At 67.9% G+C, this 56,310-nt stretch carries 50 protein-coding genes, 4 tRNA genes and 1 riboswitch (2 of these 55 only partly in view); of the genes, 17 read left to right on the forward strand and 37 right to left on the reverse strand.

The window, feature by feature from the left end; all coding sequences use genetic code 11:
- Positions 1–1,502, forward strand: partial view of a M3 family metallopeptidase gene (locus ALI44B_RS03690; protein WP_077053360.1) — the 3' portion only. It extends 544 nt beyond the left edge of the window; 1,502 of the gene's 2,046 nt are visible here — the last part of the coding sequence; the start codon falls outside the window, past its left edge; the stop codon is at positions 1,500–1,502.
- An 85-nt stretch (positions 1,503–1,587) separates the two neighbouring features.
- On the opposite strand, the gene clpX is transcribed toward ALI44B_RS03690, so the two are convergent.
- The 5 genes from clpX to ALI44B_RS03715 all read right to left on the reverse strand — a co-directional run bounded on the left by clpX (position 1,588) and on the right by ALI44B_RS03715 (position 6,427).
- Positions 1,588–2,868, reverse strand: coding sequence for an ATP-dependent Clp protease ATP-binding subunit ClpX (gene clpX / locus ALI44B_RS03695; RefSeq protein WP_077053361.1), 1,281 nt, complete (start codon positions 2,866–2,868; stop codon positions 1,588–1,590).
- Between the two features lie 317 nt (positions 2,869–3,185).
- Positions 3,186–3,875: an ATP-dependent Clp protease proteolytic subunit gene (locus ALI44B_RS03700; RefSeq protein WP_077053362.1), complete on the reverse strand. Its 690-nt coding sequence runs from the start codon at positions 3,873–3,875 to the stop codon at positions 3,186–3,188.
- Positions 3,876–3,901: 26 nt separating this feature from the next.
- On the reverse strand, positions 3,902–4,489 hold the full coding sequence (locus ALI44B_RS03705; protein WP_077053953.1) for an ATP-dependent Clp protease proteolytic subunit: 588 nt from the start codon (positions 4,487–4,489) through the stop codon (positions 3,902–3,904).
- Between the two features lie 264 nt (positions 4,490–4,753).
- Complete coding sequence (gene tig, locus ALI44B_RS03710; RefSeq protein WP_077053363.1) at positions 4,754–6,256, reverse strand: trigger factor; 1,503 nt, start codon at positions 6,254–6,256, stop codon at positions 4,754–4,756.
- 94 nt (positions 6,257–6,350) lie between these two features.
- Positions 6,351–6,427 (reverse strand) — tRNA-Pro (locus ALI44B_RS03715).
- 148 nt (positions 6,428–6,575) lie between these two features.
- On the opposite strand from ALI44B_RS03715, the gene ALI44B_RS03720 reads away from it, so the two are divergent.
- Positions 6,576–6,646, forward strand: a tRNA-Gly gene (locus ALI44B_RS03720).
- 68 nt (positions 6,647–6,714) lie between these two features.
- Here ALI44B_RS03720 and ALI44B_RS03725 read toward each other — a convergent pair.
- Together ALI44B_RS03725 and ALI44B_RS03730 are read right to left on the reverse strand one after the other, a co-directional pair.
- Positions 6,715–8,151, reverse strand: coding sequence for a glycosyltransferase family protein (locus ALI44B_RS03725; protein ID WP_077053364.1), 1,437 nt, complete (start codon positions 8,149–8,151; stop codon positions 6,715–6,717).
- A 174-nt stretch (positions 8,152–8,325) separates the two neighbouring features.
- Positions 8,326–9,081 (reverse strand): SOS response-associated peptidase, encoded by a 756-nt coding sequence (locus ALI44B_RS03730; RefSeq protein ID WP_077053365.1) that lies wholly within the window; start codon positions 9,079–9,081, stop codon positions 8,326–8,328.
- Positions 9,082–9,175: 94 nt separating this feature from the next.
- Here ALI44B_RS03730 and ALI44B_RS03735 point away from each other — a divergent pair, with 94 nt between their 5' ends.
- A complete protein-coding gene (locus ALI44B_RS03735; protein WP_077053366.1) occupies positions 9,176–9,379 on the forward strand; it encodes a hypothetical protein in 204 nt (67 codons plus the stop codon).
- Positions 9,380–9,517: 138 nt separating this feature from the next.
- On the opposite strand, the gene ALI44B_RS03740 is transcribed toward ALI44B_RS03735, so the two are convergent.
- Positions 9,518–10,180, reverse strand: a complete 663-nt coding sequence (locus tag ALI44B_RS03740) for a gamma carbonic anhydrase family protein (RefSeq protein WP_353615661.1) — start codon at positions 10,178–10,180, stop codon at positions 9,518–9,520.
- Positions 10,181–10,967: 787 nt separating this feature from the next.
- Here ALI44B_RS03740 and ALI44B_RS03745 point away from each other — a divergent pair.
- Complete coding sequence (locus tag ALI44B_RS03745) at positions 10,968–15,020, forward strand: SCO7613 C-terminal domain-containing membrane protein (protein ID WP_143458961.1); 4,053 nt, start codon at positions 10,968–10,970, stop codon at positions 15,018–15,020.
- 159 nt (positions 15,021–15,179) lie between these two features.
- The gene (locus ALI44B_RS03750; protein WP_077053368.1) at positions 15,180–15,671 is read left to right on the forward strand and encodes a Dps family protein; all 492 of its coding nucleotides are present in this window, start codon (positions 15,180–15,182) and stop codon (positions 15,669–15,671) included.
- A gap of 242 nt (positions 15,672–15,913) precedes the next feature.
- Here ALI44B_RS03750 and ALI44B_RS03755 read toward each other — a convergent pair whose 3' ends face one another.
- Genes ALI44B_RS03755 through ALI44B_RS03775 form a run of 5 tightly spaced genes read right to left on the reverse strand, consistent with a single transcriptional unit; the run spans position 15,914 to position 20,443 of the window.
- Positions 15,914–17,497: an amidohydrolase gene (locus ALI44B_RS03755; protein WP_238592041.1), complete on the reverse strand. Its 1,584-nt coding sequence runs from the start codon at positions 17,495–17,497 to the stop codon at positions 15,914–15,916.
- Positions 17,494–18,153 carry an FMN-binding negative transcriptional regulator gene (locus tag ALI44B_RS03760; protein ID WP_077053369.1) on the reverse strand — a complete coding sequence of 220 codons (660 nt, stop codon included), beginning with the start codon at positions 18,151–18,153 and terminating at the stop codon, positions 17,494–17,496. The genes ALI44B_RS03755 and ALI44B_RS03760 overlap by 4 nt, the downstream gene beginning before the upstream one ends.
- A 10-nt stretch (positions 18,154–18,163) precedes the next feature.
- On the reverse strand, positions 18,164–19,291 hold the full coding sequence (locus ALI44B_RS03765; RefSeq protein ID WP_077053370.1) for an Fpg/Nei family DNA glycosylase: 1,128 nt from the start codon (positions 19,289–19,291) through the stop codon (positions 18,164–18,166).
- The gene (locus ALI44B_RS03770) at positions 19,291–19,779 is read right to left on the reverse strand and encodes a ribose-5-phosphate isomerase (protein ID WP_077053371.1); all 489 of its coding nucleotides are present in this window, start codon (positions 19,777–19,779) and stop codon (positions 19,291–19,293) included. Before ALI44B_RS03770 ends, ALI44B_RS03765 begins: the two co-directional genes overlap by 1 nt.
- A gap of 46 nt (positions 19,780–19,825) precedes the next feature.
- Positions 19,826–20,443, reverse strand: coding sequence for a mycothiol-dependent nitroreductase Rv2466c family protein (locus tag ALI44B_RS03775; protein ID WP_077053372.1), 618 nt, complete (start codon positions 20,441–20,443; stop codon positions 19,826–19,828).
- A gap of 74 nt (positions 20,444–20,517) precedes the next feature.
- Between ALI44B_RS03775 and pepN the strand changes: the two genes are divergently transcribed.
- The 3 genes from pepN (at position 20,518) to ALI44B_RS03790 (ending at position 24,757) form a co-directional block, all read left to right on the forward strand.
- Entirely contained in the window at positions 20,518–23,061 is a 2,544-nt protein-coding gene (gene pepN / locus ALI44B_RS03780; protein ID WP_077053373.1) for an aminopeptidase N, read from the forward strand.
- 335 nt (positions 23,062–23,396) lie between these two features.
- Positions 23,397–24,368 carry a mechanosensitive ion channel family protein gene (locus ALI44B_RS03785; RefSeq protein ID WP_238592138.1) on the forward strand — a complete coding sequence of 324 codons (972 nt, stop codon included), beginning with the start codon at positions 23,397–23,399 and terminating at the stop codon, positions 24,366–24,368.
- The gene (locus ALI44B_RS03790) at positions 24,365–24,757 is read left to right on the forward strand and encodes a globin (protein ID WP_496507414.1); all 393 of its coding nucleotides are present in this window, start codon (positions 24,365–24,367) and stop codon (positions 24,755–24,757) included. Before ALI44B_RS03785 ends, ALI44B_RS03790 begins: the two co-directional genes overlap by 4 nt.
- A gap of 131 nt (positions 24,758–24,888) precedes the next feature.
- On the opposite strand, the gene ALI44B_RS03795 is transcribed toward ALI44B_RS03790, so the two are convergent.
- Entirely contained in the window at positions 24,889–25,527 is a 639-nt protein-coding gene (locus tag ALI44B_RS03795; protein WP_077053374.1) for a DUF8185 domain-containing protein, read from the reverse strand.
- A gap of 81 nt (positions 25,528–25,608) precedes the next feature.
- On the opposite strand from ALI44B_RS03795, the gene ALI44B_RS03800 reads away from it, so the two are divergent.
- Positions 25,609–26,499 carry an acyl-CoA thioesterase gene (locus tag ALI44B_RS03800; RefSeq protein WP_077053375.1) on the forward strand — a complete coding sequence of 297 codons (891 nt, stop codon included), beginning with the start codon at positions 25,609–25,611 and terminating at the stop codon, positions 26,497–26,499.
- A 76-nt stretch (positions 26,500–26,575) separates the two neighbouring features.
- Here ALI44B_RS03800 and ALI44B_RS03805 read toward each other — a convergent pair whose 3' ends face one another.
- The 5 genes from ALI44B_RS03805 to msrA all read right to left on the reverse strand — a co-directional run bounded on the left by ALI44B_RS03805 (position 26,576) and on the right by msrA (position 30,614).
- A complete protein-coding gene (locus tag ALI44B_RS03805) occupies positions 26,576–27,043 on the reverse strand; it encodes an acyl-CoA thioesterase (protein ID WP_077053376.1) in 468 nt (155 codons plus the stop codon).
- Positions 27,043–28,725 (reverse strand): energy-dependent translational throttle protein EttA, encoded by a 1,683-nt coding sequence (gene ettA, locus ALI44B_RS03810; protein WP_077053377.1) that lies wholly within the window; start codon positions 28,723–28,725, stop codon positions 27,043–27,045. The genes ALI44B_RS03805 and ettA overlap by 1 nt, the downstream gene beginning before the upstream one ends.
- 5 nt (positions 28,726–28,730) lie before the next feature.
- Entirely contained in the window at positions 28,731–29,222 is a 492-nt protein-coding gene (locus ALI44B_RS03815; RefSeq protein WP_077053957.1) for a DUF6993 domain-containing protein, read from the reverse strand.
- 193 nt (positions 29,223–29,415) lie between these two features.
- Complete coding sequence (gene ssb, locus ALI44B_RS03820; protein ID WP_077053378.1) at positions 29,416–29,889, reverse strand: single-stranded DNA-binding protein; 474 nt, start codon at positions 29,887–29,889, stop codon at positions 29,416–29,418.
- A gap of 203 nt (positions 29,890–30,092) precedes the next feature.
- The gene (msrA, locus tag ALI44B_RS03825; protein WP_077053379.1) at positions 30,093–30,614 is read right to left on the reverse strand and encodes a peptide-methionine (S)-S-oxide reductase MsrA; all 522 of its coding nucleotides are present in this window, start codon (positions 30,612–30,614) and stop codon (positions 30,093–30,095) included.
- Between the two features lie 126 nt (positions 30,615–30,740).
- Between msrA and ALI44B_RS03830 the strand changes: the two genes are divergently transcribed.
- From ALI44B_RS03830 to ALI44B_RS16075, 3 genes are all read left to right on the forward strand, one after another.
- Positions 30,741–31,745, forward strand: a complete 1,005-nt coding sequence (locus tag ALI44B_RS03830; protein WP_077053380.1) for an aldo/keto reductase — start codon at positions 30,741–30,743, stop codon at positions 31,743–31,745.
- 144 nt (positions 31,746–31,889) lie between these two features.
- Positions 31,890–32,261 (forward strand): hypothetical protein, encoded by a 372-nt coding sequence (locus tag ALI44B_RS03835; RefSeq protein WP_143458963.1) that lies wholly within the window; start codon positions 31,890–31,892, stop codon positions 32,259–32,261.
- A gap of 119 nt (positions 32,262–32,380) precedes the next feature.
- Positions 32,381–33,397 carry a hypothetical protein gene (locus ALI44B_RS16075; protein ID WP_077053381.1) on the forward strand — a complete coding sequence of 339 codons (1,017 nt, stop codon included), beginning with the start codon at positions 32,381–32,383 and terminating at the stop codon, positions 33,395–33,397.
- 103 nt (positions 33,398–33,500) lie between these two features.
- On the opposite strand, the gene nadE is transcribed toward ALI44B_RS16075, so the two are convergent.
- The 5 genes from nadE to orn all read right to left on the reverse strand — a co-directional run bounded on the left by nadE (position 33,501) and on the right by orn (position 36,959).
- On the reverse strand, positions 33,501–34,322 hold the full coding sequence (gene nadE, locus ALI44B_RS03845; RefSeq protein WP_077053382.1) for an NAD(+) synthase: 822 nt from the start codon (positions 34,320–34,322) through the stop codon (positions 33,501–33,503).
- A 57-nt stretch (positions 34,323–34,379) separates the two neighbouring features.
- Complete coding sequence (locus ALI44B_RS03850) at positions 34,380–35,633, reverse strand: D-alanyl-D-alanine carboxypeptidase family protein (RefSeq protein ID WP_077053383.1); 1,254 nt, start codon at positions 35,631–35,633, stop codon at positions 34,380–34,382.
- A gap of 35 nt (positions 35,634–35,668) precedes the next feature.
- Entirely contained in the window at positions 35,669–35,950 is a 282-nt protein-coding gene (locus ALI44B_RS03855; protein ID WP_496507425.1) for a metallopeptidase family protein, read from the reverse strand.
- A 263-nt stretch (positions 35,951–36,213) separates the two neighbouring features.
- Positions 36,214–36,289 (reverse strand) — tRNA-His (locus ALI44B_RS03860).
- A gap of 49 nt (positions 36,290–36,338) precedes the next feature.
- Positions 36,339–36,959: an oligoribonuclease gene (gene orn / locus ALI44B_RS03865; RefSeq protein WP_077053384.1), complete on the reverse strand. Its 621-nt coding sequence runs from the start codon at positions 36,957–36,959 to the stop codon at positions 36,339–36,341.
- A gap of 41 nt (positions 36,960–37,000) precedes the next feature.
- Between orn and ALI44B_RS03870 the strand changes: the two genes are divergently transcribed.
- Together ALI44B_RS03870 and ALI44B_RS03875 are read left to right on the forward strand one after the other, a co-directional pair.
- The gene (locus ALI44B_RS03870) at positions 37,001–37,219 is read left to right on the forward strand and encodes an SCO4848 family membrane protein (RefSeq protein WP_077053385.1); all 219 of its coding nucleotides are present in this window, start codon (positions 37,001–37,003) and stop codon (positions 37,217–37,219) included.
- 41 nt (positions 37,220–37,260) lie between these two features.
- Positions 37,261–37,333, forward strand: a tRNA-Arg gene (locus ALI44B_RS03875).
- 32 nt (positions 37,334–37,365) lie between these two features.
- Here the strand turns inward: ALI44B_RS03875 and ALI44B_RS03880 are convergent.
- The 6 genes from ALI44B_RS03880 to ALI44B_RS03905 all read right to left on the reverse strand — a co-directional run bounded on the left by ALI44B_RS03880 (position 37,366) and on the right by ALI44B_RS03905 (position 43,005).
- On the reverse strand, positions 37,366–38,052 hold the full coding sequence (locus ALI44B_RS03880) for an AAA family ATPase (RefSeq protein ID WP_238592043.1): 687 nt from the start codon (positions 38,050–38,052) through the stop codon (positions 37,366–37,368).
- Positions 38,049–38,870 (reverse strand): energy-coupling factor transporter transmembrane component T family protein, encoded by an 822-nt coding sequence (locus ALI44B_RS03885; protein ID WP_077053386.1) that lies wholly within the window; start codon positions 38,868–38,870, stop codon positions 38,049–38,051. Before ALI44B_RS03885 ends, ALI44B_RS03880 begins: the two co-directional genes overlap by 4 nt.
- A complete protein-coding gene (locus tag ALI44B_RS03890; protein ID WP_077053387.1) occupies positions 38,867–40,513 on the reverse strand; it encodes an ABC transporter ATP-binding protein in 1,647 nt (548 codons plus the stop codon). The genes ALI44B_RS03885 and ALI44B_RS03890 overlap by 4 nt, the downstream gene beginning before the upstream one ends.
- Entirely contained in the window at positions 40,506–41,138 is a 633-nt protein-coding gene (locus ALI44B_RS03895) for an ECF transporter S component (protein WP_077053388.1), read from the reverse strand. The genes ALI44B_RS03890 and ALI44B_RS03895 overlap by 8 nt, the downstream gene beginning before the upstream one ends.
- Before the next feature lie 37 nt (positions 41,139–41,175).
- A riboswitch (TPP riboswitch) is annotated at positions 41,176–41,285 on the reverse strand.
- Between the two features lie 44 nt (positions 41,286–41,329).
- Positions 41,330–41,680 carry a hypothetical protein gene (locus tag ALI44B_RS03900; RefSeq protein ID WP_077053389.1) on the reverse strand — a complete coding sequence of 117 codons (351 nt, stop codon included), beginning with the start codon at positions 41,678–41,680 and terminating at the stop codon, positions 41,330–41,332.
- The gene (locus ALI44B_RS03905; protein ID WP_077053390.1) at positions 41,677–43,005 is read right to left on the reverse strand and encodes a DNA polymerase IV; all 1,329 of its coding nucleotides are present in this window, start codon (positions 43,003–43,005) and stop codon (positions 41,677–41,679) included. Before ALI44B_RS03905 ends, ALI44B_RS03900 begins: the two co-directional genes overlap by 4 nt.
- Before the next feature lie 110 nt (positions 43,006–43,115).
- Here ALI44B_RS03905 and ALI44B_RS03910 point away from each other — a divergent pair, with 110 nt between their 5' ends.
- On the forward strand, positions 43,116–43,691 hold the full coding sequence (locus ALI44B_RS03910; protein WP_077053391.1) for a TIGR03086 family metal-binding protein: 576 nt from the start codon (positions 43,116–43,118) through the stop codon (positions 43,689–43,691).
- Between the two features lie 8 nt (positions 43,692–43,699).
- Here the strand turns inward: ALI44B_RS03910 and ALI44B_RS03915 are convergent, their stop codons facing one another.
- The 4 genes from ALI44B_RS03915 to gatC form a co-directional block, all read right to left on the reverse strand.
- Positions 43,700–44,314, reverse strand: coding sequence for a hypothetical protein (locus tag ALI44B_RS03915; RefSeq protein ID WP_077053961.1), 615 nt, complete (start codon positions 44,312–44,314; stop codon positions 43,700–43,702).
- A gap of 109 nt (positions 44,315–44,423) precedes the next feature.
- Positions 44,424–45,932, reverse strand: a complete 1,509-nt coding sequence (gene gatB / locus ALI44B_RS03920) for an Asp-tRNA(Asn)/Glu-tRNA(Gln) amidotransferase subunit GatB (RefSeq protein ID WP_077053392.1) — start codon at positions 45,930–45,932, stop codon at positions 44,424–44,426.
- Positions 45,932–47,443, reverse strand: coding sequence for an Asp-tRNA(Asn)/Glu-tRNA(Gln) amidotransferase subunit GatA (gene gatA, locus ALI44B_RS03925; protein WP_077053393.1), 1,512 nt, complete (start codon positions 47,441–47,443; stop codon positions 45,932–45,934). The genes gatB and gatA overlap by 1 nt, the downstream gene beginning before the upstream one ends.
- Positions 47,440–47,739: an Asp-tRNA(Asn)/Glu-tRNA(Gln) amidotransferase subunit GatC gene (gatC, locus tag ALI44B_RS03930; protein ID WP_077053394.1), complete on the reverse strand. Its 300-nt coding sequence runs from the start codon at positions 47,737–47,739 to the stop codon at positions 47,440–47,442. Before gatC ends, gatA begins: the two co-directional genes overlap by 4 nt.
- A 96-nt stretch (positions 47,740–47,835) precedes the next feature.
- On the opposite strand from gatC, the gene ALI44B_RS03935 reads away from it, so the two are divergent.
- Positions 47,836–49,530, forward strand: a complete 1,695-nt coding sequence (locus tag ALI44B_RS03935; RefSeq protein ID WP_077053395.1) for a long-chain-fatty-acid--CoA ligase — start codon at positions 47,836–47,838, stop codon at positions 49,528–49,530.
- Positions 49,531–49,632: 102 nt separating this feature from the next.
- Here the strand turns inward: ALI44B_RS03935 and ligA are convergent, their stop codons facing one another.
- The 3 genes from ligA to ALI44B_RS03950 all read right to left on the reverse strand — a co-directional run bounded on the left by ligA (position 49,633) and on the right by ALI44B_RS03950 (position 54,498).
- The gene (gene ligA, locus ALI44B_RS03940) at positions 49,633–51,993 is read right to left on the reverse strand and encodes an NAD-dependent DNA ligase LigA (protein WP_077053396.1); all 2,361 of its coding nucleotides are present in this window, start codon (positions 51,991–51,993) and stop codon (positions 49,633–49,635) included.
- A 104-nt stretch (positions 51,994–52,097) separates the two neighbouring features.
- A complete protein-coding gene (gene mnmA / locus ALI44B_RS03945) occupies positions 52,098–53,216 on the reverse strand; it encodes a tRNA 2-thiouridine(34) synthase MnmA (RefSeq protein ID WP_077053397.1) in 1,119 nt (372 codons plus the stop codon).
- Positions 53,217–53,280: 64 nt separating this feature from the next.
- Complete coding sequence (locus ALI44B_RS03950) at positions 53,281–54,498, reverse strand: cysteine desulfurase family protein (RefSeq protein WP_077053398.1); 1,218 nt, start codon at positions 54,496–54,498, stop codon at positions 53,281–53,283.
- A gap of 69 nt (positions 54,499–54,567) precedes the next feature.
- Here ALI44B_RS03950 and glgX point away from each other — a divergent pair, with 69 nt between their 5' ends.
- Positions 54,568–56,310, forward strand: the 5' portion of a protein-coding gene (gene glgX / locus ALI44B_RS03955) for a glycogen debranching protein GlgX (RefSeq protein ID WP_077053399.1). 312 nt of this gene lie beyond the right edge of the window; 1,743 of the gene's 2,055 nt are visible here — the first part of the coding sequence; it begins with the start codon at positions 54,568–54,570; its stop codon lies beyond the right edge, outside the window.

A 56,310-nucleotide genomic window follows, 5' to 3' on the forward strand; every position in this document is an offset into this window, starting at 1 on the left:
TGGCGGTTCTCGTCACGGATGTGGAAGAGCTCGATGGCCTGAGCGAGGGCGAGATCGCGTCGCTGGCCGCGGCCGCCCGTGATCGCGGCATCGACGACGCCTACCTCATCACACTCGTCCTGCCCACCGGACATCCCGTGCTGGCATCCCTCACATCGCGCACGCTGCGACACCGCATCATGGAGGCCTCGCGGGCGCGCGGTCGCCGCGGCGGACCGTATGACAACCGCGAACTCGTGCTCGAGATCACTCGCCTGCGCGCCCAACGCGCCCATCTGCTCGGTTTCAACAGCCACGCCGAATACGTCACGTCCGAACAGACCGCCAAGAGCCCCGAGGCCGTTTCGCGCATGCTCGGCCAGCTCGCACCGCCGGCGGCCCGCAACGCGCGCGCCGAACAGGCAGCGCTGCAGCAGATCGTCGACGAGCACGAAGATGAGCCCTTCGCCATCGAAGCCCACGATTGGGCGTTCTACAGCGAGCGGGTTCGCCAGGCCACCTATGACGTCGACACGCAGGCCATGCGGCCCTACTTCGAGGCCGAACGCGTGCTGCGCGACGGCGTGTTCTTCGCGGCCACGAAGCTCTATGGCATCACTTTCACCGAGCGCCACGACCTGATGGCCTACCATCCCGACGCCCGCGTCTTCGAGGTGCACAACGAAGACGGCACCGAGCTGGGCCTCTACATCCTCGACCTCTACACGTGCGACTCGAAGCGCGGCGGCGCCTGGATGAACCCGCTAGTCTCGCAGTCGACGCTTCTCGGCCTGCCGCCCGTCGTGGTCAACAACCTCAACGTGCCGAAACCGCCCGCCGGCTCGCCGACCCTGCTCAGCTTCGACGAGGTCAACACGTTCTTCCACGAGTTCGGCCACGCGCTGCACGGCCTCTTCGCCCACGTCACCTACCCCAAGTTCTCGGGCACCAATGTGTTCCGCGACTTCGTCGAGTTCCCGAGCCAGGTCAACGAGATGTGGATGCTGTGGCCCGAGGTTCTCGAGAACTACGCGGTCCATCACCGCACGGGTGAGCCCCTGCCCGCCGACCTCGTCGCGAAGATCCAGGCGTCTTCAGCTTTCGACGAGGGCCATTCCACCAGCGAGTACCTGGCGGCCGCGCTGCTCGACCAGGCCTGGCACCGCATCACGGCCGACGATGCCGTCGGCGATGTCGAGAGCTTCGAAGCGGATGCCCTCGCCGATGTGGGCCTCGACAACCCCGCCGTGCCCACGCGCTACTCGAGCGCCTACTTCGCCCACACGTTCTCGGGCGGCTACGACGCCGGCTACTACTCCTACATCTGGAGCGAAGTGCTGGATGCCGACACGGTCGACTGGTTCGAGGAAAACGGCGGGCTGACGCGCGAGAACGGCGACCGGTTCCGTCGCCTGCTTCTGGGCGTCGGCGGCAGCACGGACCCGCTCGAGGCGTACCGCGCGTTCCGCGGCCGGGATGCCGTCATCGAACCACTTCTCACCCGCCGCGGTCTCGAGCACTGACCGGGCCAATCACGAGGCGCAGCAAGAAGGCCGGGAGAATATCTCCCGGCCTTCTTCGCGCAGTCCCCACTCGAAGGGTGAGGTCCTACGCAGACTTGTCCTGACGCTGCTTCTGCCGCGGGATGAGCGTCGGCGCCGCGTTCTCGAGCACGGTCTCGCGCGTGACGATGACCTCGGCCACCTCGTCGGTCGAGGGAACCTCGAACATGATGGGCCCGAGAACCTCTTCCATGATGGCTCGCAGTCCGCGCGCACCGGTCTTGCGCAGAACGGCGAGGTCGGCGATCGCTTCGAGGGCGTCGTTATCGAAGTTCAGCTCGACGCCATCCAGCTCGAACATGCGCTGGTACTGCCGCACGAGCGCATTCTTCGGCACCGTCAGAATCTCCATCAGCGCCTCCTGGTCGAGCTGCGTGACCGTGGTGACGACGGGAAGGCGACCGATGAACTCGGGGATGAGCCCGAACTTGTGCAGGTCTTCGGGCAGCACCTCACCGAACAGGTTGACGTCGTCGCCCTTGGAGTGGAGCGGGGCCCCAAAGCCGATGCCCTTCTTGCCGGCCCGCGACGAGATGATCTCTTCGAGCCCGGCGAAGGCGCCCGCCACGATGAACAACACGTTGGTCGTGTCGATCTGGATGAATTCCTGGTGCGGGTGCTTGCGACCACCCTGCGGCGGAACCGACGCGACCGTGCCCTCGAGGATCTTGAGCAGCGCCTGCTGCACACCCTCACCCGAAACATCGCGCGTGATGGACGGGTTCTCGGCCTTGCGGGCGATCTTGTCGACCTCGTCGATGTAGATGATGCCCGTCTCGGCGCGCTTGACGTCGTAGTCGGCGGCCTGGATCAGCTTCAGCAGAATGTTCTCGACGTCTTCGCCAACGTATCCGGCCTCCGTCAGCGCCGTCGCATCGGCGACCGCGAACGGCACGTTGAGCCGCTTGGCCAGCGTCTGCGCGAGGTAGGTCTTGCCGCAACCGGTCGGGCCGATGAGCAGGATGTTGCTCTTGGCGATCTCGACATCGTCGCCCAGCTGGTCGGCGGCCGTGAGCGTGTTGCGGGCGCGCACGCGCTTGTAGTGGTTGTAGACGGCGACCGAGAGGGCACGCTTGGCGGCCATCTGGCCGATTACGTACTCGTCGAGGAAGCCGAAGATCTCTTTGGGCTTGGGCAGCTCGAAGTCACCGGCGGGGGCGTCTTCGCCCGCCTCGGCCATGCGCTCTTCGATGATCTCGTTGCACAGCTCGACGCATTCGTCGCAGATGTACACGCCAGGACCAGCGATCAGCTGCTGAACCTGCTTCTGGCTTTTGCCGCAGAATGAACATTTGAGCAGATCGGCGCTCTCACCTATCCGAGCCATCCCGTCACGCTCCCTTTTCGCAGTTAGATCGTGGTTGTGCGTACTGTCGAGCCTAACCCGATTCGGCGTGTTTGCCCCGAACCCGGCCGGTCGGTCGCGGCGCGTCGGATGCGTTCCGCCGAAGCGGCTTCGCGGCTGTCGTGCGCCGGTCGTGTGTGGTCAAAGTCTGCGCCATGTCCGGCCGCCCGCAAAATCGGTTCGCCCTCAGCGTGTGCCACCGGCAGGGGACGCCGCGCGGCAGAGACAGAGGGCCGGATGCCGCGGCGTGCGCGTCATCCGGCCCTCTCCGTGCTGGGTATCAGCTCGGCTGTTCTGTCTTACTGAGCGATCGCCGCGGGAAGCGACTTGCGGCTCGTGAGCACCTGGTCGATCAGACCGTACTCGAGCGCCTCGCTGGCGCCGAGGATCTTGTCGCGGTCGATGTCTTTGTTGACCTGCTCCTGCGAGCGGTTCGAGTGCTTCGACAGCGTGGCCTCGAGCCAGGTGCGCATGCGCATGATCTCGGCGGCCTGGATCTCGATGTCCGACGCCTGTCCCCGACCGGCCTCGCCGACGGCGGGCTGGTGAATGAGGATGCGGGCGTTGGGCAGCGCGAGGCGCTTGCCGGGGGTGCCGGCGGCGGTGAGCACGGCGGCAGCGGAGGCTGCCTGGCCCAGGACGACCGTCTGGATCTGCGGACGGATGTACTGCATCGTGTCGTAGATCGCCGTCATCGCGGTGAACGAGCCACCGGGCGAGTTGATGTACATGACGATGTCTCGGTCGGGGTCCATGCTCTCGAGCACCAACAGCTGCGCCATGATGTCGTCGGCCGATGCGTCGTCGACCTGGACACCCAGGAAGATGATGCGGTCTTCGAACAGCTTGGCGTAGGGGTCTTGGCGCTTGTAGCCGTAGGCGGTGCGCTCTTCGAAGCTCGGCAGGATGTAACGGCTGCCGGGCATCTGAACGCCGGATGCCTGACCCATCGAGCTCGTGGCGTTTCCACCGAATGTGGGGATGTTCATCTGTTTTCCTTCGTCGAGTTCGTGAGTCAGTTCGTTTCGGTTCCGCCGCCACCGGCGACGTCGGTGGCCGACTCGCGGATGTGGTCGACGAAGCCGTACTCGAGGGCCTCTTGCGCGCTGAACCAACGGTCGCGGTCACCGTCGAGGTTGATCTGCTCGACCGTCTTACCGGTCTGGGCGGCGGTGATCTCGGCGAGGCGGCGCTTCATGTCGAGGATGAGCTGAGCCTGCGTCTGGATATCGCTCGCCGTTCCGCCGAAGCCGCCGTGCGGCTGGTGCAGCAGAACACGCGCGTTGGGCGTGATGTAGCGCTTGCCCTTGGTGCCGGCGGTCAGCAGAAGCTGACCCATCGAGGCGGCCATACCGATTCCGACGGTGACGATGTCGTTCGGCACGAACTGCATCGTGTCGTAGATGGCCATGCCTGCGGTGATCGAACCGCCGGGCGAGTTGATGTAGAGGTAGATGTCTCGGGTGGAGTCTTCAGCCGCCAACAGAAGAAGCTTTGCGGCGATCTCGTTGGCGTTGTCGTCGCGCACCTCTGACCCGAGCCAGATGATGCGGTCTTTCAGCAGTCGGTCAAAAACACTGGGTGACAGTGCTGGTTCGGCCATGTCGCGCTCCATTTCAGTTATCGCTTGGAATCGAATCTATAGGAGCTAACGTCGGCAAACGGGCGTGTTCGCCGTGGGCAGACGTTGCCGTGTCCCTGCCGGGTCTTCTGGCCACGTGCGGCGTGTCGCGCTCCCTTTCGGTGCGTGTCGGATGCCGAGGCACCGCGTCTCGGCTCATGCGAAGTTCCCCGACCGAACGCACGAATGCCCCCGGCGTGAACCGGGGGCATTCGAGGCGCTCAGGCCGTGAGGCCGAACGGGGTGTTACTTAGCGTCTGCGTCATCCGAAGCGGCAGCCTTCTTGGCGGCGGGCTTCTTGGCGGCAGCCTTCTTGGCCGGTGCCTTCTTCGCGGGCTTCTCAGCGGCGGCCTCGTCGGCCGGCGCGGCGTCGCTCTCGGTGGCGTCGGTGCTGGCCTCGTCGGTGCTGGCCTCGTCGGTGCCGGCCTCGTCGGCGGCGGCGTCGGTGCTGACCTCATCGGTGCCGGCATCGTCGGCCTCGGGCACGAAGCCGGTGAGGTCGATGGCCTTGCCGTTGGTGTCTACGACGGTTGCCTTGCCGAGCACGACGGCGATGGCCTTGTTACGGGCTACTTCGCCGACCATGGCGGGGATCTGGCCGTTCTGGTCGAGAACCTGGATGAATTCTCCCGGCTCCATGCCGTACTGCGACGCACCCTGGATGAGGTACTGCGTGAGCTCTTCCTGGCTGACCTGGACCTTCTCGGCCTCGGCGATCGCGTCGAACAGCATCTGCTGACGGAACGTCTCGGTGGAGGAGACGCGAACCTCTTCGCGGTGGGCGTCGTCTTCGAGGCGGCCCTCGCCCTCGAGGTGACGGTGCACCTCGTCTTCGACGAGCTGCTCGGGGACGGGGATCTCGACCGACTCGACGAGCTGCTCGACGAGCTTGGTGCGAGCCTCGGCGCCCTGGCCGAAGGCCTTCTGGCGCTCGACCTGACTCTTGAGGCTCTCGCGCAGCTCGTCGATGGTGTCGAACTCGCTGGCGATCTGAGCGAAGTCGTCGTTCGCCTCGGGCATCTCGCGCTCTTTCACGGCGGTGACGGTGACGGCGATCTCGGCCTGCTCACCCTCGTGCTCGCCGCCCAGGAGCGGGGCGCTGAACGTGGTGCTCTCACCCGCGGTGAGGGAGTCGAGGGCCTCGTCGATGCCCTCGATCAGCTCACCCGAGCCGAGCTCGTAGCTGATGGCGTCGGCACGGTCGACTTCTTCGCCGTTGATGGTGGCGACGAGGTCGATCTGAGCGAAGTCACCGGTCTTGGCGGGACGGTCGACGCTGATGAGCGTGCCGAAGCGCGTGCGCAGGCGGTCGAGCTCTTCCTGCACGTCTTCGTCGGTGATCTCGGCGGGCTCGACCTCGACGGTCAGGCCGGAGTATTCGGGCAGCTCGATCTCGGGGCGGACATCGACCTCGACGTTGACCAGGAGGTCACCGGAGTAGTCCTTGTCGCTCGGCCATTCGATGATGTCGGCCTGCGGGCGGCCGAGCGAGCGGAGGCTGTGCTCTTCGACGGCGGCGCGGTAGAAACCGTCGAGGCCTTCGTTGACGGCGTGCTCGAGGACCGCACCCTTGCCGACGCGCTGGTCGATGATCGCGGGCGGAACCTTGCCCTTGCGGAAGCCAGGAATGTTGACCTGCTCGGCGATGTGACCGTAGGCGTGCGTGATGCTGGGCTTCAAGTCGTCGGGCGTCACCGTGATGGCGAGCTTGACGCGCGTGGGGCTCAGCTGTTCGACCGTGGACTTCACGTGTTCAATCTCCTGTGTTCGAAACTCTTGTACTCGAACCCGTAACGACGCGGCAGTTGTCGCGTGGGGCGTTTCGGGCCGAGGATGACATGTGTGGTCGGGGCGACAGGATTCGAACCTGCGACTTCTCGCTCCCAAAGCGAGCGCTCTACCAAGCTGAGCTACGCCCCGAATGTCACACACTCGGTGAGGCAACCGCCGGGCGCGAACGCAGGCTGATTGACCTCGAAAGTCTAGTCTAGGGGGATGCCGCGGCGGTTGTGGCACTCAGCACGCCCGCGGCTGTAATAGTATGTTCAGGCACCGGTTCGCCGGGCACGGGGATGTAGCTCAATGGTAGAGCCTCAGTCTTCCAAACTGATGGTGCGGGTTCGATTCCCGTCATCCCCTCCGAATACGCTGGCAGCCCGCCGATCACTCCGATCGGCGGGCTGTCGTCGTTCTGTGGACGCCTTTCATCACGACGTCGGCGTAGTGAGCACCTCGCCGATCGTGTGGGCGTAGACGAGCAGCCCCGAGATCGCGAGCACCCACCCGGCGACGCGACCGCGAATCGTGGCAACGACGATGATCGCCGCGAAGATCATGAGCGGCAGACCGTAGCGAGATTGCGTGCCGATCGAGTGATAGAGCACGTAGAACGTCACGGGCAGGAACACGAAGGACAGCAGGATGCCCGCGGTCGCGCTCATTCCACCGACACGGGTCGTGTCGTCCGCCGCCGCGAGCGGCCTGAGCGCGAACAGGAATACGCCACCGAACACGAGCGCCTGCAGGAGATAGCCGATACTCCACAGTTCGGGCGATGGCGGGAAACCGCTGTCGTGGATCGGTTGGAGAAGCGCCCGCACGCCGGAGAAGATCGCGTCGAGGATGCTGCCATCGGTGTACATGATGGTGTTCAATCCGCCGTCGGGCTCGCGTCCAGGGATGCGACCCGCGATGCGCCAGGTGTTCCAAGCCGATTGCGCGAGAAGCGGCAGGAGAGACAGCGCCACGCCGATGGCATACCCTTTCGCGTTCGCGCGGAAGTCGGACCGGAACGTCGACAGTGTCTGAGCGCCGACGGGAAGGAACGTGGCGAACCAGATGCCGGCCGTGGCGAGCGGGATGAAGTTGGATTTGTTGAGGGCCGCGAGAACGGCGATCGCTACCGTGACGATGATGCGACGGCGCCACGAACCCCGCAGAGTTGCCGCCCAGACGAGGCCGGCCGCGAAGAGGGGGGCGAGGCCATCCGGGGTCACTGTCGACCCCTGCAGCAGGGCGAGCGGCGCGACCGATATGGCGAAGACGATGCCGATTGCGGCGCCGCGGTGGGCACCTAGGCGGATCGCAACCGCCAGGAACAGCGCCGAACCGAGGGCGTAGAGGACGGACGAGGCGATGCGCGCGGCCTCGAAGAGGCTCATGCCGGTGACGGCTCGCAACGGAACCGCGACGGCGGCGTCGAGGAGGTAGTAGACCGGCGCATACATGAGGACGTAGTTCACGCCGGCGACGGGGATCTGATCGAGGGTGATGGGCGTGGAGCACGTCGTCTCGGCGCCCCGGCACACGTATTCCTTCACGGTCTCGGGTGACAGCGTGTCGGCGACGGTGGGGAGCCCGCGCTCGTCGAGGATTTTGACGATGTAGTCGAAGTGCACCCCCTCATCGAACTGCGTCAGGGGTGTGTAGGCGCGTCCGAGGATGATGCTGAGCACGAGCACGGCGATACCGACGGCCAGCACGGCGATGAGGTTCGCCCAGCGGGCGCGACGTGTCGCAGGGGGCTTCGTCGTGGCGACCGGGCGCGCCGCAGCGACGGTCTCATCGACCGGCTCGGATTTCGCGGGGCCTCCCTGATCGGGGCCTCGATGTGCTTCTGCGTCGTCCGCGGCGATGTCGCGCATCGTTCCCCTGCTCGGTTCCGGCTCTGGCGGCTATCAGAGCCGAGCATAACGGTCCTCGATGGCGGGACGAGAACTCGCGGGCGCTAGAGCGGATCGGATGACTCAGATCGGATTGACGACTCAGATCGGATTGATGACTCAGATCGGGTTGATGACTCAGAGCGAATTGACGACTCAGAGCGGATTGACGAGGTCGGGCGAGTCGCCCGTGACGGGACCGACGATGTGGAAGTCGAGCGCTTCGGCGACGGGTGTGGCCGCTTCGACCGCGGCGTCGACGAGCCCCTGGTCGCCCACGATGGTCGGATCGAGCCACGTGTCCACGAAGTGCCGGGGCAGGGTGACGGGCGTGCGGTCGTGGATGTCACGCAAGCCCCCGACCGCGTCGCGGGTGAGGATGGTGGCTGTCAGGATCCACTCGTCCGAGCCCGGTGCACGCCACCACGAATACAGGCCCGCGAAGGCGAGCGGCTCGTCGGTGTCGTGGATGTAATATGGCGTCTTCGTCTTGCCGACGGTCTTCCACTCGTAGTAGCCGGATGCCGGGAGGATGGCGCGCTTCGACCGCACCGAATTCTTGAACGACGCCTTCTCGGCGGCCGTCTCTGAGCGCGCGTTGAACGTCGGGAACTTGGTCTTCAGCTCTCGGGACCACGAGGGCACGAGGGACCAACGGCCGGCCACGAGGCGACGGGCGACGGCATCCGGGTCGTCGCGTTCGGTGGCATGCGCGTCGAACGCCGCTGCGGCCGCTGCTTCTGCCGAGGCCGCCCGCTCGTCAGTATGGCGCGGGGACTCGAAGATGACGGGCACCGGGTCGGTGGGGCGGATGTTCCACGCGGGGGCCGTGGCGTAGTCGTCGAGCTCGGACACGTCGAAGTAGGCGCCCAGTTCTTCGCCGGTGAGGGAGTTCGTGAATCGTCCGCACATGCGCTTAGCCTATTGAGTGCCGCCGACACTGCACAGGGCGAGCGGGCGGATGCGACATCCGCGGTCTGCCCCCTGAGCGAGAAACCGAGAGAACGTGCTGAAAGTTCCTGCGACCTTCTGGTCGGGTCTGTGGACGATCGCGGGCGCGCTCATCTTCGTCGGAGCGGTGTTCGCCTTTGCGACGGCGCGATTTGGGCTGGGCGTCGCCCTCGTAGTGGCCACGCTCGTGTGCCTCAGCGGAAGCTGGCGCGCGCAGCACCTCGCGAAGAAACGCGCTCGAGGCCCGCGCCGAGGCTGACGCGGGGCCCAACACGCTCGGTCTGGGGGTTCGACAGCGCGAAGCTCGGGGGCCGTGAGGGCAGCGTCCACATCGCGCATTGACGTCGAGGGGTGCGCAGCGGTCAGCGGCGGGCGTGGAGCTCGGCGTTGCCGACGGTCAGCGGCGGGCGTGGAGCTCGGCGTTGCCGACGTAGCGGGCCGCGTTCTGGCGGATGCCCTCGACCTCCTCGTCCGTGAGGCTGCGTCGCACTTTGCCGGGAACGCCCGCGACGAGTGAGCGCGGCGGGATGTGCGTGCCTTCGAGGACGACAGCCCCGGCCGCGATGAGGGATTCCTCGCCGATGACGGCTCCGCTGAGGACGACCGAGCCCATGCCGACGAGCACCGTGTCGCCGATGGTGCAGCCGTGCACGACGGCGTTGTGGCCGATGGACACGTCGCGACCGATGGTGACGGGCCACGCGGCATCCACGTGCACGGCGACGCCGTCTTGGACGTTGCTGCGCTCACCGACCGTGATCGAGTTGTAGTCACCCCTCAGGACCGCGTTGTACCAAACGCTCGAGCAGTCGGCGAGCGCCACGTGTCCGACGATGCGTGCCCCTTCTGCGACGAAGGCGGTGGCTGCGAGATGCGGTCCGTCGATCCCGGCGAGTGGGACCAGTGCACCGAGGGCTACCTGGGCTCGGGAATCGTTCGCTCCACCCGCTGGCATCGGAGCGTTCCCGGATGGAGTGGTCGCCGCGGCTGTCGGGCCGGCGGCCGTTGCGGCAGCAGAGGCGGCGGCGGATGCGGCGGCGAAGGAGGCGGCGTCGGTCATGCGGCCACGCTACCGGAGGGGCGGCGGGCGGAGGGGGCCGGTTTCTGCCACAGTGGTCCCACGATCGTTTCGAGGGGGAACCTCTGTGAATACCGAACCGTCGATGTGGCCGCCCCGGCGGGATGCGCTGACCGACACCTCGCTGTGCCCGTCCTGCTTCTCCGTGCTGCGTGGCCCCGTGTGTGAACGCTGCGGCTTCGATGCGAGCGTCCCGCGGGGGGTCGAGCTGTTCGAGGCGTCGAAGCGGGTTCGGGATGCCGCGGTCGAGAGGTCTCGACTCATCGGCCTCATGCGCGTGGAACAGCAGACGGCTGCGCAAGGGGCTTCGGCGCCGCGGGGTTCCGCCGACTCGGTGTCGCCGCCGACGATCGCGACCGTCCACGCATCCGATGCTCGGGCCGCGCAACCGCACCCCCACCCGGCTCCCGGGGCTGGGTCCGAGTCATCCGAAGTCTCGTCCATTCCCGCTCGTCCTCCCCTGCCCGGGACAGCCGACGACCTGCGCGCCGCGTCGGCTTCGGCTTCGAAATCTTCTGGCACCAGCACCCCCGTCGGCCCCGTCACGCCCGAAGGGTCCCAGCCTTCCGCTTCGCCCGACTGGGGGTACCCGTCCGCGCCTGAGCCGCAACGCTCCGTGCAGCAGCCCTCCCCCGCGCAGCCCCCCGTCCCGCCCGTCCCTCCGACTCCGTGGTCACAGCAGGGCCCTCAGCAGCGCCCCTCGGCACCGGGCCATCAGCCATACACCACGACACCGGGCCGGCAGCCATACGCCTCGGCGAGCGCCGGTATGCCACCGTTCGGGCCCGGGCAGCCCACCCCTCCCGCGCGGCCCCGTCGCTCGGGCGTGCAGATTCTGCTGCTCATCGCGGGTGTCACGCTCGTGGGAGTCGCCGCTCTCTTCTTCGCGGTCATCGCCTACGTGCTGACGTCGCCCGAGATTCGCGTCGTCCTGCTCCTCCTGGCGGCGGCTGCGGTCGCGGCTCTCGGTATCGCGCTCCGCCGACGGCTGCCGGGCACGGCCGAGGCTCTCGTGACTCTCGGCATCGTCTTCGTCCTCGTCGACGGCCTCTTGATCCGATCCCAAGGCCTCTTCGGTTCCTCGGATGTCGAGGGCTCGACGTTCACGGGCATCTACGGGCTCGTGGCATCCGCCGTCTTCCTCGGGCTCGCACGGCTCACTCGCATGCGCGCGCCCTCTGTCGCCGCGGCCATCCTGATCCCGTTCGGCGGGTTCTTCCTCCTCGGAGGCCTGGTCGACGCGTTCTCATCAACGGCCTCGTGGTGGGCTGCCGGTGTGGGCGGGGGCGCGATGAGCGTTGCGGCCGCGGTCCTGTGGCCGCGTGCCGTCGGCCCCTTCCGCGCGGACGCCCTCTGGCTGCGGGCCGCCGGCCTCACCCTCGCGTCGCTCGCCACGCTCACCGCAGTGTTCGCCTTCCCCGAGCTGCGCTGGGCAACTCTCCTCACGTTCGGGGTCGTTGCGGCACTCTGGGTCACCCTGGCGGCGCTTCCTCCTGCCCCTACCCCGCGACCCGGCGCCCAGAGCCCGGATGCTCGGACACCTGCTTACGCGACGGCTTACCCGCCGGCCCAGCACGACGCTCCCCCATACTCCGTTGCCAACGCACAGGGACAGGGACAGTATTCGACACCCCGTACCGAAGCCGGGAAGGCCCCCAATGCGGCGCCGCGCCACCCTGCATCCCAGACATTCGCCGCAGTGGGCGCGGGCCTCTCGGTCGTCGCGGCCCTGTCGACGCCGATCTACCGGGTCGATGCCGACTGGTGGACGATCGTCCTCCTGACGCTGACGGCGGGCGTGGCGTTCATCGCGCTCGCGGGGATTGCTCGCGCCCTGACCCGCACGGGTTGGCGCCATCGTTCCCGTGCCGCGGTGTGGGCCGGCGGTGTCGCCTTCGCCGGCGCCAGCTTCCCGCCTCTCGTCATCGGCAGCCTTTTGCCGTTCGGCTATGTCGCCATCGTGGGGCTGTCCCCCGCGTTCTCGGTGTCCGGGGCCGAAGGCTTCCTCAGGGAGTCGCTCTTCGGCATAGGCGAGTACTACTGGCGGTTCGAGCCCGGGCTGGCGCTCCTCGTGGCTGCGGCCGCACTCGCCATCGGCCTGGCCCTCCTCGGTCGACTGGGCCGCGAGGCCTGGGCCCCGGCCGTTCTCGCGAGCATGGCCCTTCTCACCGGAGCGACCCTTCTGCCCGGTACGACGGGTGCCGCCGCGGGACTCGCCGTGGTCGCCGTGATCTTCACCGCGCTGTGTGCGCCCATCCTGCGTCGCCCCCGCGGTGTCACGGCCGTCTTCGTGATCTTCGCGGTCATCACGCTCGGGCCCCTGGCGGTGGCCGGTCGACAGTCGGAGCCCCTGTGGCCGGTCGCGGCCCTCCTCGCGATCGCCGTGCCGCTCGCCCTCCGGATCTTCCTACGTTCTGCCGGTCGCCGCACCCTCGGCAGCGCAGGCACCGTCGGCACTGTCGGCACTGTCGGCACCGCAGGCACCGCAGGCACCGCAGGCACCGCAGGCACCGCAGGCACCGCAGGCACCGCAGGTACCGTGGGCTCCGTGGGCTCCGTGGGGATCTTGGGCTCCGTGGGGATCTTGGGCTCCGTGGGGATCGTCGCTCCGGCAACACCCCGTGGTGCAGGCTCAGGCTCCGGCTGGGATGCCGCGCGTATTGCCTTGCTCGGCCTCGCCGTCTTCGGCGTCATCGGCGCCTTCTTCACGGCGCCCGAGTGGCTGGGGATCGACGGCGACGCCGTGCCCACCCCGGCTTTCTGGGCAACCCTGGCGTCCCTCGCGATTCTCTGCGTTGCAGCTGCCGTGTCTCGCCGCCCTCTGCCGCGCGACGGCGAGTCGTCTGCTGCGTCTCAAGCATCCTCCGATGCAACCCTCCCTGCGGTCTCCGGCGAGACATCCACTGGCGCCGTCCCTCGCGGCCGGGGGCTGTTGGCCGCACCCGATCGGATGGTCGTCACCTCCGTCTCCGGCATCCTCGCGGCCATTCTCGGCTTCATCGTCTTCGCCAGCTGGGTGACCTCCGGCGGCAGTCTCGGCGGCTTCAGCGTGACCGAGAGCTACGGGCGGGACGACGCCGCCTCGGCTCCCCTCATAGCCGTTCTCGTGCTGGCTGCCGTCGCCGCCGTGTTGTGGCAGGTGCTGCCCGCGGTCGCCGATACGGCAGAGCGCCTCGTCTTCGCGGCCGTTGGGCCGCTGGTCATCGCCGGCGCCGTGACCGTAATCGTGCTCGACGCCCGGGGTGAGGTGGCACCCGCCCTCGCCCTGACGACAGTGGTGCTCGCGGCATCCGCTCTCGTGCTGTTTGCGAGGCGTTCCGCGCTCGGTCGGCGCGCCCGCGTCGTCTGGGATGCTTCGACGACGCTCGTCGGCTTCCTCAGCCTCTTCGCCGCGATAGGCGCCCCCGCCGACCTCCGCTGGTTGAGCCTGCTCGTGCTCGCCGTCGCCACACTGGTGCTGGCCTCGGGCGAGGGTGAGATTTTGCAGGGCGATCGCGCGCGCCACCACATCGCGTGGGCCGCCATCCCCCTCGGCCTCGCCGCGCTCTGGACGCTGCTCGCCGACGGGGGCGTCACCACCGTCGAGGCTTACACGGCGCCCGTTGCGGGCCTGCTCGCCGCTCTAGCCGCGCTCTTCGTGTGGCGTCGCCCCGTGCCGGCCGGGCGCGCGGATGGCCGCACCGTCTTGGCCGCCGCAGCGCTCGCCGTCCTCGTGTTTCCGAGCGTCGTCATGTCGGGATCCGACGTCTCAGGGCCGAACCTCCTCCGACCCGCGGCGTTGCTCCTCGGCGGACTGGCGGTCGGGGCTCTCGCTGCGGCGTGGCCCACCGCGATCAGGGGACTGCCCCTGCGTCGCATCCTCGTCGCCACCTCGCTCGTCGCGATCGCCGGGACAGGCCTCGTCAGGGGTCTCGGCGAATTGCTTCGCGGGGGAAGCTACGGCATGCCCAATATGCCGTCAGGCGTGGGTAACGGCGATGACGGTGCGCCGCCGTGGGTATTGGTGCTGCTGGGGCGCGAACCGTGGCCCGCCGTCGGTCCGCTGATCGAACCGTGGACGGGCCTCGCAGCCGCGGCTCTCGTCGTGCTCGCCATCGTGTGGATGCGGGAACGGGACGACAGGATGCCGCGGGCCGCCGACCTCGCGATCGTGCTCGCCGTGATCGTCTTCGCGCTCCCGGCCCTCATGATCGCCCTGCGCCAAGACCTGCCGACCCTCGCGCCGTTCATCGCGGTCGTCGTGCTGTCGATCGTGTCGATCATCGCCGCGGCTCATGACGCTCCGCCCCTCGGACGCCTCGTGCGCTGGACGGCCATGGGCGCGGCCCTCGTCATCACGGCCGCGGTTTTCGTCTCCGTCGCCCGTCTGACGAGCGGTGCACCATATGACGCCGACATTTTCACCGTCATCGTCGGATCGGCTCTCGTCGTGGGCGGGCTCATCGATCTGGGCCGTCGCCCGGCTCTGCGCAGCTGGCCCGCGCTCGGCCCGGGACTCATCGTCGCCCTCGTGCCGTCTCTCCTCGCCGACTACGGCCAGACCACTATCGCGCGCGTCGTGCTGCTCGGCATCGCCGCTATCGCCGTGCTGCTCTTCGGGGTGCTGCGCAAACTTCAGGCGCCCGTCGTCATCGGCGCCGTCGTGCTGCTGCTGCACGCGCTCGCCCAGCTGTGGCCATGGATCTCGGACCTGTACTCCGTCATCCCGTGGTGGCTGTGGGTGGGGGTGGGCGGCATCCTGCTGATCGTTGTGGCCGCGACCTACGAGAAACGTATCCGGGATGCGCGGGCGGTGGCTCGCAGCATCCGGTCACTGCGGTAAGTCATGAGCCATGAGCCCCGCCAAGTGAGGATAGCCTCAGCTCAAAACGCCCGCCGACCAGCGAATTAGCCGAGCCTAAACTTGCTTGCGGAATGTCTGAGCGTGAGTAGCGTTGGGGTCAACGTAGAGATCGAAGAGATCGAGAGAAGGGCACACACCATGACAAATGTCACCACCACCCACATCCCCCAGGCCGTCACCACCCCCGACGTCGCCGCGGGAGTCGCCCAGTTCCTCAGCCCCGTGGTCGTCGACCTCACGGCCCTCGTCGTCAACGGCAAGCAGGCGCACTGGCACGTGCGCGGCGCCAACTTCATCGGCGTGCACGAGCTGCTCGACACGGTCGTCGCCCACGCGCAGGAATGGGCCGACCTGGCCGCCGAGCGCATCGTCGCCCTGGGCCTGCCCGTCGACGCGCGCCTCGAGACCGTGGCCGCAAAGAGCACCGCCGGTTCGCTGACCCCCGGGTTCCAGCAGTCGCAGGTCACGATCGCCGAGATCATCACCCACATCGACGCCGCCCTCGTCAACGTGAAGACCGCCATCGACGAGCTCGACGCCATCGACTTCACCAGCCAAGACGTCGCCATCGAGATCGCGCGCGGCCTGGAGAAGGACCGTTGGTTCCTCTTCGCGCACATCGCCGCGTAGTCGCTGCCTGAGCGGCGGGTTTTCCGTCGCCAGAACTGAGCCGGGGTCACCATTGTGGTGGCCCCGGCTTTTTTGCGCCCGACGGCGGTCAGGCCCGTCATTTCGGCGCCCGCCGTCATTTCGGCGCCCGCTTGCAGAGCCGTGCGGTGCGGTGAAATACAATGCAGCGCCCAGAAGAATGTGTGAGCCTACGGACATAACGACAGGGCCGCGTCACACGTCGTGGTGAAAGCGCGCCGTGGTTAGAGCGCGTCGTGCGTGAAGCGGCCGTTGACGACGGTGGCGTCCACTCGGATGCGTCGCAACGCGTCGGCGTCGAGCGATCGCGGGTCCTCACCCAGAATCGCGAGATCGGCCGGTTGCCCCTCGGCGACTCGGGTGCGGGTAGACGCCCGAAGCGCCTCCTCGAGGGTGATCGCCTGCTCGGGGTGCCACGGTTCCCGTCCGGCGCGCGACCGATGCACGGCGGCCGACACGGCGACCCACGGGTCGAGCGGCGCAACCGGCGCGTCAGAGCCCAGGGCGATCGTCGCGCCGGCATCCAGCAGGTCGCGCAGCGGGAAGGTGCGCTCGGTGTGCCCGGCCCAGTGGTGCTCCGCGACATCCCGGTCGTCCATGGCGTGCTCGGGCTGCACGCTCGCGACCACGCCCAGCTCGGCGAAGCGGCGGATGTCGGACTGCTGCAACAGCTGTGCATGCTCGATCGAACCCGAGGCGCCGGTGTGTTCGAAGGCATCCAACGCCAGCGCGTTCGCCTGATCGCCGATGGCGTGCACGGCCGAGCGGATGCCCGCGCGGTGCGCCTTCGTCATGAGCGGTTCGAGCTGCTCGGGCGGAATCGTCAGAGCGCCGTGGTCACCCTCCCCCTCCATGGGTTCGGGGTAGGGCGCGAAACAGTAGGCGGTGCGGGTGTTGAGCGAACCATCCGTGATCACCTTGTACGGGCCCATGCGCAGCAGGCCGTGCGTCTGCGGGATTGTCTGGCCCGATTGCAGGCCGTCGGCGATGGCTCGGTCGAGGAACTGCGTGTACACCCCAAACTCCACGCGCAGCTGCGTGTTGCCGCCCGCGATGCGGCGCTGCCAGACATCCACGTTCCAGGCCATCTCCATGTCGACGATGCCGACGACACCACGCGCGGAGGCGGCTCGAGCGGCGTCGTGCGCCCACGCATCCGCCACCTCGTCTGGCACGTCGTCGAGGCGTCGCAGCACCGTGAAGGCGTCCTCCTCGCGCAGAAGACCCGTTTCGTGGTCGGCGAGGCCGTGCTCGACGAGGGCCAGACGGTTGAGCCACGCCGCGTGCAGGTCACCCGAGATCAGGATGACGGGGCGCCCGGGCGCGGCGGCGTCGAGCAGAGCGGCATCCGGCTCGTCGTCCCACAGGGCGTCGCGAAAACCGTAGCCGATGAGGGGCGCGTGGCCGAGGGACGTCTCGGCGGCCGTTGCGGCGCGCTCGGCGACCAGGCGCGCGGCATCGGCGGCGGATGCGGCGACTCCGACATCGAGGCGGCTCGCCGTGTGCGCCCACTGGGTGAAGTGCACGTGGGCGTCCCAGAGGCCGGGCACGATGAAGCGCCCCTGAAGGTCGCGGCGTTCGGCGTGGTCGGACTCAGGGATGGTCGAGGCGGCGCCGGCTGGGAGCACCGCGGCGATCACACCGTCGCGGAGAACGATATCGCTCAGCGGGAGGTCCCGCAGCGGAACATCCGAGCTCGCCGGCTCTGTGTCCTCCCGCGCGTTCTCGCCCAGCGGCAGGACGCGTGCGTTCGCGAGGACCGTCATGACGCCCGACCCGGGGTTCGCCGCACTCAACCTCAGCTTCATGCGTGCGGCACTTCGAGATCCTGGGGCGCCTGGCGCACCTCGCGCACGCGGCGCATCTCGGCGGCCAACTCGGAGTTCGGGTATTCGCTGCCGTTCTCGAGCTCGAAGATGATGGTCTCAATCGTGTCGTCGGGACGGTTCTGGCTCAGCTTGCGCTTGCCCGTGACGCGCGTCGGGGTCAAGCGGAAACCGACCGTGCCCGCCGAGATGCGCTCGGCGTAGGCCGCGTTCTCGGGGGTGCCCTCCATGAGTCGGGGCTCCGGCATCCGCTTCTCGAAGTGTTCGACCAGGGCGCCCAGCACCCGGTAGTTCTCGTCATCCGAGAGAATCTCGGGCACGCCGCTCAGGTGGGCGACGACGTAGTTCCAGGTGGGCACGGCCGGTTTGGCGTCGTACCATCCGGGCGAAATGTAGCCGTGGGGGCCTTGCACGATCACGAGCAACTCGCCCTGACCCAACTCGAGGATCGCCTCGTCGGGCCGGCCGACGTGCCCCAGAATCGTGAGGTCGTCTCGGTCGGGGTCGAGCACGACCGCATAGTGCGACGCCACAAGACCGTTCGCCGCGTTCGCCACCAGGGTCACCCACGGGTTCTCGGCGATGAGACGGCGGATGTCGGCCACATCGCCCAGCACGAAACTCGGGTTCTGACGCATCCGGTCCTCCTCAGGCCTGGCAGACGGGGCACCAGTACAACTTGCGCGCCCCCATCTCTTCGAGCGAAATGTGGGTGCCGCACACGCGGCACGGCAGCCCCTCGCGTTTGTACACCCAGTGACGGTCGGCGCGGCTGGCCATGGCGAGGCGGTAGCCCTCGTCGTCGAGATCGTCCATGGTCATCATCTGACCCGTCTCGATGCCGATGGCGAGCAGCCGCACCCAGTCGCGCCAGATGCCGCGCACGGTCTCTTCGGGCACGAGCTTGCCGGGCGTGTGCGGGTTGACCTTCGCGCGGAACAGCAGCTCGGCGCGATAGACGTTGCCGATGCCCGAGACGACCTTCTGGTCCATGAGCAGCAGCCCGATAGGCGTCGGCTTCTTGCGCACCGTCGCGGTGAATCGGTCCTCGGCGGCCTGCGTGTCGTCGTGCTGCGGATCGGGCCCGAGCGAGTCGATGACGCGCTGCACGTCGGCACCCGTGACGACCTCGCATGCCGTCGGGCCGCGCAGGTCGGCCACGGTCGTGTCGGACAGCAGGCGCACGCGCACCGCTCCGACGGGTTCGGGCGGAAAGGTCTCGTCGTCCTCGGGCAGGCCCTTCGTCTGCTCCGACATGCGCACGCGCGCCCGGCGGGGTGCACCGATGCTCGAGACTGAATCTTCACCGTCGGCGTCGCGCAACTCGGCCAAGAGCACGTCGTCGCGCTTGTTGCCCGCGGCCGCCACCCGTCGCTTACCCGTGCGCGGGGCGTCGGATGCGGGAGCGGCAGTTTCGGCTTCGGCATCGGTGTCCGCATCGACATCGGCATCGGCATCGGCATCGGCCAGAACCGTCCCCCGCTGATTCGTCTGCCCCATGCGCCCGGCGGCCGACTCGATGGTCGGATCGGTCGTGATCTGGCCCGCGAAATCCCACGCACCGTACATGCCGAGGTGCACGCGCAGCCAGACGTCGTCGCCGAAGTGCATGAACATCTGCTTGCCGACGGCGTCGACATCCGTGATGGTGCGCCCGTCGAGCACAGCCGCACCCTCGGCGAAGCGACCCTGCGGCGAGGAAGCGCGCACGGTCTTGCCCACGAAGTTGTGTCGGAACTGCCGCGCGATGCGGTGGACGGAGTGACCCTCTGGCACTACTGGTCGACGCCCTTCCCGGCGATGTCGCCGGTGGCCTCGTACTCGGCGAGCTGCGCGATGCGGCGCACGTGACGCTCTTCGAAGCTGAACGGCTCGGCGATGAAGGCGTCGATGAACGAGATGGCCTCGGCGACCTCGTGCTGGCGCGCGCCGATCGAGATGACGTTGGCGTCGTTGTGCTGCCGGGCGAGCTGAGCGGTGCTCAGGTTCCAGACGAGCGCCGCGCGCACGCCCCTGACCTTGTTGGCCGCGATCTGCTCGCCGTTGCCCGAACCGCCGAAGACGACGCCGAGAGCCTCGATGCCGGCATCCTGATCGCGCACGACGGCCTTCGCGGCGTTGATGCAGAACGACGGGTAGTCGTCGAGCGCGTCATACGCGGTGGGGCCGTGGTCGGTGACCTCGTGGCCCTGCTCGCGCAGGTGCGTCTGCAACTGCTGGCTCAGCTCGAGCCCGGCGTGGTCGGTGGCGATATGAATGCGCATGAGAAATCAGCCTAGCGTTCGGGGAGGGGTCGAATCGGGGTGCGGGTCAGTCGAAGATGGGGCCGACGGTGCGGCTGCGCTTGAGCTCGAAGAAGCCGGGGTAGGCGGCCACCTGCACCACGCCATCCCACAGTTTTGCGGCCTCTTCGCCCTTCGGCGCGGGCGAGATCACGGGGCCGAAGAAGGCGACACCGTTGACGGCGATGACGGGCGTGCCGACATCCTGACCGACGCGGTTGATGCCCTCGAAGTGCGAGGCGCGCATCTGCGGGTCGAACTCGTCGCTGTCGGCGTAGCGAGCGAAGTCGGCGTCGAGCCCCACCTCGGCGAGCGCAGCCGGGATGACCTCATCGGGGTTCGTCGACCCACCGGGGTGGATGCGCGTGCCGAGCGCGTCGTAGAGCGGCTTGACGATCTGCTGACCGTGGAGTTCTTTGGCGGCTGCGACGAGACGCGTGTACTTGAGGGCACGCGGGAAGAAGGCGCGGTACTCCTCGGACACATCCTGGTCTTCGTTGAGCACGGCGAGGCTCATGATGTTGAACGTGACATCGAGGTCGCGCAGTTTCGCCACCTCGTCGACCCAGCGTGAGGTCATCCAGGCCCAGGGGCAGGAGGGATCGAACCAGAATTCGACGGATGTGGGGGCAGCGGTTTCGGTCATGGTTCTAGCAAATCACGAAAGCCCCGGCACTAGGCTTTCCTCGGACACAATCCGCGAAAATGCTAGGAGCACACGTGCCAGGAGAAAACCTCACTCGCCTCGAGGCTGAGGAACGTCAATCGATCGTCCAGACCCACGCTTACGAGGTGTCGCTCGATCTCACTCAGGGGCCGGAAACCTTCCGGAGCACCACGACGGTGCACTTCGACGCGAAGCCGGGCTCCTCCACCTTCATCGACGCGATCACGAAGACTGTGCACTCCGTCACCCTCAACGGCCAGAGCCTCGACCCTGCCCAGGTGTCCGACGGCGTGCGCATCCAGCTCGACGACCTCGCCGAGAAGAACGTGCTGGTCGTCGACGCCGACGCCCTCTACACGAACTCGGGCGAGGGCCTGCACCGCTTCGTCGACCCCGTCGACGACGAGGTCTACCTCTACAGCCAGTTCGAGGTTCCCGACTCCCGCCGCGTGTTCGCCGTGTTCGAGCAGCCCGACCTGAAGGCCACGTTCCAGTTCACGGTGACGGCGCCCGACTACTGGGAGGTCGTGTCGAACTCCCCCACGCCCGAGCCCACCCCGGCCGGTGACAGCAACTCCACGTGGGCGTTCGAGCCGACCCCCGTCATCTCGAGCTACATCACGGCCGTCGTCGCGGGCCCCTACGTGGTCGAGCGCAGCGAGCTGACGAGTGCTTCTGGCCGCGTCATCCCCCTCGGTGTCTTCGCCCGGGCGTCGCTCGCGCAGTACCTCGACGCCGACTACATCTTCGAGAAGACGCGTGAAGGTTTCGCGTACTACGAGGAGAAGTTCGACTTCCCCTACCCGTTCGCGAAGTACGACCAGATGTTCGTGCCCGAGTTCAACGCGGGGGCCATGGAGAACGCCGGCGCCGTCACGTTCACCGAGACCTACGTGTTCCGCAGCAAGGTCACGGATGCGATCAAGGAACGTCGCGTCGTCACGATCCTGCACGAGCTCGCGCACATGTGGTTCGGCGACCTCGTCACCATGAAGTGGTGGAACGACCTGTGGCTGAACGAGTCGTTCGCCGAGTGGGCGTCGACAATCGCGACGGCCGAGGCGACCGAATGGACCGAGGCGTGGACCACGTTCCAGGCCATGGAGAAGAGCTGGGCCTACAAGCAGGACCAGCTGCCGTCGACGCACCCCGTCGTCGCCACCATCAACGACCTCGAAGACGTGCAGGTCAACTTCGACGGCATCACGTACGCCAAGGGCGGTTCGGTGCTGAAGCAGCTCGTCGCTTGGGTCGGCATCGACGCGTTCTTCGCCGGTGTCGCCGCGTACTTCAAGAAGCACCAGTTCGGCAACACCACGCTGGGCGATCTGCTGTCCGAGCTCGAGACCACGAGCGGCCGCGACCTCAGCGGCTGGTCGAAGCTGTGGCTCGAGACGGCGGGCGTCAACACGCTGCGTCCCGAGATCGAGACGGATGACGCGGGCACCATCACGTCGTTCCGCGTGCTGCAGTCGGCCGCGACCGACTACCCCACCATCCGGCCGCACCGTCTCGCCATCGGTTTCTACAACCTGGTCGACGGCAAGCTCGTGCGCGAGCACCGCGTCGAACTCGATGTCGACGGCGAATCGACCGATGTGCCCGACCTCGTCGGCCAGACGCGTCCGGCCCTCGTGCTGCTGAACGACGACGACCTCGCCTACGCCAAGATCCGTCTCGACGAGGTGTCGCTCGCGACCGCCATCGAGCACCTGTCGAAGATCGAGAACCCGCTCGCCCGGGCCCTCGTGTGGGGTGCCGCGTGGGATGCCACGCGCGACGCCGAGACGCCGGCGAGCGACTACGTGACGCTCGTGCTCGGCAACATCGCCTCCGAAACCGAGTCGACGACCATCCGCACGACGCTCAACCAGCTGTTGCTGGCGGCGTCGAGCTACGTCGCGCCCGAGAAGCAGAAGGCCACGTCCGAGCGTGTCGGCGACGCCCTGTGGACGCTCGCATCCGAGGCCGAGGCCGGCAGCGACGCGCAGTTCCAGTTCGTGAAGTTCTTCGCGGCCATCGCGTCGACGCCCGCCCAGCTCGACAAGATCGAGGGGCTGCGCCGCGGCGATCTCCGACTCGACGGCCTGTCGGTCGACACCGACCTGGCCTGGGAGCTGCTCATCGCCCTCGTCGCGGGTGGCCGCGCCGGCACGACCGAGATCGACGCCGAGCTGCTCGTCGACAACACGGCTTCGGGCCAGCAGTCGGCAGCACACGCCCGTGCCGCCATCCCCACGGCCGAGGGCAAGGCTGCGGCCTGGTCCAGCGTGCTCGATTCGGACGACCTGCCCAACACGATCGTGCGCACCACGGGTCTGGGCTTCCAGCGCGCGGCCGACGACGCTCTCCTCGAGCCCTACGTCGACCGCTACTTCGAGAGCCTGCAGGGGATCTGGAAGGACCGCACCTACAAGATCGCCGAATACGTGGCCGTGCTGTTCTACCCGGGTGGCCTCGCCTCCGAGGAGCTGCGCCGCAAGACGGTGGCCTGGCTCGATGCCAACCCCGAGCCGGCGGCTCTCCGTCGTCTCGTGGTGGAGAACTTGGCGGGCACCGAGCGTGCCCTGAAGGCTCAGGAGCGCGACGCGCAGTAGCCTCGCGCCTGCGCAGGCAGGCAAGTAGGCAGGCAGGCAGGCAGGCAGGCAGTACACCGTTCGACAGGGCGTCGGTCATCGCGACCGGCGCCCTGTCGCCGTCTGTGCGCGCCCGAGGCCCAACGGCTGGTGTCCGGGCACCCCGTGAGCTATCCGAATGGCATCGAGCTATTCGAAGGGCAGTGAGCCATCCTCACTCAGTAACTATTCGTGGGACAGTGAGCCATCCTCACTCAGTGCCTTCCCACGCCGAGCCCCGTAAACTCGTCCGAATGGACTGGAACGCTTTTTGGCAAGACTTCGACGGCTTCCTGCAGGGAACGTTCCTCGGACTGATGATTCGCATAGCCCTGATCATCATCTTCGCCGTCGTCGTGACCTGGCTCATGCACTTCGTCATTCGGCGGGTCGTCAATCAGATCGTGACCGGCGTGAAGAAGGCCCAGAACGCTGACGACACCCAGGCACTCGCCGCATCCCCCTTGGCGGCTGTACGCGTCGTACAGCGGACGCGCACGCTCGGTTCGGTGCTCACCAACATCGTGAACGTGACCGTCGTAGTGATCACCATCATCGCGATCGTCAACAACATCGATCAATCCCTCATTGGCTCGCTCGCCCTCCTGTCGGCCGCCATCGGCGCCGGCCTCGGTTTCGGCGCGCAGAACATCGTCAAAGACGTGCTGAACGGCCTCTTCATGGTCATCGAGGACCAGCTGGGCGTCGGCGACGTCGTGGATGTCGGGCCCGCCACGGGTGTCGTCGAGAAGGTCGGTGTGCGCATCACTCAGATCCGCGACGTCAACGGCACGCTGTGGTTCGTGCGCAACGGCGAGATCCTGCGCGTCGGCAACATGTCGCAGGGCTGGGCGCGCGTCATCGTCGACCTCGCCATTCCCTACGACACCGATATCGACGAGATGCAGGACAAGCTGCTCGAGACCGCGACGACGCTCGCGAAGGAGCCCAAGTGGCGGCCGCGCGTGCTCGAACGCCCGGAACTCTGGGGCCTCGAGTCGATCTCGGAGGATGCGCTCGTCATCCGCCTCGTCATGAAGACGCGCACCTCGGCCAAGGATGACGTGGCCCGTGAGCTGCGCCTGCGCCTGAAGAAGACCGTCGACGGAATGGGCGTCAAGCTGCCCGCGTTGAATACCCTTGTGCTGACCGGTTTCGACGGCGCCGCGAGCGTCGGCGGGGCCAAGCCGCCCCGCACGAAGCCCGTCGAGGTCGTCAACCAGGCACCTCGGCGCGGCAAGATCAAGCGCCAGCCGAAGCCCCCCATCGATCCGAAGGACACCCCGTGACGAACCTGCTGTCGAGCAACTTCTACGACGAGGTCGGCGGACGACCCGTCTTCCAGAAGCTCGTGCACGAGTTCTACCAGGGCGTTGCCGGCGACCCCGTCTTGAAGCCCATGTACCCCGAAGAGGACCTGGGCCCGGCCGAAGAGCGCCTGCTCCTGTTCCTCGAGCAATACTGGGGCGGCCCGGGCACCTATAGCGAACAGCGTGGCCACCCCCGCCTGCGCATGCGACACATGCCTTTCAAGGTCAACCCGGATGCGCGCGACCGCTGGCTCCTGCACATGCGAGCGGCCCTCGACACCCTCGAGCTGTCGCCGATGCATGAGGCCGCCCTCTGGGACTACCTGGAGCGCGCCGCCCACGCCATGGTCAACACCTTCGACGAATAGCGGCTGGCATTTCGCTCGTGTGTTCACGGCGGGCCCGACGGCTGAGGCATGTGTGCGAGCTCTGAGCGAACGTCGATGAGCCCGCACACCACAAGCCGAGAGCGCCTGAGGGGCGAGAGCCGACTCCTCGCCTAGAGCTTGACGAGCAGGTGTCCGCGCTGCGAACTCAGCCGCAGCCAGTTCGCCGTGCGGTAGAGCGGGATCTCCTCTGGCTGCCCCAAGAACCCGAGGCCCACGGCGCCGAACGCGGCCCCACCCGGAAGAGGGCTCTCCCCCACGGGCCTCGACCAGACGGCCGAGCGCACGTTGTGCACGATGTGGTCGCCCGCATTGGTGGGCACGGCCTCGGCGATCTCGGCGGCCCCCTCGCGGGCGATATGTTCGAGCAGCACCGAGTCGATCAGCGCTATCTTCTCCCAGCCATCCCGCGGTGCTGACACACCCGACCAGGGCGCCTGTTCGTCTTTCTCGGTGAGGCGGATGTCGGTGCGCTCGCCGCCGTCGAGTGCGGCGATGCGCTCCACCATGCTCTGCGGCGTGACGGTGCGGTCGAAGACGTCGATGGGGGCAGAGCGGAACGTGCGGAGCCCGAGGATCGTCGGGCTCTGGTCGAGCAGCCCCCGGCGATACAGCACGGGTGCGTAGGCGGCGAGCGTGCCACCGCCAGCGATGAGGCGCACGGCTTTGTCGTCGATGCGGGCGGCGCGTTGCAGGTAGACGCGCAGGTCGGCCAGGGTGCGGGTGTCGTCGAGGTGGAGGGTGTCTGTCATGTCCCCTCTAAACTACCTAACGGGCTGGTGCGTCACTGCCGACGACCGGGCCCGACAGTGTTGTGGTGTGAGGAGTTGTGTATGCCGAATCCGTTGGAGTCTCTGCTCGAGGCGTTGACCTTGTCCGATACGGGCGCCCGAACCAGCGAGGACATCTTCACGGGTCCGTCGCAGTGGATGCCCATGGGCCGCGTTTTCGGCGGCCAGGTGCTGGCGCAGTCGCTCATGGCGGCCATGCGCACGGTCGCCCCCGACCGCATCGTGCACTCGATGCACGGCTACTTCTTGCGCCCGGGTGACGTGAACCTGCCGATCACGTTCTCGGTCGATCGCATCCACGACGGTCGTTCGTTCGGCACTCGGCGCACGCAGGCCTATCAGAACGGGCAGCCGATCCTGTCGATGATCGCGTCGTTCCAGGATGGCGGGCCCGGCCTCGAACACCAGGTCGTCATGCCGTCCGATCTCCCGGAGCCCGAGTCGCTGCCGTCGGCCGCCGAACTGCTGGCGTCGGTGAAGCATCCGGTGGCTCGCTCGTGGGCTTCTGAACGCCCGTTCGATATGCGGCACGTCCCGTCGCCCATCTACCTCGGCGTCGAGGGCGAGCATGTCGCTCATCAGGCGGTGTGGCTGAAAGCTATCGGGCCGTTGCCCGACGACGAGAACCTGCACCGCGCGGCCCTGGCTTATGCGAGCGACTATTCGATCCTGGAGCCGATCCTGCGGCGCCACGGGGTTCCGTGGGCGACGCCGGGCATCAAGGTGGCGTCGCTCGACCACGCGATGTGGTGGCACCGCTTCAGCCGCGTGGATGAATGGCTGCTCTACGTTCAGGAGTCGCCGAGCGCCTCGGGCGGCCGCGGTCTCTCGCAGGGCCGCATCTTCAACCGCGCGGGCATGCTCGTCGCCTCGGTGGCCCAGGAGGGCATGGTCCGCGTGCCTGACCCCTCGAAGACTCCCGCGCAACGTTAGCTCGCTGTGCCGGCCGCGCACGCAGCTCGCGCTCGGGCAGGGGCAGCGTGACGGCTGGCGTTGGCTGCCGTGCGAATCAGCCGCGGCTGAAGACTATGGGTTCGCCGAGGTAGGGCTCCCACACCTGGCGTTCGGCGGGCGTGATGCGCCGTGGCTTGCCGGTTTCGGCGGAGGCCATGACGACGGCCGTGCGCGCGCGGGCGACGAGTACGGGACCGCCGTCTGCGGGCGAGAAGACCTCGTAGCAGACTTCCATGCTGGCGCCGCCGATCTTGGACAGCCACATCTGCACATCGAGCGGGTCGCGCTGATAGGGCACGGGCGCGAGGTATTCGATCTCGTGGTGCGCGACGAGCGTGAGCGTGTCGGTGTCGAGACCCGCGTCGATCACCGCTGTCGATGGGATGTCTTCGACGGCGCTTTCGGCCTGCCAGAACGCGCGAACGCGCGCCTCTTCCAGCAGTTTCAGCATCGACACGTTGTTCACGTGGTTGAAGGCGTCGAGGTCACCCCACCGCAGCGGGATCGGCACGTGCAGTCGCATTAGTCTCTCGTGAGCTTGCGGTAGGCGCTGCGGTGAGGCTTGGCGGCATCGGGGCCGAGGCGCTCGATCTTGTTCTCCTCGTAGGCCTGGAAGTTTCCTTCGTACCAGTACCAGTTGGCCGGGTTCTCGTCGGTGCCTTCGTAGGAGAGGATGTGCGTCGCGATGCGGTCGAGGAACCACCGGTCGTGCGTGATGACCACGGCACAACCGGGGAATTCGAGTAGCGCATTCTCGAGGCTTCCGAGCGTCTCGACGTCCAAGTCGTTGGTCGGTTCGTCGAGGAGCAGCAGGTTGCCGCCCTGCTTGAGCGTCAGCGCGAGGTTGAGGCGGTTGCGCTCACCACCCGAGAGGATGCCGGCGCGCTTCTGCTGATCGGGGCCTTTGAAGCCGAACGTGGACACGTAGGCCCGCGACGGGATCTCGGTGTTGCCGACCTGGATGTAGTCCTGGCCGTCGGAGACGACCTCCCACAGCGTCTTGTTGGGGTCGATGCCGCCGCGCGTCTGGTCGACGTAGCTGATCTTGACGGTCTCGCCGATCTTCAGCTCGCCGCCGTCGAGGGGTTCGAGTCCGACGATGCTCTTGAAGAGGGTCGTCTTGCCGACACCGTTGGGGCCGATGACGCCGACGATGCCGTTACGCGGAAGCGTGAACGACAGACCGTCGATGAGCTTGCGCCCGTCGAAGCCCTTCTCGAGCTTCTTGGCGTCGATGACCTGAGAGCCCAAACGCGGGCCGGCCGGGATGGTGATCTCTTCGAAGTCGAGCTTGCGCGTGCGCTCGGCCTCGGCCGCCATCTCTTCGTAGCGTGCGAGACGCGCCTTGGACTTTGCCTGGCGGCCCTTGGCGTTGCTGCGCACCCACTCGAGTTCTTCGGTGAGTCGCTTGGCGAGCTTCTGGTCTTTCTTGCCCTGCACCTGGAGACGTTCTTGCTTCTTCTCGAGGTAGGTGGAGTAGTTGCCCTCGTAGGGGTAGAGGTGGCCGCGGTCGACTTCGGCGATCCACTCGGCGACGTGGTCGAGGAAGTACCGGTCGTGCGTCACGGCGAGCACGGCGCCGGGGTACTTGGCGAGGTGCTGCTCGAGCCACAGGACGCTTTCGGCGTCGAGGTGGTTCGTCGGTTCGTCGAGGAGCAGCAGGTCGGGCTTCTGCAGCAGGAGCTTGCAGAGCGCGACGCGGCGCTTCTCACCACCGGACAGGTTGGCGATGGAGGCATCGGCCGGCGGGCAGCGGAGGGCGTCCATGGCCTGTTCGAGCTGCGAGTCGAGGTCCCACGCGTCGGCCGCGTCGATCTCTTCCTGCAGACCACCCATTTCGCCGAGCAGCGCGTCGAAGTCGGCGTCGGGCTCGGCCATGGCGAGGGAGATGGCGTTGAAACGGTCGACCTTGTCCTTGATCGGACCGACGCCCTCTTGCACGTTTTCGAGAACGGTCTTCGACTCGTCGAGCTCGGGCTCCTGCATGAGGATGCCGACGCTGTAACCCGGGGTGAGCTTGGCTTCGCCGTTGCTGGGGGTGTCGAGTCCGGCCATGATCTTGAGGATCGTGGATTTTCCGGCACCGTTCGGGCCGACGACGCCGATTTTGGCACCCGGAAGGAATGCCATCGTGACGTCGTCGAGGATGAGTTTGTCGCCTACCGCCTTGCGGGCGCGGACCATGGAGTAAATGTATTCGGCCATATCGTCTACCAGTCTATGGCGCGCGTGTTGCCCACGAGACATTTGCCCGTGCCGAGGGCGGCAGCAACGGTGGAGTGGTAGCCGCCGACGCTCGGGCCGTTCTGCCCGATCAGGCAGTTGTCGCCCATCTTCACCGAGAACTGGATCGAGTCGGCCTTGTTGCCGATGGTTGTCGTATCGTTGGTGACCTCCATGGCCGCCTTGTCGAAACCGGCCGTGACGAGCCCGTCGATGAACGCGCGCCCGTCGGCCTCGGCGTTCGCGGCCAGGGTCTGCGTGTTGACCTGGTTGAAGTAGTCGAGGTTGCCCTCGGCACCCGCATCGGGCTGGTAGGTGAGCGGCGCCGCGGGGGTCTCTGCGCTCGCGGTGGCGGACGGCGTCGGCGTGGCCGTGGGCTCGGCGGGCGCCGTGCACCCCGCCAGGAAGACCGTCAGGGCAAGCGCCCCGGCCGTCAGCAGCGTCGACGAGCTCGACCGCCGCACTCTCTCCGAAACCATCTTCACAGCGCACTACCCTTCGATGACCGTCTGCCCCACCGTCTGCCCCACCGTGTGCCCCACGATGACGTCCAACCGGAGATGTCGTCTGGCGAAAGTCTAGGGCGAGGGGGTTGCCGCAATCCTCCGAAACCGCCGAGGACGCGGCTCACCCGGGGCCCCGTCACACCACCCGGGCCCGGCACAGAAGCGCTCAGGCCGCCGAAGCAGCGGCCACCGCATCCGCCATCTCTTCGGACGGCGGAGCGGTGTGCCATTCGGCCTGCGGGATGCCCAGATCGGGTGTGGGCCGCGCGGCGTCGGGTCGCGGCCCCAGGCTCTTGGTGAAGATCGTGCGGCCCCACAGGAGGTCATGGCCGACCGCCTCGGCATCGACCTCGACGGCGAGTCCTGATTTTTCATTCGCCTGCCACTGCCGCACCTTCAGCCGGCCCGTCACGATGACGCGATCACCTTTCGTGAGGGACTCGGCGAGGTTCTCGGCGAGTTGTCGATAGGCCGACACGGTGTACCAGTTCGTCTCGCCATCGGCCCAGGCGGCCGCCGCCCGGTCATAACGTCTCTGCGTGGAGGCGAGCCGGAAGCTCGCGATGGCGAGCCCCTCGGTGGTGTGGATGAAGCGCGGGATCGTTCCGACGATTCCGGTGGCCGTGATCATGTCGTTCATGGTGTGTCTCCCAGGTGGCGGGCCGGTGAGCGAGGTGCGCTCAGACATCCGATGTGCCCGTGGATCGAGTGTGCAGCGGAGGTGACGGCCAGCGACGGGAGGACGAAGAACTGTGGAGAAAAAGCGAACGCCCGGCTCTGTGGAGAACCGGGCGTTGCCCTGGGAGATGAGGCTCAGGAGACGAGCTCCGCGTGGGTCGAAACCTAGAGGGCGTACTCCTGGAACTTCTTGCGCACCTTCAGAACCTTGGGGCGGGCGACGGCCATGCAATAGCCCTGGCCCGGGTTCTTCGCGAAGAAGTCCTGGTGGTAGTCCTCGGCCGGGTACCACGTGCCGAGCGGCGAGATCTCGGTGACGAGGCCACCATCCCACCAATCGGATGCGCGGTCGCGAGCGGCCTCGAAGACCTGCTTCTGCTCCTCGTCGGTGTAGAACATCGCGGAGCGGTACTGGGTGCCGACGTCGGCGCCCTGACGGTTCAGCTGCGTGGGGTCGTGCAGCGTGAAGAACGCATCGAGGATGACCTCACCCGGGATGACGGTCTCGTCGAACGTGACCGCGACCGCTTCGGCGTGGCCCGTGCGACCCGTGCACACCAGTTCGTAGTTCGGGTTGGCCGTGTCGCCGCCCGTGTAACCGGACTCGACCTCGTGGACACCCTTGAGGTTGCGGTAGACCGCGTCGAGACACCAGAAGCATCCGCCGGCCAAGACATAGGTCTGCATAGAGATCCCCTTTCATCGAGCGCGGCGGGGACCGCGCACCTTTCTCCACAACCTACCGGTGCCTCGATTTGTTCCCTGTCACGGGTTGCGCCGTCGGCCGACTTCTGCACTCAGTAACATGAGCGCATGACCTTCCTCGCTGACGAGAACCGTTACGAATCCATGCACTATGCCCGCGCCGGCCGGAGCGGCCTCATCCTCCCCCGGGTGTCGCTCGGCCTGTGGCACAACTTCGGAGACGAACGCTCCTACGACACCCAGCGCGCGATCGTGCGGCGCGCCTTCGACCTCGGCATCACCCACTTCGACCTGGCCAACAACTACGGCCCGCCTCCCGGTTCGGCCGAGATCAACTTCGGGCGCATCCTGAAGGACGACCTGCTGCCCTACCGCGACGAGATCATCGTGTCGTCGAAGGCCGGTTACGAGATGTGGGCGGGCCCCTACGGCGAATGGGGTTCGCGCAAGACCCTGCTGTCGTCGCTCGACCAGAGCCTCGGCCGCCTCGGGCTCGACTACGTCGACATCTTCTACTCGCACCGCCCCGACCCCGATACCCCGATCGAAGAGACCATGGGCGCGCTCGCGACGGCCGTGCACCAGGGCAAGGCGCTGTACGCCGGCATCTCGAACTACTCCCCCGAGCAGACCGTCAAGGCGGCCGCAGCACTGGCCGAACACAAGGTGCCGCTGCTCATCCACCAGCCGCGGTACTCCATGTTCGACCGTCACATCGAGGATGGCCTCTTCGAGGTGCTCGATCAGGTCGGCGCCGGTTCGATCGTGTTCTCGCCGCTGGCGCAGGGCCTCCTCACCGACCGTTACCTCGACGGCCAGGTTCCCGGCGACTCGCGCGCCGCGACGAGCCGTTTCCTCTCGGCCGAGAAGATCTCGGAGACCTACCTCGAGCGCGCCCGCGCCCTCAACGAGATCGCGTCGGGTCGCGGGCAGACGCTCGCCCAGCTGGCGCTGCGCTGGGTTCTGCGTCAGCCGCAGGTGACGAGCGCCCTCATCGGCGCCAGCTCGGTGAAGCAGCTCGAGCAGAACGTCGCCGCGCTCGACGCGCCCGACCTGACCGCCGACGAGATCGCCGCCATCGAACCCCACGCGGTTCACGGCACGGGGCTCTAGGCGACGAGCACGTTCACCGTTCCGCGCCTGGCGCGGATGTCGCGGCCGGTCCCGTTCTGGGGCCGGCCGCTTCGTCGTCCGAATGTCGGTGGTCGCCCGTAACGTCGGTCCCATCAGCAGATCGATCGACGACGGGAGAACACCATGGCATCCACGCAGACCGCAGGAGCCGGCCGGTCGGCACGCTCCACACAGGCCGGGCGGGCTGCCGCATCCGGCGCTGCTCACGTGACGCGTTCCGCCGTATCGAGCGACGCCTGGGCGCAATCGATCGAGCGGGTGGCACAGGGCCGACGTCCGGCCGTCGTCAGCGGGCTCGACCTGAAACCGGTCAACGCGTCATTGTGGCGCGCGACGGCTCCCGATGGTCACGTCGTCGGCCATATCGAGCAGACGTTCTCGGCCGAGGGCGAGCTGTTCGTGGCCAAGCGCTACGCCCCGCATCGTTCGGCTTTCGTTGCCCTCGGCGAATTCTGGCAGCTGGCCGACGCGGCCGAATGCCTGCGCAATTCGTGAGCGATTTTCGAGACCGCCGTCGGCACCCCTCGGGGCGGCCCAGACCCGCCGTTACGGGGATCGGCGACACGGCGGCGCGCATCCCGGCTCGCGCCCGTTCGAGAAAGTAGTCTGCCGCCATGCAGTGGTGGAATGAATTCGTTGCCTGGCTGACCGCGTCAGAGACCAGGCCTGTCCTTTTCAGCGCGGCGGTCATCGCCGTCGCCATCATCGTCGCGGCGCTTCTCGCGTCCGGCATCACTAAGGCCGCCGTGCGACGCCTCGTCGCCCAGCGGGATCGCGAGATGAAGGCAGCAGCTATCGCAGCGCTCGTCGACGCCTCCACCGAAGCCTCGGTGTGGTACTCGCTGACGCCCGGCGAGCAGGTTCTCGCCGACCGCGCCGTGGGTCAGGCCGACATCCACATTCGCCTCCTTCCCATCAAGGGTGCGCCGCTGGCCGCCAACTGGGCCGCGCACCAGCTCGCCGAAATGAAGCGCAACTCGTCGACCTTCGGCTATGAGCTCGAGCCCGTCGTCACCGAGTTCCGCGACCGTCTCGTCGAATGGCAGAACAAACCCGGCCGCGCCAAGAAGATCTTCGAGGCCGACCTCGAGCGCTGGCGATTCGAGAACACCGAGAACGAGCGTGCGCTCATCTCCGAGCAGGACAAGTGGTCGGCCAAGCGTCACCGCGACGAGCACACCGACGACACCTCCACCACGAAGGCTTCGAAGAAGTCCTCGTCCACGGCCGACGATGATGTGTACCGCGACGACGAGCGTGTCGTCGCCGTACCCGCGGCGGCGGCTTCGACCGCGGCCGGATCAGCGCCGGAATCCGACAACGACTCGGCCAGCACTCGCGCCGCTGGCTCCGCATCCACGTCCCCGGCTGGCGACACGAGCACCGACCGCGAGACGACCGAGTCCTCCGCCACACCAGTGTCGGCTCCGGCTGAAAGCGCAGCCACCGGGACATCCGCATCGGCCGCACCCGCATCCACTACGGCATTGCCCGCAACCCCCGCGGCGACCGACCTGCAGACCCAGAAGCTCATGGACGACGTTGCCGCTCTCGACGCGCAGCTCGCCGCCGTCCGCAAGGACGACGAGCACGACGGCCAGGTCGGCGACGCCGGCCAGCGCACCGCCTAGGCACGAACCCCGCCACACCAGACGCACGAAGAAGGCGCCCTCCCCACTCGGGACGGGCGCCTTCTTCTGTGCGTTGGTCGGTGTGTCTCGTTCGGTGCGACGCTCAGCGCCACCACTCATCGGCCGGCGACACGGGAACCGTGCGCTTGTGCCGCGTCGCCGCATACCGGGCCTCGATGGCCTCGGCCACGGCGGGCTCGACGTCGCGACCCTCGAGGAAATCATCCAGGTCGGCGTAGACCAGCCCTAAGTTGTCCTCATCGGTCTGGCCCGGGTTCTCGTCGAGCAGATCGGCCGTAGGGGCCTTCTCGTACAGGCGGGCCGGCGCGCCCAGATGGCGCAGCACCGCCGCGCCCTGACGCTTCGTGAGACCGCTGAGGGGCAGGATGTCTGCTCCCCCATCGCCGAATTTCGTGAAGAAGCCCGTCACGGCCTCGGCGGCGTGATCCGTGCCGACCACGAGATACCCGTACTGACCGGCGAGGGCGTACTGCGCGATCATCCGAGACCGTGCCTTGACGTTGCCCTTGTTGAAATCGGTGATGTTCTCGCCCGTGGCGTCGCGGAACTCATCTGCAAAACCCTCGACGGCGCGATGAATGTTGAAGACCACCTGGCGGTCGGGCTGGATGAACGACAGCGCGAGCTGGGCATCCTCCTCGTCGGCCTGCACCTGGTACGGCAGGCGAACGGCGATGAACGACGCCTCGGCTCCGGACTCTCGGCGGCGTTCGACAGCGAGCTGGCAGAGACGGCCCGCGAGCGACGAATCCTGGCCGCCGCTGATGCCGAGCACCAGCCCGCCGGCCCCCGTCGTCTCGAGGTAATCGGTCAGGAAACGGACCCGGCGCTCGACCTCCGCGGCCGGATCGATCTCGGAGCGGACATCCAATTCGGCAATGATCTCAGCTTGACGTTCACGCATGCGACCAATCTACTCCGCGACGCGGCGGCCGACGCCTCGAACGAGACTAAGGCTGCCTCACTTCCAGGAGGCGACCAGCTCCGCGATCACGGGCACGGGGTGCGACAGGCGCCACAGCGGCCCGGGGTCGGGCAGCGACGCTCCGAGCAGCGCCGGGGCATCGCGTTCGGCGCCCGCGGCCGTCACGGTCGCCGTGCCGATGCGCTGGCCCTTCGTCGCGATCCGCACCTCCTCGAGCGTCACGACGGGTTTGGCCGTGTCGGTCTTCCACACCATGCGCGGCGCGAGACGTCCGGCCACCACGTCGGCCTCGCGCCCCCAGGCCGAGGTCACGGTGCCGAGGACCGTGCCCGCGGGCAGCGGCGGCGCGATCTGCACGCCGGCCTGCGCCGAGTCCATGAGCGCCCGCACGCTCGCCTCCAGGCTGTCGTAGTCGGGCTGCCCCACGTAGGCGCCGTAGAAGGTGAGGCTCTGACCCTCTTTGGAAACCGTCGCGGCGTAGAGGAAGCTGACGCCCGCGGCATCCGTGTAGCTGCGCGAGAGGCCCGTGACACCGAGGTCGGCAAGGTAGGCGGTGGTGTTGTCCACGCCGCGCCGGGATGCCAGAGCCGTCGACGGGTTAGAGACGATCGCCGAGATGGCCTCGTTATCGTCGGCCAACTGGGCGATGCGCGCGAGATCGGATGCCGTTGCCACCGACTGATCGGACAAACCCGTCGCGTCGGCCAACGTCGTGTTCTGCATACCGTTTTCGCGCAGCCAGGCGTCGGCCTGGGTGACGAACTCCTCGGTGCTGCCGAACGCCCAACGCGCCAACGAATCGGCATGGTTGTTCGACGAGCCGAGCAGCAGCGCCTGCAGCATCTCGAGCTGCGTCCAGTTCTCGCCGAGGAAGACGGGCACCGTGCGCGCGCCGTTCTTCGCGTAGTCGGTGTAGGAATCGAAGTCGGCGCGCCCGATCGGGAGCGTGGCCCCCTGCTCGCCCGCGCCCAGCGGATGCTTGTCGAGCACGACGAGCGCCGTAATGACCTTGACCGTGCCGGCGGCCGGCAACGGGTCGGACGTGCCCGCCGTGGCGATGGGCTCATCGACGCCGGCCAGGGTCACGGCCGAGGAACCGGTTTCGGGAAGTGCGACAGGTGTGCCCGCGACGTCGCTGGTCGCGGCGGCGGCGGGTTCGAACGTGGCGGCCGGCAGCGGGCCGATGAGTGTGGCCGGGCCATAGAGGCCGACGGCCAGGATGACGAGGGTTCCGAGCGGGATTCCGATGATGCGGCCCCACCGCGCACGGGGTCGGTAAGAGGCACTCATGTGGTCAGAGTAACCGGATGACCGGGCGTGGGCGTTTAGCCCCACCCGAGTTCGTGCAACTTCTCGTCGTCGATGCCGTAGAAGTGGGCGATCTCGTGCACCAGGGTGACGTGGATCTGGTCGCGCAGCTCGTCGAGGTCGCGTGAGATGGCGAGGAGGGGTTCGCGGTAGAGGATGATGCGGTCGGGCATTTCGCCGAAGCCGTACTGGCCGCGCTCCGTTAACGCGACGCCGTCGTAGAGGCCGAGGAGGTCGAGCGAGCCGTCTTCGGGGCGGTCCTCGACCACGAAGACGATGTTGTCGAGGCCGTCGACCATGTCGTCGGGAAGTTCGTCGAGTTCGTCGACGACGAGCTGTTCGAAGGGTTCCGCTGCAATGTCGAGGGGTTCGAGCGCTTCTGCGTCTGACTCGGGGACGTCGGCGCCGCTGTCGTCCTGCGCCTGTTCGTCGCCGTCTTCGAAACCGGGGTGCGTCGACATCGGAGCCTCCGGTCACATGCGTGCGGATGGGGATCGATCACCCGGCCGAGACGCGAACGCGACCCGCCGGAACCAGATCGAATCTGGCCGTGAATCCTACTTGGGGTGAGTAACGGGGCTTGAACCCGCGACCTCCTGAACCACAATCAGGCGCTCTACCAACTGAGCTATACCCACCATGCGCGTCTGAATCCCTCTCGGGCTCGAACGCAACTAGAAAAGTGTATTACATATCCAGAGCGAACTTGTCCACACTCGCCTGTGCGGCGATTTTCGCCTCGTCGCTCGAGGGGCCGGGGTCGGCCACGAACACGGCGTGGCGGTAGTAGTCGAGCTCGCGGATCGACTCGAGGATGTCGGCAAGCGCGCGGTGGCCGCCGTTCTTCGAGGGGGCATTGAAGTACACACGCGGGAACCAGCGCTTGGCCAGCTCCTTGATCGACGACACGTCGACGTTGCGGTAGTGCAGGTGCGCGTCGACGCGCGGCATGAACTTGGCGAGGAACGCGCGGTCGGTGCCGATGCTGTTGCCGGCCAGCGGGGCCTTCAGCTGGTCGGGCACATGCTTGAGGATGTACTCGAGCGTTTCGTATTCGGCCTCGGCCAGGCTCACGCCATTCGGGATCTCTTCGAGAAGCCCCGAGGTCTGGTGCATGGTCGTCACGAACTCGCCCATGTTCGCCAGCGCCGAGGCATCTGGCTTGATGACGATGCTGATGCCCTCGTCGACAGGCTTCAAGTCGAAGTCGGTGATGACCACGGCGATCTCTACCAATTCGTCGACGGCGAGGTCGAGGCCGGTCATTTCACAATCGATCCACACGAGGCGGTCTGTAACGCTACCCATGCTTCGATCCTAGTGCGGGCCCCGGACATAGGATTGAGCGCGTGACCGTGACCCTCGCCATCCTGCTTCTCGTCAACGCCGTCTGGAACGCCATCGTGTGGCCCAAGTTCTACAAACGCGTCAGCAAAGATGCACGCGCGCGGGATGCCGCGGGCAAGCCGACGAAGTTCCTGATCGTGCACGCCGTGCTGATCGGCATCTCGCTTCTCATCGCCCTCGTGTCGGCCGTCTTCGGCGTGATCGGCCTCGTTCAGGCCTGAGACCGCCTGGCGGCTGCGATAACCTGGAGGGGCAACCCTTCGCCTCCGTAGCTCAGGGGATAGAGCAGGAGCCTTCTAATCTCTTGGTCGCAGGTTCGAATCCTGCCGGGGGCACGATTTTTGTGCGGCGAGTATCGCCATGCACCTCAGTCGGTGCGGATGACGGCGTCGGCGCGGGCTCGATAGTCGGCTCGCGCCAGATAGTGCCGCCACTGTGCGTCCCACATCTCCCAGTGCTCGTCGAAGGTGCCGGCATCCCGGTCGAGGGCGCGGCGCTTGCGCGTCACGTCGGATGCCTCCACCCACACGAGCACCGTGGCGGGGTCGTCTGCCCAGCCGCTGGCCGCGCCGCACCCCTCGACGATGAGCGGATGTCCCGGCGGAATGTCGCGCCATCCGGCCGACGCGTCGGCTGCCCAATCCCAGAGTGTGTGGCCCGAAGGCTCGCCGTGACGCCAGGGGGCCAACACATCGCGCGCCAGGATGGTGGTTGCCTGCTCGAGTCCGCTCCAGCCCGGGTAGATCTCATCCATGCGAATGAGGATGGCGCCCGTGTCGGAGAGCGAGGCGTGCAACTCGTCCGCGAGCGTCGATTTGCCCGAGCCGCTGGGGCCGTCGATGAGGAGCAGCCGCGCGGCCGGCCCGGGCGGTGTCGACGACGAATGGGTTGTCGATGGCGGCGCAGAAAAGGTCGCGCCGTCCCCGAGGCGAGCAGATCGATCGTCCGGGGCCGCCGTCCAGGCAGCGCCGTCCCCGAGACGAGCAGATGGGAGATCGGGCATTGCCGCCCAGGCGCGCCGCACGAGATCTGCGAGGGAGGCGATGTCGGTCATGAGCCTCCCAGGATGAAGTTCCAGGTGCCCGCCGAGATGCTGACGACGACCGCCGCGGCGGCGATTGCCGTGCCGATCAGGATGAGCACGGCATCCGCTCGGTGGAAGCGTGAGACGCGCGCCCAGGTGCGCGGGATGGTCGAGCCGAAGCCGCGGGCCTCCATGGCCGTGGCCAGCTTCGAACCGCGCCGGATGGCGAGCACGAGAAGCGCGATGCTCTGACCCGCGAACCGGCGCAGGCGGCCGGAGTCGGCGACACCGCGTGCCCGACGCGTGAGAGCCAGGGATCGCCAGTCGTCGACGAAGAGGCCGACCATGCGCAGGCCGGCGAGGGCACCGAGGACGAAACGTGCAGGGAGCTTCACGATCTGGGCGAGGCCGTCGGCCAGATCGGTGGGGTCGATCGTGACGAAGAGGACGACAGCGGGCAGGGCGATGGCCACGATGCGCAGGGCCGTTGCGACGCCGATCGCGATCGAGCCATCCGTGACGTGCAGGATGCCGAACTGCACGTAGGTGGCACCGGACGCCTGCCCGTAGAGCACCATGCTGAGCCCGGCGAGCGGCGCGGCCAGCCAGATGGGCAGGGTGCGGCGCCAGAATTGGCGCCAGCCGAGGCCGGCCCAGCCGAGAAGCGCGAGTTCGAGGAGGAGAGCGACGGTGGCCGAAAGCCAGTCGAGCGTGAGGACGAGGGCGAGGCTCAGCGGGATGGTGGCCGCGAGTTTGGCGACCGGGTTGACGCGGTAGATGACGGGGCCGGGGCGGGTGCGTTCGGCGGGGTGCTGCACGCGTGCCGTGGCGGCTGACGGGATTGTCATGCGATCACTCCCCCGAATCGCTCGTCCGTTCGCAGGACGGCGGACGATGCGCGCACCTCGAGGCGCCGGTCGGCCAGCACACGCACGAAGTCGGCGTCGTGGCTGACGGCCACGATCGAGGTACCGCCGTCGCGGAGTTCGGCGAGCAGGGCCACGAGTTCGCGCCAGGTGCGGGCATCCTGCCCGAAGGTGGGCTCGTCGAGCACGAGCAGGTGGGGCTCGGTGACGAGGGCCGTGGCGACCGAGAGGCGCCGTTTCTCGCCGCCCGAGAGCGTGTAGGGGTTGGCCTCGGCCAGATGCGCGAGCCGCAGGCGCTCGAGCACCTCGTCGACGCGGTCGAGGATGTCGGCGGGCAGCGCCCGGCGTGAACGTCCGCCCGCGACGGCACGCGGACCCACCAGCAGGTCTTCGCGCACGGTCGACTTGAGGATCTGGTGCTCGGGGTCCTGGAAGACCATGCCGATGCGGCTGAGGAGCTCTCGCGATCGCCAGCGGTGGGGTGAGACATCCACACGGTTGTCGCCCCGGAGCAGGTCGCTCGCGGTCACTGAGCCCACCTGGGGGGCAAGCAGGCCCGCGAGAGTGAGGGCGAGGGTCGATTTGCCGGCGCCGTTCGGGCCCTCGATCGCGAGGAGTTCTCGGTTGCGCAACTCGAGCGCGAGATCGGTCTGCACAGGATGCTGGCCGGGGCGCCCGACGGACAGGCCGATTGCCCGCAGCAACACGCCCTCGTCGGCACCAGCACCAGAACCAGCGCCAGCGCCAGAACCCGCACCAGAACCCGCGAAAGTACCAGCACCAGTAGCGGAGCCCGAAGAGATGCCCGAACCCGTTCCCGGCTGGGTACGCCGCACGGGAGCCTCGGGGCGCCACCCGGGCACCCACACGCCCGCGTCGCGTAAACGCTCGGCCGTCGCGGCATCCCCCAACACCCGCTCGATCGAGCCGTCGGCGCTGACGCCACCGTTCGGTTCGAGCACGACGACACGATCGACGACCGAAGCCCAGGTGTCGACCCGGTGTTCGATTACGACGAGCGTCGCGCCCGTGCGCTCGAGCACGCGCGTCACGGCATCCCGCACCTCGGCCACCCCCGCGGGATCGAGATTGGCCGTGGGCTCGTCGAGCAGCAACAGCCCGGGATGCATCGCCAGCACCCCGGCCAGCGCGAGCCGCTGCTTCTGCCCGCCCGACAACTGCGACGTCGGATGATCGAGCGCCACGTCGAGCCCCACCGCATCGAGCGCCCAAGCGACACGTCGCCAGATCTCGTCCCGGTCGACGCCGAGGTTCTCGCAGCCGAACGCCACGTCGTCTCCGACGCGCGCCAGGATCACCTGCGAGTCCGGGTCTTGCAGCACGAGACCCGCACGACCGCGCACGGCGGCGGGCAGCATCCCATCGATCAGAAGTGAACCCCGCGATTCACCCTCATCGGCGGTGTCGCCGAGCACGCCCGCCAAAGCATGGATGAGCGTCGATTTGCCCGCCCCCGACGGGCCGAGCAGCAGCACGCGCTCCCCCGGCTCGATCGACAGGTCGAGCCCATCGACCGCCCACGCGAGCCGACTGGCGTGCCGGAACGCCCAGCCGCGGGCCTCGACCCCGGCCGGGCGGACCGACGCCGTCTTGTCGTCAGACACGTCGAGCGGATGCCCGTCCCGACGCGAAACGGTCGAGCGCGCCCGTGCGAGCGAGCCCCTTGGCCGCGAGCCACGGCAGCACACCGGCGACGATGGCACCGCCCACGATGGCCGAGATCGTGTAGACGGCGATGAAGCCGAACGCCGAGCCCGGGTACCAGAGCACCAGGTCGTTGATGGCCATGGCGAGACCCGCTCCGGCGCCCGCGAGCATGGCGACGGGCAGGTTCCAGACGCGGTAGAAGAACAGGAGGAAGATGATTTCGGCGCCGAGACCCTGCACGATGCCGGCCTCGATGGTGAGGAATCCTCCCCATTGGGTGCCGACGAGGGCCGAGACGGCCGCCGCGACGGTTTCGACGAAGATTGCCGCGCCGGGTTTGCGGATGACGAGGGCGCCGAGAACTCCGGCGGCCACCCACAGCGTGGCGAGCGACGCCTGCAGGCCGGGCAGGAACTGGAACGGGGCGCTGATGGCGCTCCATCCGAGTCCCCAGGCCCAGAAGACGATGCCGGCAGCGACGCCGAGCACGCTGGCCACGACGATGTCGACGACCCGCCAGCGGAACGGGCTGGGTGCGGCCGGAGCCTGCGGTTGTGCGAGTGATTCAGTGCGCGTTGACACGATACGTGCCCCTTCTATTCGGTGAATGAGGGCACGGGTAAGGAGATGGATGCCTCCCTGCGCTGGCATGATCCAGATCAGGTTCGACGGTCGAAGGTTGAGAACCTTCCTCTCAGCCCGGCTCACCGGACTCCCGTGTTGACAAAATTATAGCCCCGCGGCGAGTCGCCGCGGGGCCGGGAAAGTGAGGGCTACTTCTTGAGCGCCTTGATGATGCGCGCGAGGGCCTTACCCGTGACCCAGATGGCCGGAATGCCGACGGCCAGGAGCGAGACGACGTTGGGCTCGAAGCGGATGCCGTCGGCCGCCTTGACGTATGCGCCGATCGGGATCGAGGCACCACCGCCGCCACCGCCGGAACCCGAACCGGCGACGTTCTCGTCGCCGTCTTCGATGTTTTCGCCTTCGCCGGCGCCGAAGCCGTACCAGGTCAGGGCGACGGGAATGAGGGAGCCCCCCTCGAACTCGACAGGCTCACCGTAGACGGTTGAGACGCCGAGCGATTTGAAGGAGTTGGCCAGGTCGAGAGAAAGGTTGCTCATGCCCCAAAGTTACTCTGTGGCGCTTCCCCGTCCAAGGGGTTGCGGTCGGCATCTCGACGCGCTTGGTCAGCCCGCTGGGCGGATGCGGCGGCCGCCCGATCGCGCCCCGTGCGCGTCGTCCCGCTGAGAAGCGCCGCCGAACCGATCGCACCCGTGCCGAACTTCTTGCGCAGCGAGTCGATCATGGTCTCGGCCTCGCGCCACTCTTCATCGGGATCCCACAGCAGGGCTCCGCGGCCACCCTCGGTCAGCTGCTCGGCGCGCACGCCGATGAGGCGGATGGCGCGGCCGTCGGTGTGCAGCGCATCGAACAGGTCGGCGGCCTCTTCATAGAACCGCTTCGACACATTGCTCGGGTCTTCGAGCGTGCGGGACCTCGTGACGGTCGTGAAATCGGAGTAGCGCACCTTGATCGACACCGTGCGCCCCGAGAGACCCGCCGCGCGCAGGCGCTGCCCGACGCGATCGGACAGGCCGAGGATCTCGCGCCTGATGCGCGCCGGCTCGCGGATGTCTTCGTCGAACGTGACCTCGTGGCCGACACTCTTCTCGGTGGACTGCGTGACGATGCGCCGGTCGTCGATGCCGCGTGCGAGCTCGTGCAGCTTGCGCCCCGTTGCCGCCCCAACCGCGCGCTCGAGCACCGACAGCGGTGCCGCGGCAACGTCGCCCACCGTGCGCAGACCCATGCGCAGCAACGATTCTTCGGTGCGCCCGCCCACGCCCCACAGCGCGCGGATGGGAAGCGGATGCAGGAACTGCAGCGTCTCGGCCGGAGGCACGACCAGCAGCCCGTCGGGTTTCGCGGCCGACGACGCGAGCTTGGCGACGAACTTCGACCCCGCGGCCCCGACCGAACATGTGAGCCCTGTTTCTTCGTGCACGCGACGTCGCAGCATGCGGCCGATCTCGGCGGGTGTGCCGAGCAGCCGCCGCGCGCCGGCCACATCGAGGAACGCCTCGTCGATCGAGAGCTTCTCGACGAGCGGCGTCGCCTCTTCGAAGATCGCCATGACGCGCTTCGAGAAGTGACTGTAGCGCGCGTGATGCGGCTCGAGGATGACGGCCTGCGGGCACAGACGGATGGCCTTCGACACGGGCATGGCGGCCGTCACGCCGTAGCGCCGGGCCTCGTAGGTGGCGCTCGTGACGACCGAGCGGCCCGTTGGGTTGCCGATGATGACGGGTTTGCCTCGCAGCTCGGGGTAATCGAGCAATTCGACCGACGCGAAGAAGGCGTCCATATCGATGTGCAGAATGTGCGCGCCCTCGCCCGAGGCGTCGTCGTCGGAGACGCGACGCGAGAGACCATCTTGGCGGGACACACTTCATTGTCTCAGGCGCCACCGACATTCGAAGCGGCTGCTGGAGCCCGGGAATGGCTCGCGCGCCCGGGCGTTACAGTGGTCGGGGACACACCGACCGGGAGGCACCGATGACCGACTACGACTGGCTGGCGCTGCAGCGCACCGCGCACGAAGAATTCACGCGCCGCCTCGAGCAGGTCACCGATTGGGATGCCCCGACGCCCGACACCGACTGGAACGTGCGCCAGCTCGTGCAGCACGTGATCGACGAGCAGCAGTGGGTGTCCGCACTGCTCACCGGCATGACCACGCGGCAGGCACAGGGGTTGCTCAACCCGCTGTCCGATGACCTGAAGGCCGAGTGGCACCGACACTCGGAGCGGGCCGCGAACGCGTGGCAGGAAGCATCCCACGACGCGCCCGTCCACCTCAGCTACGACACCGTGACCGTGCGCGAATACTTGGCCGAGCAGGTGTCGGATGTCGCGATCCATACGTGGGATCTCGCGAAGGCAGTCGGCGCCGACGACAAGCTCGACGACGACCTGGTCGAGGCCGTGTGGAGCGTTTTCGCGCCCCAGAAGGAGACGCTCGAGGCATCCGGATTATTCGCCTCGCCCGTCGCCGTCGACGAAAACGCGCCGCTGCAGTCGCGCCTGCTCGCCCTCACGGGTCGCGACGTGCGCGCGCCGTTCGGCAACTAGGTCACCCTTCACACGAGCGCCTCGACGATCGGTTCGAACCAGGCTTGGAACGCGTCCGCGTCATCCCGCAACGACGAGCTCACGACGATGGTATCCGGCGCCACGACCCAGCCGCCGTACTGCGAGAGCGGCAGCACCGTGAGGTCGACGCGGAACGAGTTCGATTGCCGGCGCAGTTGTAGCTGTCGGCGCTGCACGAGGCGGTAGATCGTCGGGAGCGACGACCCGCGCTGCCGCACCGAACGCTCGTATTCGGCGTGACGGTCGACGGTCCAGCGCATGGCCGCGTCGTAGTGCCGATAGAGCAGCTCTTGCAGCTCGAGGGCCCGGTCGAACACCTCGAAGTGCGGCGGGCGCACGGGCGACATGAACGGGCGCGTCTCGCGCAGGATGATCCCGGCCCACCATCCGCGCCACTGTGCCGCCAGCGCGACCCGGTCGATTCCCTCGAGAGCTTCGTCAGCGAGCGCGGCGGGCGCAGGCACGGGCGCCGGATGCACGGGCGGGATCGTTTCGGCGCACTCCCCCGCCAGGCCGGCCAGATCGCGCAGGGCAAGCGCGAGCAGCACGTCCCAGGGACAGTCCTCTGTGACCTGCCAACGGATCGTACCCTCCACGAGCATGGCGACATCGTAGACCGCGCTTCCCGGCACGCGCGAGGGGGTTGAGCCGGTGTTTAACGGCTCAACCCCCTCGACGTGTCACGGGGCTGAAAGCGCCCGCGGCGGGTGACTATTCTTCGACGGCCGCTGCCCGCTCGAGCACGAGTTCGCGCACGCGCGCGGCGTCGGCCTGGCCCTTCATGGCCTTCATAACTGCGCCGATGACGGCGCCGGCGGCCTGCACCTTGCCGTCTTTGATCTTGGCGAGCACGTCGGGCTGCGACAGCAGCGCCTCGTCGATGGCCGCGATGAGCGCTCCGTCATCGGACACGACCGCGAGGCCCCGCTTGTCGACGACTTCCTGCGGGGTGCCCTCGCCGGCGATGACGCCTTCGAGCACCTGGCGGGCGAGCTTGTCGGTCAGCGTGCCGTCGTCCACCAGACGTGTCAGCGCCGCGACCTGCGCGGGCTCGACAAGCGAGGATGCCTCGACGCCCTGCGCGTTAGCGAGACGCGAGATCTCGCCGGTCCACCACTTGCGGGCGGCCTGCGGGGTTGCGCCGGCCGTGACGGTCTCGGTGATCTCGGTGAGCAGACCGCCGTTGACGACATCCTGGAACTCGAGATCGGTGAAACCCCACTCGCCCTTGAGACGGCGACGACGCGCGGCGGGGGGCTCTGGCAGTGCCGCACGCAGCTCTTCGATCAGCTCGAGAGACGGCTCGACGGGCAGCAGGTCGGGCTCGGGGAAGTAGCGGTAGTCGTCGGCGTCGGACTTCGGACGACCGGCCGAGGTGGCGCCGGTGTCTTCGTGCCAGTGCCGCGTCTCCTGCGTGATGGTGCCGCCGCCCTTGAGGATGGCCGCCTGCCGCTGGATCTCGTAACGCACGGCACGCTCGACCGAACGGAGCGAGTTCACGTTCTTGGTCTCGGTGCGCGTGCCGAGCTTCTCCTGGCCGCGGGGGCGCAGCGACACGTTGGCGTCGCAGCGCAGGTTTCCGCGTTCCATCTTGGCTTCGGAGATGCCGAGCGACACGACGATGTCGCGGATGGTGGCCACATAAGCCTTGGCGATCTCGGGCGCGCGGTGCTCGGCGCCGTAGATGGGCTTGGTGACGATCTCGACGAGGGGCACACCCGCGCGGTTGTAGTCGACCAACGAGTACTCGGCGCCCTGGATGCGGCCCGTCGAACCGCCCACGTGGGTGAGCTTTCCGGCGTCTTCCTCCATGTGCGCGCGCTCGATGGGAACCGTCACGATGGTGCCGTCGGACAACTCGACGTCGACCGAGCCCTCGAAGGCGATGGGCTCGTCGAACTGCGAGATCTGGTAGTTCTTCGCCAGGTCGGGGTAGAAGTAGTTCTTGCGGGCGAACCGGCTCGACGGTGCGATCTCACAGCCGAGCGCGAGGCCCAGGCTGATCGAGTAGCGCACGGCCTGGCCGTTGACGACGGGCAGCGAACCGGGCAGGCCGAGGCACACGGGCGACACGTTGGTGTTGGGCAGCGAGCCGAACTCGTTGGGCGCGTCGGAGAACATCTTGGTCTTGGTCGACAGTTCGACGTGCACCTCGAAACCGAGGACGGGTTCGAACAGTTCGAGTGCTTCGTCGAAGTCGAGCAACCGATCCTTCGCCATTATTTGCCTCCCAGGGCAGGTGCTTCAGAAATGAGGGTGTGGCCGCGCGCGTCGTCGAGGAGCGTCTCGAGCGCCGCGCCGACGCGGTACAGACGGGCGTCTTCGCGGGCCGGGGCCATGAACTGGATGCCGACGGGCAGGCCGTCCTCGGGGGCGAGACCGATGGGCACGCTGATGCCCGGAACGCCCGCGAGGTTGGCGGGAATCGTGGTCAGGTCGTTGAGGTACATGGCCAGCGGGTCGCCGAGCTTCTCGCCCAGCTTGAACGCGGTCGTCGGAGCGGACGGCGTGGCGATCACGTCGACCTGCTCGAAGGCGGCGTTGAAGTCGCGCTGGATGAGCGTGCGCACCTTCTGCGCGCTGCCGTAGTACGCGTCGTAATAACCGGCGCTCAGGGCATACGTGCCGAGGATGATGCGTCGCTTGACCTCGGGACCGAAACCGGCCTCACGCGTGGCCGACATGACCTGCTCGACCGTGCCGCCACCCTCGGGCTGAACCCGCATGCCGAAACGCACCGAGTCGAACTTGGCGAGGTTGCTGGATGCCTCGGCGGGCAGGATCAGGTAGTAAGCCGACACCGCGTACTCGAAGTTCGGGGCCGAGATCTCGACGACCTCTGCGCCCTGCGCCTCGAGCTGCTGCACGGCCTCGTCGAAGCGGCTCTTGACGCCCGCCTGGAAACCGTCGCCCTGGAATTCGCGCACGAGGCCCACCTTGAGGCCGCGCAGCACCTGACCGGTGGCACCCTCGCGGGCGGCCGCGGCCATGGAGGGCCACTCGTCGCGCAGCGAGGTGCTGTCGCGCGGGTCGTGGCCGCCGATGACGTCGTGCAGCAGACCGGCGTCGAGCACCGTGCGCGTGACGGGGCCGACCTGGTCGAGCGAGGAGGCCAGCGCGATGGCGCCGTAACGGCTGACGCCGCCGTAGGTCGGCTTCATGCCGACGGTGCCCGTGACGTGCGCGGGCTGACGGATGGAGCCACCCGTGTCGCTGCCGAGCGCGAGGGGCGCCTCGAAGGCTGCGACGGCCGCGGCCGAACCGCCGCCCGAGCCGCCGGGGATTCGCGTCAAGTCCCACGGGTTCTTGGTGGGGCCGTATGCCGAGTGCTCAGTGGAGGAACCCATGGCGAATTCATCCATGTTGGTCTTGCCGAGGGGCACGAGGCCGGCCTCGCGCGCACGCTTGACGACCGTGGCGTCGTAGGGCGACATGTAGCCCTCGAGGATCTTCGAGCCCGAGGTGGAGGGCATATCGGTGGTGACGAGGACGTCTTTCACGGCCAGGGGCACACCGGCGAGTTCGCCGAGCTGCTCACCGGCGGCGCGGCGCTCGTCGATGCGCTCGGCCTGCTGGATGGCGTGGTCTGAGACGTGCAGGAACGCGTGCACGTCGCCGTCGACCGCTGCGATGCGGTCGAGGTGCGCGCGCGTGGCCTCGACAGCGCTGATCTCGCGCGACGACAGCTTCTCGGCCAGTTCGGCCGCGGTCATACGGATGATGTCGCTCACTGTTCCTCCCCCAGGATCGCCGAGACCTTGAAGCGGTTGTCGGCGTGTTCGGGCGCGTTCTGCAGCGCCTGCTCGATGGTCAACGTCTCGCCCACGACGTCGTCGCGGAACACGTTGGTGAGCGGGATCGGGTGGCTGGTGGCGGGAACGTCGTCGGTGGCGACCTCTTGCACCTTCTGGATGCTGTCGACGATCTGCCCGAGCTCTGTCGTGAGGCTCTGGATTTCGTCGTCGCCGAGGTCGATCCGGGCGAGGTTGGCGAGATGCGCCACCAGCTCCGGCGTGATTTCAGACATAACACTCCATCTGATTGGGGGTGGTGTGCCCTAATTCTATGGCCGACGCGCGTTCTGCCGGGTGCCCTGATCGCGCTCGACACCTAAAGTGGAGGCGTGAACCTCGAAGCGACCAACGAAGACGCGAAACCCTGGCTCAAGAGTTATGCCGAGGGGGTGCCCACCGACATCCCCACACAGAGCGGATGCCTGGTCGACCTCGTCGACGAATCGGCGGCCCAGTACGGCCGCACCGCCGCTCTGGAGTTCTTCGGCCGCACCACGAGCTACGACGAGCTGGTCGAGCAGATCGCGCGTGTAGCCGAGGCCCTGCGCCGGCTGGGCGTGTCGAAGGGCGACACAGTGGCCATCGTGCTGCCGAACTGCCCGCAGCACATCGTGGCGTTCTACGCCGTGTTGCGGCTCGGCGCCATCGTGGTCGAACACAACCCGCTCTACACGGCGCGCGAGTTGCGGCACCAGTTCGAAGACCACGGCGCCAAGACGGCCATCGTGTGGAACAAGGTCGTGCGCACCGTTCAGGAGTTCCCCTCGGATGTCGCGGTCGACACGCTGATCTCGGTCGACGTCACACGCGCCATGCCGGCGCACACGCGAGCGGCCCTCACACTTCCCATCAAGAAGGCGCGCGAATCACGCGCTGCGCTCACCGAGAAGGTGTCGGGAACGGTGCTGTGGGAGAAACTGGTCGCCTCGAGGAAGCTCGACGCGAAGCATCCGCGCCCCGAGACGGGCGATCTCGCGATCATCCAGTACACCTCGGGCACGACGGGAACACCCAAGGGTGCCGCCCTGACGCACGGCAACCTGCTCGCCAATGCGGCGCAGTCGCGCGCGTGGGTGCCCACAATCGAGCGCGGCAATTGCACGGTGTATGCCGTGCTGCCCATGTTCCACGCCTACGGACTCACGCTGTGCCTCACCTTCGCGATGAGCATGGGCGCGCGGTTGGTGCTGTTCCCGAAGTTCGATCCGGACCTGGTGTTGAAGGTGGCGGCCAAGCGACCGCCGACGTTCCTGCCCGCGGTGCCGCCCATCGCCGACCGCCTGCTGCGCGCGGCGACCGAGCAGGGCGTTTCGCTGAAGGGCATCGAGATCGCCATCTCGGGCGCTATGACGTTGCCCGAGACGCTCGTCGAGCCGTGGGAGGCCGCGACCGGCGGGTTCCTCGTCGAGGGTTACGGCCTGAGCGAGTGTTCGCCGGTGTTGATGGCGAACCCGGTGGCCGACAATCGCAAGGCGGGCACGGTCGGTTTGCCGCTTCCCGGTACCGAGGTGCGCGTGGTCGATCAGGATGACCCGCGCGAGGTCCTGCCGATCGGTTCCGAGGGCGAGCTGTTGGTGCGCGGTCCCCAGGTGTTCGGTGGGTACTACCGCAAGCCCGACGAGACGGCGGCTGTTTTCGTCGACGGCTGGTTCCGCACGGGCGACATCGTGTCGCTCGACGAGGACGGTTTCGTGAGCGTCGTCGACCGCATCAAGGAGCTGATCATCACGGGCGGATTCAACGTGGCGCCGACCGAGGTCGAGAACGCGCTGCGCATGCATCCGTCGGTAGCCGATGCGGCCGTCGTGGGCGTGCCGTCGGTGCATTCGGGCGAAGATGTCGTGGCCGCTGTCGTTGCAGCGCCGGGCCAGACGATCGATGCCGAGGCGCTACGCGCGTTTGCGCGCGACCAGCTGACGCCCTACAAGGTTCCGCGCCGCATCGTGGTCGTGGACGAGCTGCCCGTGTCGCTCATCGGCAAAGTTCTGCGCAAGAAGGTGCGCGAGAGCATTATCGCGGGCTAGCTGTCAGCGTTCGTCGCGCCGCCAGACACGCAGGCGCGACAACCCGCTCACGCCCTGATAGGACGCCGCCTTCACCTCACCGCCGTGCGGGGGCGCCCCGAGCTAGTCAGCCGCTGGGTCCGAAGCCTCCGGCGACTCCGCGTCAGAACCCTCGTCCAACGCGGCCGGGCCTTCCTGAAGGAGCAGCGCGAACTGCTCGGCGTCGATGATGCGCACGCCGAGGGCCTCGGCCTTGGCGAGCTTCGACCCGGCGCCCGGGCCCGCGGCGACGAAGTCGGTCTTCTTCGAGACGCTGGATGCGGCCTTGCCGCCCGCCTGCACGATGGCCTCGAGGGCACCCTCTCGCGAGAAACCCTCGAGCGACCCCGTGGCCACGACCGTGACGCCCGAGAGCACTCCCCCGGCCTCGGTGGCGGCCCCGGGCCCCGGGTGCCCGGGCGTCGAGAACTGCACGCCCGCTGCGGCCCAGCGCTCGACGATCTCGACGTGCCAGTCGACCTCGAACCACGCGATGAGCGCGTCGGCGATGATGCCGCCCACGCCGTCGACGGCCGCGAGTTCGTCGCGCGAAGCGGCCCGGATCGCGTCGAGCGACCCGAAGTAGTTGGCCAGGGCGCGCGCCGCGACGGGCCCGACGTGCCGGATGCTGAGGCCCACGAGCATGCGCCACAGCGGCTTGGTCTTGGCGGCCTCGAGGTTGGCGAGCATCTCGTGCGCGGTCTTCGACGGAACCGAGGTCTCGTCGCCGTCGAACACGTCGGCCGACGGGTCATGCGCGCCGTCTCGCTTGACGTTGCGACGGCGGCGGAACGGAGTGTCGCGCTTGGGTTCGCCCTGCTCGGTGAGCTTGGGCATGCCCGTCTCGGAGTCGCGCACGACGACCTCGATGGGGAAGATGTCGGCCATCGTCAGGTCGAACAGCCCGGCCTCGGTGGCGAGCGGCGGCGTCTCGGGCACGGCGGGCTGCGTGAGCGCCGCGGCCGCGACCTCGCCGAGCCCCTCGATGTCGAGCGAGCCGCGGGAAGCGATGTGTTCGACCCGCCCGCGCACCTGAGCCGGGCAGCTGCGCGCGTTGGGGCAGCGCAGGTCGATGTCGCCCTCTTTCGCGGGCTTCAGCGGGGTGCCGCATTCGGGGCATTCGGTGGGCATGACGAACTCGCGCTCGGTGCCGTCGCGCAGCTCGATGACGGGCCCGAGCACCTCGGGGATGACATCGCCCGCCTTGCGCAAGACGACCGTGTCGCCGATGAGCACACCCTTGGCCTTCACGACCTGCTGGTTGTGCAGCGTGGCCTGGCGCACCTCGCTGCCGGCCACCTCGACCTTTTGCATGACGGCGAACGGCGTGGCGCGGCCCGTGCGGCCCACGCTCACGACGATGTCGAGCAGCTTGGTGTTGACCTCTTCGGGCGGGTATTTGTAGGCGATGGCCCAGCGGGGCGCCCGCGAGGTGGCGCCCAATTCTTCGTGCAGGCCCAGGTCGTCGACCTTGATGACGATGCCGTCGATCTGGTGCTCGACCGAGGCGCGCTGCTCGCCGTATTTCTTGACGAACCCGGCGACCTCGTCGATGGTGTCGAAGACCCGGAAGTGGGTGGAGATGGGAAGACCCCACTGCTCGAGCAGACCGTAGACCTCGGATTGCGAGGTGACCTTCGTGTCGCGCTCGAGCTCGCGCACGGGCCAGGCGCCGATGCCGTGCACGAGCATGCGCAGGCTCTTCAGGCGGTTCTGCATGAGAGCGAGCTTCTCGGCGCTCTTGCCCTCTTCTTTCTGGCGCAGCGACCCGGCGGCCGCGTTGCGCGGGTTGGCGAACACTCGCTCGCCGGCCTGGCGCTGGCGCTCGTTGAGCTGGTCGAACAACTCGACCGGGAAGAAGATCTCGCCGCGCACCTCGACGAGGGGCGGATGACCTGAGCCCGCGAGCCTCTCGGGGATCGTGCCCATGGTGAGCACGTTGCCCGTGACGTCTTCGCCCACGACACCATCGCCGCGCGTGGCGGCCGTGACGAGCACACCGTTCTCGTAGCGCAGGTTGATGGCGAGGCCGTCGATCTTCAGCTCGCTGAGGAAGCGCACGCGCTCGGAGCCCGCATCGCGCTCGACCTTGGCGGCCCACTCGGCCAGCTCCTCTTGACTGAAGACGTTGTCGAGGCTGAGCATGCGCTCGGCGTGCTCGACGGGCGCGAACTGTGTCGTCTCTGCACGGCCACCGACGGTCTGCGTGGGGCTGTCGGCCTTCTGCAGCTCGGGGTGCAGCCGCTCGAGCTCGTCGAGACGGCGCACCATGGCGTCGTAGTCGGCGTCGCTGACCGTGGACGCGTTCTTCTCGTAGTACTCGTCGCGCAGCGTGAGGATGCGGTCGGTCAGCTCGGCGACCTCGTCGCGCGCTCGCTCGAGCTCGGCGACCTCGTCATCGGTGCGCTCGTCGACGGGGGCTGAAGAATCGCGGCTCGTGCTCATGGCACCAGTTTAGAGATCACCACCGACAAGCGAACGGGGTTGCGCCCAGCGCCCGAGCCCGGCAGCCCGGCAGCCGGACGGCCGGGCGGCCGGGCACCTCTCGGCTAGACGCCTACCGGCACCGCGCTGACGGTGCGGTCGATCGTGAACTGTCCGAGAACGCGGGTGCCGACGTAAATGACGGCGGTCTGGCCGGGGGCCACACCGTTCAGCGGGATCGCGGGGGTGACGACGAACTCGTCGCCGTTCTCGGTCGACTGGATGCGCGCGACGGCCGGCACGGGGTCGGCGTGTGCGCGAATCTGCACCTCGCAGTCGAACGATTCTTCGGGATGCTGCTGCGGAAGACCTGCCCAGGTGTAACGGCTTCCGGCAATCTCGGCGATGGCCAGCGCCTCCTTGGGGCCGACGACGACCTCGTTGGTCTTCGGGCGGACCTCGAGTACGAAACGGGGACGGCCGTCGGGGGCCGGCACGCCGAGGTTCAAGCCGCGGCGCTGGCCGACCGTGTAAGCGTGCGCGCCCTCGTGGGCGCCCACGGTGTTGCCCTCGCGGTCGATGATGGCGCCGTCGGCAATGCCGACACGCTCGCCCAGCCATCCCTTCGTGTCGCCATCGGGGATGAAGCAGATGTCGTGGCTGTCGGGCTTCGAGGCCACGCTGAAACCGCGCTCGGCGGCCTCGGCGCGCACGAGCGCCTTCGACGGGGTCTCGCCAAGCGGGAACATCGAGTGCGCCAGCTGCTCGGCCGTCAGGACGCCGAGCACATAGGACTGGTCCTTGGCCCAAGCACTCGCGCGGTGCAGCTCGCGGTTGCCCTGGTCGTCCGTGACGATGGTGGCGTAGTGGCCCGTGCACACGGCGTCGAAGCCGAGGTCGATGGCCTTCTCGAGCAGCGCCGCGAACTTGATCTTCTCGTTGCAGCGCATGCACGGGTTGGGCGTGCGCCCGGCCGAGTACTCGGCGATGAAGTCGTCGACCACGTCGAGCTTGAAGCGTTCGGAGAAGTCCCACACGTAATAGGGGATGCCGATGATGTTGGCCGCGCGCTGGGCGTCGGTCGAGTCTTCGATGGTGCAGCAGCCGCGGCTGCCCGTCCGCAGGGTGCCCGGCATGCGACTCAGGGCCAGGTGCACACCGACCACCTCGTGACCGGCGTCGACCGCTCGGGCGGCAGCCACCGCAGAATCGACACCGCCAGACATCGCCGCAAGAATTTTCATCCGATAAGTCTACGCGCGTGTGAGAGCGGATGCGTCGGGGCCGTTGTACCCGCGCCGGGGAGTGTCAGCGCGGGACGACGGCGCGGTCGGCGTGACCGGCCTTGCGCGCCTGCGCGTACGCCGACGGCAGGGCGGCCAGCAGCGCGTCGACGTCGGAGTCGGTGCTGCCGTGACCGAGTGTCATGCGCAGGGCGCCGCGCGAGGCATCCTCGTCGCGGCCCATGGCGCGCAGCACGTGGGAGGGCTCGGGGATGCCCGCCTGACACGCCGACCCGGTCGAGACTGCCACCCCCGCCATGTCGAGGAGGAAGAGAAGCGAATCGCCCTCGCATCCGGGGAAGGAGAAGTGGGCGTTGGTGGCCACGCGGGAGTCGCCCGTCGGACCATTCAGAACGGCGTCGGGGACCGCCGCGCGCACCCCGTCGACGAGCCGGTCGCGCAGCACGGCAAGACGCGGGCCCTCGGCGGCCATGCGCTCGACCGCCGAACGCGCGGCGGCCGCGAATGCCGCAGCGGCCGCGACATCCTGTGTGCCCGATCGCACCTGACGCTGCTGCCCGCCGCCGTGCACGAGCGCCTCGATGGTAGCGCGCCGCGAGAGAACGAGCGCGCCCGCGCCGACCGGTCCACCGATCTTGTGCGCCGACACGCTGAGCGCCACGAGACCCGCGCCGCCGGTGCTTCCGCTCGCGGCGCGCACCCCGGCCAGGTCGATGGGCACGTGACCGTAGGCGGCGACGGCGTCCACATGGAACGGCACGCCGAAGCGGGCGGCGAGCGCCGACATCCGCTCGATGGGCTGGATGCTGCCGACCTCGTTGTTCACCCAGATGCTCGTGAGCAGCGACACGCGGTCGCCGTTGTCGAGGAGTTCGCGTTCGAGGGCGTCGAGCAGCACGAACCCGTCGCCGTCGAGGGGCAGCCAGTGCACCTCGGCCTGCTGCCGGTTGACCAGCCATTCGACGGCGTCGATCGTGGCGTGGTGTTCTCCCCCGGGCGCGAGGATGAGGGGCCGCTCCTCCCCGACGTTGCGCGCCCAGTGCAGCCCCTTGATGGCCGCGTTGATGGCCTCGGTGCCGCCCGACGTGAAGACCACCTCGATGGGGTCGGCGCCCACGCTCGTGGCAACGGTTTCGCGGGATTCTTCGAGCAGACGCTTGGCCTCTTGCCCCGCCGAATGGATCGAGGACGGGTTGCCGAACGTGCCGAGGGCGCGCGTGTAGGCGTCGATCGCCTCCGGCAGCATAGGGGTGGTTGCCGCGTGGTCGAGATAGACCGCCATATCGTGCTCCTCAGACGCATTCAGGTGCTCGTAACATTGCCGTCGAACGCCCTTACTACTCTAGAACTCATGACAACCCCCGACCCGTTCGCGTCCCTCGGTGTGACTTTCGACGGGTCGGGCGGCCGCATCGGCGTCTGGTCCGCGAGCGCCACCCGCATCGAGCTCGTCCTTTTCGATGACACCGACCCCCAGTGGGTGACGGGCCGGGTGCCCCTGACGCGCGGCGAATCGGATGTCTGGACCGCCAGCTCCCCCCTGCTCACCCCCGGCCGCCGCTACGCGCTGCGCGCCGACGGCCCCACCGGCCCGCGGCACCGCTTCGACCCCGACGCCCTGCTGCTCGACCCGTACGGCCGCGGCCTGCAACGTGTGGCCCAGGGCGAATGGCGCTCGACGGCCGTCGACGAGTCCTTCGACTGGGGCGGGGTGCAGAAACCGGCCGTGCCGCTCGATCGCACGGTGATCTACGAGGCCCACGTGAAGGGGCTGACGAAGCTCAACCCGGCGCTGCCCGAGAATCTGCGGGGCAGCTACGCGGGACTCGCGCATCCGTCGACCATCGAGCACCTGACAAGCCTCGGGGTGACGAGCGTGCAGCTGCTGCCCGTGCACGCCTTCGTGTCGGAGCAGCGGCTTCTCAAGCAGGGCATGACCAACTATTGGGGCTACAACACGCTGTCGTTCTTCAGCCCGCACGCGCCCTATGCGTCGCGCACCGCTCAGGCTGGTGGGCCCGCCGCTGTGCTACGCGAGTTCAAGGGCATGGTGCGGCTGCTGCACGAGGCCGGGCTCGAGGTGCTGCTCGACGTGGTCTACAACCACACGGCAGAGGAAGGGCCGGATGGTCCGCGGCTCAGTCTGCGCGGTCTCGACGACTCGAGCTACTACCGTCAGGACGACCGCGGCCGCTACATCGATGTGACGGGCTGCGGCAACACGCTGGACACCAACTCGCCGGGCGGTCAGCGGCTCGTGCTCGATTCGCTGCGCTACTGGGCGAACGAGGTGCAGATCGACGGGTTCCGCTTCGACCTGGCGGCCGCGCTCGGGCGTAACGCGGGACACGAGTACGACCCCGAGCATCCGCTTCTCACCGCGATCGTCGACGACCCGTCGCTCGCGGGTGTGAAGATGATCGCCGAGCCGTGGGATGTGGGCATGGGCGGCTGGCAGACCGGCCACTTCCCCGACGGCTGGCACGAGTGGAACGACCGCTACCGCGACCGCGCGCGCAACTTCTGGTTGAGCGATGTGGACTATTCGCGGCGCGCGAGCGATCCGCCCGTCGGCATCGGCGGTTTCGCCACGCGGCTCGCGGGCTCGTCGAACACGTTCAGTGCCTCCCGCGGGCCGCTCGCATCGGTTAACTTCGTCACGGCGCACGACGGTTTCACGCTGGCCGATCTGGTGTCCTATGACGTGAAGCACAACGTGGGCAACGGCGAATCGAATCGCGACGGCAGCGACAACAACCGCTCGTTCAACCACGGCGCCGAGGGCGAGACCGACGACCCCGGCATCCTGGCCACGCGTCGCAAGGCCATGCGCAACCTGCTCGGCACGCTTCTGCTGTCGGCGGGCGTGCCCATGATCACGGCGGGTGACGAGATCGCGCGCAGTCAGCGCGGCAACAACAACGCCTACTGCCACGACAGCGAGCTCACCTGGTTGTCCTACGGGCCGACCCCTCACGAGCAGGCGTTGCGTCGGCACGTCGAGACGCTGACGCGCGTGCGCACCGAGAACCCCGCGCTTCGTCCCCAGCGATTCGGAAAGAGCGGCGTGCGCGTGCCGAGCGCGAGCGAGATG

The organism is Leifsonia sp. ALI-44-B (genome assembly GCF_001984125.1).
Taxonomy (GTDB): Bacteria; Actinomycetota; Actinomycetes; order Actinomycetales; family Microbacteriaceae; genus Okibacterium.

Excerpts from the sequence above, each read along its gene's own strand:
- clpX (WP_077053361.1), bottom strand. The coding sequence starts at position 2,868 with ATGGCTCGGATAGGTGAGAGCGCCGATCTGCTCAAATGTTCATTCTGC.
- ALI44B_RS03700 (WP_077053362.1), bottom strand. The coding sequence starts at position 3,875 with ATGAACATCCCCACATTCGGTGGAAACGCCACGAGCTCGATGGGTCAG.
- ALI44B_RS03705 (WP_077053953.1), bottom strand. The coding sequence starts at position 4,489 with ATGGCCGAACCAGCACTGTCACCCAGTGTTTTTGACCGACTGCTGAAA.
- ALI44B_RS03725 (WP_077053364.1), bottom strand. The coding sequence starts at position 8,151 with ATGCGCGACATCGCCGCGGACGACGCAGAAGCACATCGAGGCCCCGAT.
- ALI44B_RS03730 (WP_077053365.1), bottom strand. The coding sequence starts at position 9,081 with ATGTGCGGACGATTCACGAACTCCCTCACCGGCGAAGAACTGGGCGCC.
- ALI44B_RS03740 (WP_353615661.1), bottom strand. The coding sequence starts at position 10,180 with ATGACCGACGCCGCCTCCTTCGCCGCCGCATCCGCCGCCGCCTCTGCT.
- ALI44B_RS03745 (WP_143458961.1), top strand. The coding sequence starts at position 10,968 with ATGCCACCGTTCGGGCCCGGGCAGCCCACCCCTCCCGCGCGGCCCCGT.
- ALI44B_RS03750 (WP_077053368.1), top strand. The coding sequence starts at position 15,180 with ATGACAAATGTCACCACCACCCACATCCCCCAGGCCGTCACCACCCCC.
- ALI44B_RS03755 (WP_238592041.1), bottom strand. The coding sequence starts at position 17,497 with ATGAAGCTGAGGTTGAGTGCGGCGAACCCCGGGTCGGGCGTCATGACG.
- ALI44B_RS03760 (WP_077053369.1), bottom strand. The coding sequence starts at position 18,153 with ATGCGTCAGAACCCGAGTTTCGTGCTGGGCGATGTGGCCGACATCCGC.
- ALI44B_RS03770 (WP_077053371.1), bottom strand. The coding sequence starts at position 19,779 with ATGCGCATTCATATCGCCACCGACCACGCCGGGCTCGAGCTGAGCCAG.
- ALI44B_RS03775 (WP_077053372.1), bottom strand. The coding sequence starts at position 20,443 with ATGACCGAAACCGCTGCCCCCACATCCGTCGAATTCTGGTTCGATCCC.
- ALI44B_RS03785 (WP_238592138.1), top strand. The coding sequence starts at position 23,397 with ATGATTCGCATAGCCCTGATCATCATCTTCGCCGTCGTCGTGACCTGG.
- ALI44B_RS03795 (WP_077053374.1), bottom strand. The coding sequence starts at position 25,527 with ATGACAGACACCCTCCACCTCGACGACACCCGCACCCTGGCCGACCTG.
- ALI44B_RS03800 (WP_077053375.1), top strand. The coding sequence starts at position 25,609 with ATGCCGAATCCGTTGGAGTCTCTGCTCGAGGCGTTGACCTTGTCCGAT.
- ALI44B_RS03805 (WP_077053376.1), bottom strand. The coding sequence starts at position 27,043 with ATGCGACTGCACGTGCCGATCCCGCTGCGGTGGGGTGACCTCGACGCC.
- ettA (WP_077053377.1), bottom strand. The coding sequence starts at position 28,725 with ATGGCCGAATACATTTACTCCATGGTCCGCGCCCGCAAGGCGGTAGGC.
- ALI44B_RS03815 (WP_077053957.1), bottom strand. The coding sequence starts at position 29,222 with ATGGTTTCGGAGAGAGTGCGGCGGTCGAGCTCGTCGACGCTGCTGACG.
- ssb (WP_077053378.1), bottom strand. The coding sequence starts at position 29,889 with ATGAACGACATGATCACGGCCACCGGAATCGTCGGAACGATCCCGCGC.
- msrA (WP_077053379.1), bottom strand. The coding sequence starts at position 30,614 with ATGCAGACCTATGTCTTGGCCGGCGGATGCTTCTGGTGTCTCGACGCG.
- ALI44B_RS03830 (WP_077053380.1), top strand. The coding sequence starts at position 30,741 with ATGACCTTCCTCGCTGACGAGAACCGTTACGAATCCATGCACTATGCC.
- ALI44B_RS03835 (WP_143458963.1), top strand. The coding sequence starts at position 31,890 with ATGGCATCCACGCAGACCGCAGGAGCCGGCCGGTCGGCACGCTCCACA.
- ALI44B_RS16075 (WP_077053381.1), top strand. The coding sequence starts at position 32,381 with ATGCAGTGGTGGAATGAATTCGTTGCCTGGCTGACCGCGTCAGAGACC.
- nadE (WP_077053382.1), bottom strand. The coding sequence starts at position 34,322 with ATGCGTGAACGTCAAGCTGAGATCATTGCCGAATTGGATGTCCGCTCC.
- ALI44B_RS03850 (WP_077053383.1), bottom strand. The coding sequence starts at position 35,633 with ATGAGTGCCTCTTACCGACCCCGTGCGCGGTGGGGCCGCATCATCGGA.
- ALI44B_RS03855 (WP_496507425.1), bottom strand. The coding sequence starts at position 35,950 with ATGGTCGACGGCCTCGACAACATCGTCTTCGTGGTCGAGGACCGCCCC.
- orn (WP_077053384.1), bottom strand. The coding sequence starts at position 36,959 with ATGGGTAGCGTTACAGACCGCCTCGTGTGGATCGATTGTGAAATGACC.
- ALI44B_RS03880 (WP_238592043.1), bottom strand. The coding sequence starts at position 38,052 with ATGACCGACATCGCCTCCCTCGCAGATCTCGTGCGGCGCGCCTGGGCG.
- ALI44B_RS03885 (WP_077053386.1), bottom strand. The coding sequence starts at position 38,870 with ATGACAATCCCGTCAGCCGCCACGGCACGCGTGCAGCACCCCGCCGAA.
- ALI44B_RS03900 (WP_077053389.1), bottom strand. The coding sequence starts at position 41,680 with ATGAGCAACCTTTCTCTCGACCTGGCCAACTCCTTCAAATCGCTCGGC.
- ALI44B_RS03910 (WP_077053391.1), top strand. The coding sequence starts at position 43,116 with ATGACCGACTACGACTGGCTGGCGCTGCAGCGCACCGCGCACGAAGAA.
- ALI44B_RS03915 (WP_077053961.1), bottom strand. The coding sequence starts at position 44,314 with ATGCTCGTGGAGGGTACGATCCGTTGGCAGGTCACAGAGGACTGTCCC.
- gatB (WP_077053392.1), bottom strand. The coding sequence starts at position 45,932 with ATGGCGAAGGATCGGTTGCTCGACTTCGACGAAGCACTCGAACTGTTC.
- gatC (WP_077053394.1), bottom strand. The coding sequence starts at position 47,739 with ATGTCTGAAATCACGCCGGAGCTGGTGGCGCATCTCGCCAACCTCGCC.
- ligA (WP_077053396.1), bottom strand. The coding sequence starts at position 51,993 with ATGAGCACGAGCCGCGATTCTTCAGCCCCCGTCGACGAGCGCACCGAT.
- mnmA (WP_077053397.1), bottom strand. The coding sequence starts at position 53,216 with ATGAAAATTCTTGCGGCGATGTCTGGCGGTGTCGATTCTGCGGTGGCT.
- ALI44B_RS03950 (WP_077053398.1), bottom strand. The coding sequence starts at position 54,498 with ATGGCGGTCTATCTCGACCACGCGGCAACCACCCCTATGCTGCCGGAG.